The following is a 57,671-nucleotide window of genomic DNA, read 5'->3' on the forward strand; positions in this document are numbered from 1 at the left end:
CCACGTTCTGGTAGAGCTCGCTGTCCCCGGCGGCCATCGGGTAGGCCTCCAGCAGCAGCGCGCCGCCCACCACGGCGCGCGGCCGGCCGGCGGGGTCGAGGAAGCTCTTGTTCACGTGCTGGATACGGAAGTCCGCCAGATGACCCTCGGCGTCCAGATGCGGCACCAGGACCAGGGCGGGGTCGTACAGCCCGTCCGCCAGGTCCATCAGCTCCACCGCGTCCGGCATGACCCGCGGCTCCTGCCCGGTGCCGTACGGCGGCGTGTACGACTCCAGGGTGTGCGCGCACAGCTCCGCGAGGGCCTCCACCTGGCGCACCACCTGGGGCGGCTGCGGGGCCAGCGCAGCCGGCCAGGCGACCTCCAGCACGCCGTGGATGCGGCCCCCGGTACCGGCGGGCACGGCGACCCTGCCGCCTTCCGGGTACTGGTGCCGGCCCACACTGGGCAGCCCGGTCTCGGCCAGGGAGGTGATCCACTGGCCCGCGCGCTCGGTCAGCCCGCACCGGGCCACCGTCGCCACGTCCGGCGGCACGTAATGCCAGCGGGTGGCCTCGGCCGCCGAGAACCCCGCGCTGCCGGCCAGCGTGAGCGACCCGTCGTACCCGACCGCCCAGATGGCCACGGCGACCGCGCCGAGCGGGCGCAGCGCCTGCTCCAGCAGGGCGTCGGCGACGGCCTGGGTGTCGTCCGCGGCCAGCGCGCCGCTCTCGGCCGCCCGCAGGCGCACGGCAGCCGACTCGGCCACCGACTGCCCGGCCTCCGTGCCGTCCCCGCCGTCCTCGGCGGACGCGGCCCGCACGGCGGCGGTGGCCGTGAGGAAGGCGTCCGTCACCTCCGACATCCGGTCCCGGGCGGCCTGGTTGATGACGTCGACCGCGAACTCCAGGGGCGTCACCTGGGACTGCTCGGCCAGCTCGGCGAGCTGCCGGGCGGCCTGCGCCGGACCGCACCCGAGCCGCGCGACCAGGACGCCCTTGGCCAGCTCGATCAGCGCCCGGCCCTCGGCCTCCGCCTGGGCGGCCCGCACCTCGCGGCTGAGCCGGTCCACCGTGGCCGCCAGCCTGCCCACCGGCGACAGCGGGGTCATTCCACGCGGGCCGGCGGCCGGTCCGTCGACCGCGCACGAGCGCGGCGGCCCGGACGCCGGGGGCGGCGCGGCCGACGCGTCCCGCGGCGCACCGCCGGCCGGTTCGCGCGGCTGCTCGGACATGTTCACGATGAGGACGCTCCTCGGCTGGAGACCGCCGCGGAGCACGGCGGGAGGTGCCGCGCACCGCCCGGCCCACCGGTGTACGGGACGGGGGCCGGCGCGCTCATGCGGGCAGCCACCGCCGAACGCAGGCGATGAGGTCCTGGGTGTCGACGGGCTTGGTGACGTAGTCGCTGGCGCCCGAGGCGAGGCTCTTCTCCCGGTCACCGGGCATCGCCTTCGCGGTCACCGCGATGATCGGCAGCTCCGCGTACCGGGGGATCCGGCGGATCTCGGCCGTCGCCGTGTAGCCGTCCATCTCCGGCATCATCACGTCCATCAGGACGAGTGCGACGTCCGGGTGGTCGACCAGTGTCTCGATGCCCCGGCGCCCGTTCTCCGCGTGCAGGACCCGGAAGCCGTGCAGCTCCAGGATCCCGCTGAGCGCGAAGAGGTTGCGCGCGTCGTCGTCGACGACGAGGACGGTGCTCCCGGCGGGCGAGCCGTCCACGGCGGCCGGGGCCGGGGTCTGCTCCTCGGGCCGGACCAGGGACAGCACGTCCCCCGGTTCCTCGGCGGCCAGGTGCAGGGCGATGCGCTCCCGCAGTTCGTCGAGGCTGGACAGGAACTCCAGCGCCCCGCCCGGCGCACCCGAGCGCAGGTTCTCCTCCAGCGCCGCGTCCGCGCGGTGACCGCTGTGCACGAGCACCGGCACGCTCGCCAGCGCCGAGTCGCCGCGCAGGGCCTGAAGGAAACGGGACGCCTCGGCGTCCGGCATGCCCAGCTCGAGGACGACGCAGTGGCACGGCTCGGCCGCCAGCGCGCCGGCGGCCTCCTGCGCCCCCACGGCCGTGATGACGTCGAGCGGCGGCCGGTCGCCCGCGTCGTCCCGCCCGTGCGTCAGGTCGGCGATCACGCTCTCCGCGACGAGAGTCAGCAGACCGCGCGGACGCTCCTCCACGACGAGCAGCCGCCGCGGGCGCTGCCGGTGGCCGCCCGTGAGCTCGGGCACCGGCGCCTGGCGGGTGAGCACGTCGGCCGCCGACTCGGCCGGGGCGTGCTCCGCCGCCCGGTCGAACAGCTCCTCGAAGTCGGGCCGGGCCACGGGCAGGAACAGCGTGAACGTACTGCCCCGGTCGGGCGTGCTGTCCACGGTGACGGCGCCGCCGAGCAGCTGGGCGATCTCCCGGGTGATGGACAGGCCGAGCCCGGTGCCGCCGTACTTGCGGCTCGTCGTGCCGTCCGCCTGCTGGAAGGCGCCGAAGACCGACTCCAGGTTCTGCTCGGGGATGCCGATGCCCGTGTCCTTCACCCGGAAGGCCACCACGGCACCGCCCCGGATCACGCCGCTGGGCACCTCGTCGTCCGGAGCCGGTTCGACGGCCAGCTCGACCCCGCCCCGCTCGGTGAACTTCACCGCGTTGGACAGCAGGTTGCGCAGCACCTGACGCAGCCGGGAGTCGTCGGTGAGCAGGTCCGCCGGCGCTCCCGCGGCCGTCGTCACCGTGAACTCCAGACCCTTCTGCGTCGTCATGGGCCGGAAGGTGGCCTCGACGTATTCGATGAGCTGCCGCAGCGTCACACGCTCGGGGGCGACGTCCATCTTCCCCGCCTCGACCTTCGACAGGTCCAGGATGTCGTTGATCAGCTGGAGCAGGTCCGAGCCCGCGGAGTGGATGATGCCCGCGTACTCGACCTGCTTCGGGGTCAGGTTGCGCGACGGGTTCTGGGCGAGCAGCTGGGCGAGGATGAGCAGGCTGTTGAGCGGGGTGCGCAGCTCGTGGCTCATGTTGGCCAGGAACTCCGACTTGTACTTCGAGGCCAGCGACAGCTGCTGGGCGCGGGCCTCCAGCTCCTGCCGCGCCTGCTCGATCTGCAGGTTCTTCGCCTCGATGTCCCGGTTCTGCGTCGCCAGGAGGGACGCCTTGTCCCCCAGCTCCGCGTTGGAGCGCTGCAACTCGTCCTGCTGCACCTGGAGCTCCGCCGAGCGGGCCTGGAGCTCCGCGGTCAGGCGCTGCGACTCGGCGAGGAGCTCGTCGGTACGGGCGTTGGCCACGATCGTGTTGACGTTCACGCCGATGGTCTCCATCAGCATGTCCAGGAAGTCCCGGTGGACCTGCGTGAACGCGGTGACCGACGCCAGCTCGATCACGCCGAGGACCTGCCCCTCGACCACGATGGGCACCAGCACCAGGGCGGCCGGCACCACCTCGCCGAGCCCCGAGGAGATGGTCACGTAGCCCGGCGGCAGTTCGTCCACCACGATGGTGCGCCGACTGCGCGCCGCCTGGCCGACCAGGGTGCGGCCGAAGGCGATGCGCGTGGGCCGGCTCGCGTCCTCGGGATAGCCGTAGGAGCCCACGAGCCTGAGTTCGGGCCCGTCGTCGCCGTCCTCGGCCAGATAGAACGCGCCGTACTGGGCCGAGACCAGCGGCACCAGCTCGTCCATGATCAGCTCGGCGACCACGGGCAGGTCCCGGTGTCCCTGCATCAGCCCGGAGATCCGGGCGAGGTTGGTCTTGAGCCAGTCCTGCTCCTGGTTGGCCCGCGTGGTCTCACGCAGGGACTCCACCATGGAGTTGATGTTGTCCTTCAGCTCGGCGACCTCACCGGACGCCTCCACGTTGATGGAGCGGGTCAGATCGCCCTCGGCGACGGCGGAGGTGACCCCGGCGATCGCGCGGACCTGGCGGGTGAGGTTGCCGGCCAGCTCGTTGACGTTCTCCGTGAGGCGCTTCCACGTCCCGGAGACGCCCTCCACCTCGGCCTGGCCGCCGAGCCGGCCCTCGGTGCCCACCTCGCGGGCCACCCGGGTGACCTCGTCGGCGAAGGCGGAGAGCTGGTCGACCATCGTGTTGATGGTCGTCTTGAGCTCCAGGATCTCGCCGCGCGCGTCGACGTCGATCTTCTTCGACAGGTCGCCCCGGGCCACCGCGGTCGTCACCAGCGCGATGTTGCGCACCTGGCCGGTGAGGTTGTTGGCCATGGAGTTGACGTTGTCGGTCAGGTCCTTCCAGGTCCCGGCGACGTTCGGCACGTGGGCCTGGCCGCCGAGCCGGCCCTCGGTGCCGACCTCGCGGGCCACCCGGGTGACCTCGTCGGCGAACGCCGACAGCGTGTCGACCATCGTGTTGATGACGTCGGCCAGCGCCGCGACCTCGCCCTTGGCCTCGACCGTGATCCGCTGCGACAGGTCGCCGCGCGCGACGGCGGTGGCGACCTGCGTGATGGAGCGGACCTGGCCGGTGAGGTTGTTGGCCATGGAGTTGACGTTGTCGGTCAGGTCCTTCCAGGTGCCCGACACACCGCGCACCTGCGCGCGCCCGCCCAGGTTGCCCTCGGTGCCGACCTCGCGGGCGACGCGGGTGACCTCGTCGGCGAAGGCGGAGAGCTGGTCGACCATCGTGTTGATGGTGTTCTTCAGTTCGAGGATCTCGCCGCGGGCGTCCACGGTGATCTTCTGGGAGAGGTCGCCCTTGGCCACGGCGGTCGCCACCTGGGCGACGTTGCGGACCTGGTTGGTCAGGTTGCCCGCCATGAAGTTCACCGAGTCGGTGAGGTCGCGCCACGTGCCCCGGACGCCCTGGACGTCGGCCTGGCCGCCGAGCCGCCCGTCGGTGCCGACCTCGCGGGCGACGCGGGTGACCTCGTCGGCGAAGGCGGAGAGCTGGTCGACCATCGTGTTGATGGTGTTCTTGAGCTCGAGGATCTCGCCGCGGGCGTCCACGTCGATCTTCTGCGACAGGTCGCCCTTGGCCACCGCCGTGGCGACCTGGGCGATGTCGCGGACCTGGGTGGTCAGGTTCCCGGCCATGGCGTTGACCGAGTCCGTCAGGTCCGCCCAGGTACCCGAGACACCCGGCACCCGGGCCTGACCGCCGAGGGTCCCCTCGGTGCCGACCTCGCGGGCCACCCGGGTGACCTCGGAGGTGAACACGGACAACTGGTCCACCATGCCGTTGAAGACCTTGGCGATGTCGCCCATCAGGCCGTCCGCCTCGTCCGGCAGACGGGTGCCGAAATCGCCGTCCCGGACGGCCGTCAGGCCCGCGAGGAGGCGGCGCAACTCCTGGTCGCCCGGAACCGTGTCGACGGTCCCGGTGCTGTCGCTGGTCATGCGCACCCTCGTTCCGCTCCCCAGGAGCCCTCGGACGTGAGGACTCGGAACCCCTCCGGACCCCTCGGGCGGTCCGGCCTGTCGTGCGTGCTTTTCCGCAGTTCACGGATCTGCCCAAGGAGAAAAATACGTCAGAGGCTAACCCAGGTCCCGGGTGCGGACAAAGCGGGACCTCACCCGGTGGAGACCGGCGTCGCACGGATCATGCCGCGCGCGCGGGCCCGTCCGGGGGCGCCCGGCCCGATCTCGCCGCCGCCGATCGGCCCACGAGGTCCGAATGCGGCGGCCCGCGCCGGGTATCTGCTGCTGTGGAGCCGGTCAGGCCCGTGGCATCCGCCCGGCCCCACAGCCGTCACCGACGCGGGAGGGAAGGACAACGTGCCGATGGAGAGCATCTGGTCGTACACGGCGGGCAGCGGGTACGTGGCGGGACAGGACCTGACGGGCTGCACCGTCGTCGCGAGCGACGGCACCATCGGTCACGTGGACCGGCAGGCCGAACACTTCGGCATGCGGCACCTGGTCGTCGACACCGGCGTGTGGGTCTTCGGCCGGAGCGTGCTCGTGCCGGTCGGCATGGTCCGGGGCGTCGACCCCGAGGCCCGTACGGTCACGGTGGGCTGCACCAGGGCGCAGGTCAAGGACGCGCCCCGGTTCCGGACCGACAGCGAGACGATGGACCGGGAGTACCTGGCGTCCGTCGGCGACTACTACCACCGGCTGCCGCCGCGGGAGACCTCCGCGGACTGACCCGGCGCCGAACGACAGCACGGCGAACACCAGGGACACCACTGACATGGAACCGACCGACCAGATCAGCACGGCCTCGTACGGCGCCACGCCCCCGGGCGTACCGGCGCCCGGCGGGCCGGCACCGGGCGCCGTGACCGGCGCGGCGACGGCACGCGCGTACGCGGAGTCGGTGGCGCGCGCGCAATGGGGGTCGGGCCGCGGGGTGCGGGAGGAGGACGTCATCGACCTGCTGCTCGTCGTCTCGGAACTGGTCACCAACGCGATCCGGCACGGCGACGGACTGGCCGGTTTCGAGGTCCGGCCCACCGGCGAGGGCATGTGGATCGCCGTTCACGACAACAACGGACTGGTGCCCCGGGCCGCGTACGCGTTCCCCACCAGGCACCACGGGAGCGGCTACGGATGGCCGCTCGTCGCCCGCCTGGCCCGCGACATCGACGTCGAGCGGCACCAGGGAGGCGGAAAGACGATCAGCGTGCTGGTGCCCCTGCGCGACGCGGGCACCCCGTGACCCGGACCGTCACCGGCTGACCCGGACCGTCACCGGTCCCCGGGCGGTCACCAGGGCAGGAAGACGTGGATGTCCTTGCCCCGCTCGCCGGTGACGACACTCACCTGGTCGGACAGGGTGTGGATCAGATGCCAGCCGATACCGCCGCCGCCGCTGCTCGGATGGAAGGGGCGCGGCGCGGGCTCGGTCGTACTGGAGTCGTGCATCACCACGTGCACGCCGTCGAAGGTACGGCGCAGCCGCAGCTGGAACGGCCCCGGGGCGTACTGCACCGCGTTCGCCGCCAGCTCCGTGACGACGAGGAGTATGTCGTCCCAGTGCTCGGGCTGCGAGGGTGGTGACGCACGGGCCAGGTCGTAGAGGAACTCCTCCGCGACCAGACGTGCACCGGTCACATTGTGCAGCTCCCCGGTGAAGCTGGCGGTGCGGTTCGTGATCTCCTCGGAAGCCAGTGTCCTGTCCCAACGCGACTCGGCTGCCATTTCGCCTTCCCGGCCCGGAATCCGCCGGGCGTTGTCCCTTTTTCGCTTTCCCTTCGTCTGTAGTTCCCGTGCCGGCCGAGCCTACGCGCCTCGGTATGCCGGGCCGGGGCGCGGTGGCCAGGGGTGACAGGCCCGTGACCCGCGGCGAATTCCCCGGGAGGCACGGCGGTTTCGTGGTCGGCTCGCCGGTCACCGGAAGAACACGTTGTCCGAGTCCTCCCAGCCGGCCGGCTCCGCGGGCGGCGGCTGCGGCCGTCGGTGCGAGCGGGCCTCGTACATCGCGTCGATCTCGAAGGCGTAGGTCCGCACGATCTCGTCCCGCCGGAGTTTCATCGACGGTGTGAGCAGCCCGCCCGCCACGTCGAACGGAGTGGGCAGGACGCGGAAGACCCGGATGGACTCCGAGCGCGACACGGCGCTGTTGGCCGCGGCGACGGCCCGCGCGACCTCCTCCCGCAGGGCGTTCTCCTCGCGCGCCTCCCGGGCCGGGGCATCACCCTGCAGGGCCAGGCCCGCCCGCCAGTGCGTCAGGAAATCAGGGTCGAGCGTGAGCAGCGCGCCGACGCAGGGCCGGTTGTCGCCCACGACCACCGCCTGGTGGACGAGCGGGTGCATGCGCAGCCGCTGCTCCAGGGCGGCCGGGGCCACGCTCTTGCCGCCACTGGTGATGATGACGTCCTTCTTGCGACCCGTGATCGCCAGATAATTCTCGTCGTCCAGATGCCCGAGGTCCCCGGTGGCCAGCCAGCCGCCGCGCAGCACCGCACGGGTGGCTGCCTCGTCACCGACGTACCCCTGGAACAGCGACGGGCCGCGCACCAGGATCTCCCCGTCGTCGGCCACCCGGACCTCCATGCCGGGCAGCGGCTGCCCGACGGTGCCGGACTTCTCCCGGCCCAGCGGCTGCATCGTCAGCCCGCCGCTGGTCTCCGTCAGACCGTAGCCGTCGTGGACGTAGACGCCGATGCCCTCGTAGAAGAGGGACAGCTCGCGGCTGAGCGGCGAACCGCCCGACGTCGCGCGGCGTGCCCGGCCGCCCAGCGCGCTGCGCAGCCGGCAGTACACCGTCCGCTCGTACAGGGCGTGCTGGAGACGGAGGTCGAAACCGGGGCCCGGCCCCCTGCCCAGCCGCTGGCGTTCCAGCGCGGCGGCGAAGTCCCGCGCGGTGCCGGCGGCCCGCTCGAACAGCGCCCCGCGGCCCGCCTGCTGTGCGGTGCGCAGGAAATTCTTGTAGAGCTTCTCCAGGACCGAGGGGACGGCGTAGAAGTACGTCGGGCGGAAGGAGCGCAGGGCCGAGGCCAGCGCCTCCTCGGTCATCGCGGGCTCGTGCCCCATGAGCAGCTCGCCCCGGACGCACAGGCTCTGGATCATCAGCCCGTACACGTGGGAGAAGGGCAGGAAGGCGAGGACGGCGCCCTGCTCTCCCGCAGGCGCCACCGTGTGGCCCCAGCCCTCGAGCAGCGTGTCGCACGGGCCGGCCAGACTGCGGTGGCTCAGCGCGCAGCCCAGGGCGCGGCCGGACGTGCCCGAGGTGTAGGCGACGACCGCCGTGGAGTCCGGCAGCACGATGCGGCGCAGGGAGTCGACCGTGGCGAACGGGAGGAACTCACCACGCGCCACGAGCGTGTCCACCGCACCCGCGTCCAGCTGCCACACATGGCGCAGCGCCGGCAGCGAAGCGCACACCGAGCCGACGGTCATCACACTCTGCTCGTCCTCGACCACCACGGCCACGCAGCCCGCGTCCCGCAGGATCCACTCGACCTGGTCGCGCGAGGAGGTCGGATAGATCGGCACGACCTCGGCCCCCACCGCCCACAGCGCGTAGCTGAAGACCGTCCACTCGTACCGGGTGCGGGCCAGGATCGCCACGCGGTCCCCCGGCGAGATCCCGCACGCGATCAGCCCCTTGGCCAGGTCGACCACCTCGTCGCGGAACTCCACGGCCGTCACCTCCTGCCAGACGGCGGAGTCCGGGCCCCGGCGGCGGGCGAGCATCGGCAGCGCCGGCCTACGGGCAGCCGTCTCGAAGAGGCTGTCGGCGAGCCCCCCGGTCAGGGGCGGGACGGGCCGGGCAGCGAGAGCGAGGTCGCGCATGCGCTGGCTCCTGACGTGTACGGACGGTGGGCCCCACAGACGAGCACCGGCGAGCACCGCCGTCGGCTGTGCTCGGAATCTAGCCGAGCCGCAGGCGGCGGGGGGCCGGGACGGCAGAAGTGTTCCCGCCTGGTGATCTCGGCGGATCGGGGGACCCGTACGGCATGAGCTATACGAACCCCGACCCGGAACCCGAACGCACCACCGGACTGGAGCAGGGAGGCGGTGTGCCGCCCGGCGAGACCCCGCCTGCGGAGAGCAGCATGTCCGAGGCCGGCCCGTGGGAGGGGAACAATCCGCCCAAGGGCTGGGCCAAGGCACCCCTGGCCGTGATACTCGCCCTCGTGGCGCTCGTCGCGGCGGGCTTCCTGGGCTACGCCCTGGTCCTGATCCTCTGACGGGCCCCGGAAACGGTGACCCCGCGGGGCGTCTCAGGCCGCCTGAGTACGGCGTACGCACTCGGTGACGACGTCCCGCAGGCTGCCGGTGCGCTCCAGCAGCTCGCGCTGCACCCGGGCGCCGTTGCCGTGCCGCAGCAGCTCCGCGGCGCCCTCCCGCACCCGGTCGAGGTCGCCGTCGGCGGCCAGCGCCTCCCCGACGTGGTCCAGCAGGGCCCGTACGACCGTCTCGGCGGGCATCCGCCGCATCGTCGCGGGATGCAGCAGCTCCTCCGTCAGCCCCGACCGGGCGGCCCGCCAGGCCGCGAGGCGGAGCAGGCTCACGCTGTGCCCGGCCGGCTCCGCGCCCTCCCGCCACTCCCGCGCGGCCGTGTCGACCAGGGCGCGGGCGAGGGCGGCCACGACCACGGCCGTCCCGGAGTCCAGGCAGACGTCCGCGACCCGGAACTCGACCGTCGGGTAGCGCTGGGACAGCCGGACGTCGAAGTAGATCATCCCGTCGTCGAGGATCGTGCCGGTGGCGAGCATGTCCGCGACCCGGCGGTGATAGGTCTCCGCCGAACCGAACAGCTCCGTCGGACCGGCCGACGGCCAGCGCTGCCAGACCCGGCTGCGATAGCTGCTGTACGCCGAGTCCCTGCCCTGCCAGAAGGGGGAGTTCGCGCTCAGCGCGGCCAGCACCGGCAGCCAGGGCCGCACCCGGTCGATGACCGCGACGCCCTCCTCGTCGGACTCCACGGAGACGTGCACGTGGCAGCCGAGGACGAGCTGTTCGTGGACCACCACGCCGTACTGGTCGGCCATCCACTGGTAGCGGCGGTTCACGCCGACCGACGGGCTGACCGGCAGCGGCGACGTGGCGAGCGCGGCCACGGCGCAGCCGATCCCCCCGGCGTGCCGCCCGGCCTCCTCACGGCAGCGGACGATCTCCGCGTGCAGCCGCTCCATGTCCGCCTGCGGATGCGTCGCGAACTCGAGCATCTGCTCGTGCAGTTCCTTCTCGAACACGTCCTGTTCGGCATCGTCCAGCGAGGCCCGGGCGAGCACGGCGGCGGACAGGGCCCGCGGCTCGCCGGTCTCGGGGTCGACCAGGAGGAGCTCCTCCTCCACTCCGACGGTGCGCACGTGATGCCGCCTTTCTGTGGGCCCGGCCGCGGCGACGACGAGGTCTTCTCGGTTCTGGGACCACCGGGGACGAGGTCTCCCCGGTCCGTCCCAGGCCCACCGACTGCCCCGGGAGGGCGGCCGGACACCTGGTCGCGCCGCCGCGCCTCACAGGGCGTACGGCATCAGCCACACCGTGGCCAGGGGCGGGAGCGTGATCCGGATGCTCCCGTCCTCCGGCTTGACGGGGTCGGGACAGGTCACGCCGGAGCCGCCGTACTCCTCGGCGTCCGTGTTGAGGACCTCCTGCCAGGCGGTGACGTCGTCGCCGACCGCGAGCCCGTACTCGTGGCGGACGACCGGGGAGAAGTTCGACACCGCCAGCAGCGGAGTGCCGTCCGTGTCGAACCGCAGGAACGCGAAGACGTTGTCCTCGGCCGCGTCCACCGCGACCCAGCGGAATCCGGCCGGATCGGTGTCGCGCCGCCACAGGGCCGGGGTCCGCCCGTAGCGGGTGTTGAGGTCGCGCACCAGATCCTGGATGCCGCGGTGGTCCGCGGCGGAGTGGTACCCCTCGTCGAGCAGCCACCACTCGGGGCCCTGCTTCTCCGACCATTCGGCGCCCTGCGCGAACTCCTGCCCCATGAACAGCAGCTGCTTGCCCGGGTGCGCCCACATGAAGCCGAGGTAGGCGCGGACGTTGGCCCGCCGCTGCCACCAGTCGCCCGGCATCTTCGACACCAGCGCCTGCTTGCCGTGCACCACCTCGTCGTGCGAGATCGGCAGGACGTAGTTCTCGCTGTACGCGTACACCATCGAGAAGGTCATCTCGTGGTGGTGGTACCTGCGGTGCACCGGCTCGTGGGCGGCGTACTCCAGCGAGTCGTGCATCCAGCCCATGTTCCACTTCAGGCCGAAGCCGAGCCCGCCGGTGTCGGTGGGCCGGGTCACCCCGCCCCACGCGGTCGACTCCTCGGCGATCGTCACCACGCCGGGGCAGCGCCGGTAGACGGTCGCGTTCATCTCCTGGAGGAACGCCATGGCCGCCAGGTCCTCCCGGCCGCCGTACTGGTTGGGCTCCCACTGGCCCGAGTCGCGCGAGTAGTCCAGGTAGAGCATCGAGGCGACCGCGTCGACGCGCAGCCCGTCGATGTGGAACTCCTCGCACCAGTACACCGCGTTCGCCACGAGGAAGTTGCGCACCTCGGTCCGCGCGAAGTCGAAGGTGTACGTCCCCCAGTCCGGGTGCTCCGCGCGCCGGGAGTCCCCGGGTTCGTACAGCGGGTCCCCGTCGAACCGGGCCAGCGCCCAGTCGTCCTTCGGGAAGTGCGCCGGCACCCAGTCCATGATGACGCCGATCCCCGCCCGGTGCAGGGCGTCGACCAGGTACCGGAAGTCGTCGGGCGAGCCGAGGCGCGCGGTCGGCGCGTAGAAGCCGGTGACCTGGTAGCCCCAGGACGGGCCGTAGGGGTGCTCGGCGACCGGCATCAGCTCGACATGGGTGAAGCCCAGGTCCCGGACGTAGGCGGGCAGCTCATCGGCCAGCTCGCGGTAGGTCAGCCCCGGCCGCCAGGACGGCAGGTGTACCTCGTACACCGAGAACGGCGCCTCGTGCACGGGCGTGTCGGCGCGGGTCCGCATCCACTCCCGGTCGCCCCACTCGTAGTGCGAGGCCGTCACCACGGACGCCGTGTTCGGGGGCTCCTCGGCGGCCCGGGCCATCGGGTCGGCCTTGAGGACCCGGTGCCCGTACCGCGAGTGGACCTCGAACTTGTACCGGGTGCCCTCACCGACGCCCGGCAGGAACAGCTCCCACACCCCGGACGAACCGAGCGAGCGCATCGGGAACGCCGTGCCGTCCCAGTGGCTGAAGTCGGTGGCGACCCGCACCCCCTGGGCGTTCGGCGCCCACACCGTGAACCGGGTGCCGGCGACGCCCGCGTGGGTCATCGGCTCCGCGCCGAGGGCCTGCCACAGCTGCTCGTGCCGGCCCTCGGCGATCAGGTGCAGGTCGAGGTCGCCGAGTGCGGGCAGGAAGCGGTACGGGTCGTGCGTCTCGTGCTCGCCCTCCTCGTAGGCCACGACGAGGGTGTACGCGGGGATCTCCGCCAGCGGCAGGACCCCGGAGAAGAGGCCGTCCTCCTCCGACACGAGGGCGTGGCGCTCGCCGTCGACGACCACGCTCACCCCGCGGGCGAAGGGACGCAGCGCCCGGAAGGCGATGCCGCCGGGCACCGGGTGGGAGCCGAGCAGGGCGTGCGGGTCGTGGTGGGCGCCCGCCAGCAGGCGCCCCCGGTCGGTGGGGTCGAGGGGCGGGGCGGCCCCGCACGCACCGGGTGTGGGCGGGACGGGACCGGACGGCTCGGGGAGCGAGGTGTCGCGGAGGGCCACGGGTCAGTCTCCTCTCACGGCGAGTCGTTCGATCGCCGCCATGGGTACGGGAAGCCAGTCGGGGCGGTGCCGGGCCTCGTACAGCACCTCATACACGGCGCGGTCCGTCTCGTAGGCGCGCAGCAGGCCGTGCTTCTTACGGGGGTCCCACCCGGCGCGGGCGGCGTAGCCCGCGCAGAACGCCTCCCGGCAGCGGCGCGCCCACTCGGGGCGCCACGGGCGGCGCTGCCGGGCGGCGTAGTCGAAGGAGCGCAGCATGCCCGCGATGTCCCGCACGGGGGAGTGGGCGCTGCGTCGTTCGGACAGCGGTCGGGACGGTTCCCCCTCGAAGTCGATGACGAACCAGTCCCGGCCGGCCCGCAGTACCTGCCCCAGATGCAGGTCGCCGTGGATACGCTGGGCGGGCGGTCCGGAGTCGCAGGTGGACAGCGCCGCGAAGGCCGCCCGCAGCCCGGGCACGAAGGGCTGCAGCGCCGGTACGCAGTGCGCGGCGGCGGTCAGCCGCTCGGTCATCGCCGCCGCCGTCCGGTCGTTCTCCCCGGGCGGGCCGGCCGGGAAGGCGGAGGCCAGCGCGAGGTGCACGTCGGCCATCGCCTGGCCCAGTTCATGGGCCTGGACGGTGAAGTCGTCCCCGGCTGCCAGCGCGTCCAGGGACAGCGTCCAGCCGTCGGAGGCGTCGTGCAGGAACGGCTGGAGCACGCCGAGCGTCGCCTGGTACGGATGGGTGGTCCGCATCCACGCCACCGGTGCGGGGACCCGGCCGCAGCCCTGCCGGGCCAGCGCGTCCGGCACCTCCAGGTCGGGGTTGACGCCGGGCTGGATGCGCCGGAAGAGCTTCAGGATGAACTCGTCGCCGTAGATCAGCGACGAGTTGGACTGCTCGGCGTCCAGCAGCCGCGGCGCGAGTCCGCCGGGCACCGGCCGCGCGGGGTCGGACTCGAAGCGCAGCGGTCCCGCCTTGCCGGGACGCCTGAGCCGTTCCAGGAGCAGCTGGGCCGTCCGGGGGTCGTGCAGCGCGTCGTAGACCGTCCGGCCGGCCAGCGGGCCGTCCTGCACCTGCCCGATGAGCGCCCGGCCCAGACGCGGCGACGGCTGCTCGCGCACGCCGAGCAGCAGTTGGTAGCAGTCGCCGGCCGGGGGAGCGCCGCCCGGCGCGGGCACGGGGCCGTGCCCGGTGTGCACCAGGAGGTGCAGACAGCCCGGGAAGAGCTCGGTCATCGACAGCAGACCGAGCTCTTCCACGGGGCGGTCCTTGCCCGCGAACCAGCGCTGGCGCGGCAGCCACTCCCGCAGCAGCCCGTCGAGCGAGGCCATGGGCTCGGCGAGATGCCTGCGTCTGGGGCGCAGGGGTGCGGTCTTCGGCATGGTGACGCGTCCTTTCCTCGGCCCACGCTCACACGCGGCGGCCGATGCGGGATGCGACTCGGGTGAGCCGGAACCAGTAGAAGCCGTGGCCCCCGAGGGTCAGCAGGTACGGCAGCTCGCCGATGGCGGGGAAGCGGACCCCGCCGAACAACTCGACCGGATGCCGCCCGGCGAACTCGCGCAGGTCGAGTTCGGTGGGCTGGGCGAACCGCGCGAAGTTGTTCACGCACAGCACCAGGTCGTCCTCGTACTCCCGCAGGAAGGCCAGCACGGCGGGGTTGGAGGAGGGCAGTTCGGTGTAGGTGCCGAGGCCGAAGGCGGGGTTCTGCTTGCGGATCTCGATCATCCGGCGGGTCCAGTGCAGGAGTGAGGACGGCGAGGCCATGGACGCCTCGACGTTCGTGACCTGGTAGCCGTAGACCGGGTCCATGATCGTCGGCAGGTACAGGCGCCCCGGATCGCAGGTCGAGAAGCCGGCGTTGCGGTCCGGGGTCCACTGCATCGGGGTGCGGACCGCGTCGCGGTCGCCGAGCCAGATGTTGTCGCCCATGCCGATCTCGTCGCCGTAGTAGAGGATCGGTGATCCCGGGAGGGCGAGCAGCAGGGCGGTGAACAGCTCGATCTGGTCGCGGTCGTTGTCCAGCAGGGTGGCGAGCCGGCGCCGGATGCCGATGTTGGCGCGCATGCGCGGGTCCTTGGCGTACTCCGCGTACATGTAGTCGCGCTCTTCGTCGGTGACCATCTCGAGGGTGAGCTCGTCGTGGTTGCGCAGGAAGATGCCCCACTGGCAGCCGGACGGGATGGCCGGGGTCTTGGCGAGGATCTCGGAGACCGGGTAGCGGGACTCCCTTCTGACCGCCATGAAGATCCGGGGCATGACCGGGAAGTGGAACGCCATGTGGCACTCGTCGCCGCCCGCGGAGTAGTCGCCGAAGTAGTCGACGACGTCCTCGGGCCACTGGTTGGCCTCGGCCAGCAGCACGGTGTCCGGGTAGTGCGCGTCGATCTCGCGGCGGACCCGCTTGAGGAACTCGTGGCTGGCGGGCAGGTTCTCGCAGTTGGTGCCCTCTTCGGCGTACAGATAGGGCACGGCGTCGAGGCGGTAGCCGTCGACGCCCAGGTCCAGCCAGAACTTCAGGGCGGCCAGCATCTCCTCCTGGACGGCCGGGTTCTCGTAGTTGAGGTCGGGCTGGTGGGTGAAGAAGCGGTGCCAGTAGTACTGTCCGCGGACCGGGTCGTAGGTCCAGTTGGACGCCTCGGTGTCGACGAAGATGATGCGGGCGTCGGAGTAGCGGGTGTCGTCGTCCGCCCAGACGTAGTAGTCGCCGTACGGGCCGTCCGGGTTCTTGCGGGACTCCTGGAACCACGGGTGCTGGTCGCTGGTGTGGTTCATGACGAAGTCGATGATCACGCGCATGCCGCGCTGGTGGGCGGCGTCGATGAACTCGACGAAGTCGGCCAGGTCGCCGAACTCGGGCAGGACGGCGGTGTAGTCGGAGACGTCGTAGCCGCCGTCGCGCAGGGGTGACTTGAAGAAGGGCGGGAGCCAGAGGCAGTCCACGCCCAGCCATTGCAGGTAGTCCAGTTTGGCGGTGAGGCCCTTGAGGTCGCCGACGCCGTCGCCGTTGCTGTCCTGGAAGGAGCGGACGAGGACCTCGTAGAAGACGGCTCGTTTGAACCAGTCCGGGTCACGGTCCTTGACCGGCGTGTCCTCGAAGGTGTCCGGCACGGGCTCGTTCACGGTCATGAGGCTGCTGACCCTTCGTTCTGGGGCGTGTCGGCGGACGGCCGCCGGACGTGGAAGACGTGCGCGGGGGCCCGGCCGGGCTCCAGCCGCACGTAGTTCGTCCGGCCCCAGTGGTAGGTCTCATCCGTGAGTTCGTCGTGGACCGGTACCGACTCGTGCCAGTCGAGGCCGAGCTGCGGCATGTCGAGCGAGATCGTGGCCTCCTGGGTGCGGTGCGGATCGAGGTTGGCTACCACCAGCACGACGTCGGACCCCACGCGCTTGCTGTACGCGATCAGCGCGTCGTTGTCGGTCCGGTGGAAGCGCAGGTTCCTGAGCCGGTGCAGCGCGGGGTGGGCGCGCCGGATGGTGTTGAGCTTGGTGAGGAGGGGGGCGATGGTGCGGCCCTCGCGTGCGGCGGCGGCCCAGTCGCGGGGTTTGAGCTGGTACTTCTCGGAGTCGAGGTATTCCTCGCTGCCTTCGCGCAGGGGGGTGTTCTCGCAGAGTTCGTAGCCGCTGTAGATGCCCCAGGTGGGGGAGAGGGTGGCGGCGAGGACGGCGCGGACCTCGAAGGCGGGGCGTCCGCCGTGCTGGAGGTGGGCGTGCAGGATGTCGGGGGTGTTGGTGAAGAGGTTGGGCCGCATGTAGGAGGCGGCGTCGCCGGTCAGTTCGGTGAGGTACTCGGTGAGTTCCCGTTTGGTGTTGCGCCAGGTGAAGTAGGTGTAGGACTGCTGGAAGCCGATCTGGGCCAGGGTGTGCATCATCGCGGGGCGGGTGAAGGCTTCCGCGAGGAAGACGACGTCGGGGTCGGTGTGGTTGATGTCGCCGATGACCCTCTCCCAGAAGGCGACGGGTTTGGTGTGGGGGTTGTCGACGCGGAAGATCCGTACCCCGTGGTCCATCCAGTGGCGCAGGACGCGGACGGTTTCGGCGGCGATGCCGTCGGGGTCGGCGTCGAAGGCGATGGGGTAGATGTCCTGGTACTTCTTGGGCGGGTTCTCGGCGTGGGCGATGGTGCCGTCGGGGCGGTGGTGGAACCACTCGGGGTGTTTGTGGACCCAGGGGTGGTCGGGGGAGCACTGGAGGGCGAAGTCCAGGGCCACCTCGAGGCCCAGTCGGGTGGCCTCGGTGACGAAGTGGTCGAAGTCGTCGATGGTGCCGAGCTGGGGGTGGACGGTGTCGTGGCCGCCTTCGGGGGAGCCGATGGCCCAGGGGACGCCGACGTCGTCGGGGGTGGCGGAGAGGCTGTTGTTGCGGCCCTTGCGGTGGGTGGTGCCGATGGGGTGGATCGGGGGGAGGTAGACGACGTCGAAGCCCATCGCGGCGATGGCGGGGAGGCGGCGGGCGGCGGTGCGGAAGGTGCCGTGGGGCTGGGTGGGGGTGCCCTCGGAGCGGGGGAAGAACTCGTACCAGGCGCCGTACAGGGCGCGTTCGCGTTCCACGAGCAGGGGCAGCGGGTCGGAGGTGGTGACCAGCTCCCGCAGCGGATGCCGGGCCAGCACCGCGTCCACCTCGGGCGTCAACGCCGCCGCCAACCGGGTGGCCACCGGCAGCGTGTCGTCCAGCAGGGCCGTCGCGGCGGCCAGTACCACCTCACGCCCGGCGCTCTTCGGTACCCCCGCGGCGGCCCGCCGGTACAGCTCGGCGCCCTCCTCCAGGACCAGGCCGGTGTCGATGCCGGCCGGCACCTTGATCCGCGCGTGGCGCTGCCAGGTGGCGACGGGGTCGCTCCACGCCTCCACCCGGTAGGTCCAGTCGCCCGGGGTGCCCGGGGTGACCTCGGCCCCCCAGCGGTCACTGCCCGGGGCCAGCTCCCGCATCGGCGTCCACGGGCCCGGCCGGCCCTCGGGGTCCTTCAGCACGACGTTGGCGGCCACCGCGTCGTGCCCCTCGCGGAACACGGTCGCGGTGACCTCGAACGTCTCGCCCGCCACCGCCTTCGCCGGGCGTCTGCCGTACTCCACCACCGGGTGGACGTCCCGTACCGGGATACGTCCGATCCCCACGGTCGCACTCATCCGTTCTCACCTCCGCCGTGCTCGGGGCCGGGCGCGGGCCCGGCCGTCGGGGTCAAGCCGCGCCGGAGGGGGTCTTCCGCCCCGACGGGGAGAGCCGGTCCCCCTGTTCCTGCGCATGGGTGACCAGGTTCGTCCGCAGATACCGTTCGGCGGCATCCGCGGCCTCGCGTGCGCACCGCTTTCCCATCAGGACGCACAGGGTGTAGCCGGAGTCCTCGAAGGTGGACCGGACGCCCCCGTCCGCGGGGGACGCGAGCATCGAGCGTTCCCAGGCGCGGTAACGCCGCAGCTGCCGGGCGACTTCGCTCTTCGCGGGAAGCAGCATGGCCGGTCACCTTCCGGACGGTCCGGGGGTACGGACGATCGACTTCTTCACACATGGTGCACGGACGGTGACGCGCCGTCTTGTTGGAAGTTCAACCACTTTCTCGTGTTGCACGAATGGACTACCGCTCCCACTCTGGAGTGACTCAGAAGCGATCAGTGCTCACGCTTCGTGTCGGGGAGCTCGTCCCCCAAGGGGCGAGGAGGAGCGAGAGCTCTCGCGGTGAGGAGCCACGACGATGAAGACCGCAGTGCCCTGCTACTACCACCTCGACGTGGAAGTGAGCCCGGAACGGGTCGTACAGGTCAGGCGCATCCTGGCCGCTCACCTCCGGTTCTGGAACCTGGAGAACCTCGTCGAACCCGTCTGCTCGGGCGCCGAGATGCTGCTCCGGGCGATCGACGAGCACGCGAGCGACAAGAACACGTCGATCGAGATGTGGTGGAACCACCAGCACCTCATCACGGCCGTAGGGGGCAACGACCACGCGCTCCGTCCCGACCAGGACCTGCGCACCTGCCTGCAGCACCTCGCCGCCACCAGCGACGGCTGGGGCTGCTGCGCCATCGACACCGGGGCCAAGGTCATCTGGTTCTCGCAGCGCGCCCGGGCCGGCGAACGCGTCCCGCTGGTGGCGACGGCGCCGGAACCGATCACCCAGGAGGGGTTGGAAGTGCCGCGAGAGATCATGCCGGTGGCCCGGCTGGCCGGCCCGGCGAGTACGGACCACGGCATTCTGGAGGAGGCCCGGTGACCCGCGCCAGGCCGAACTGGAAGGGGTCGCCCGTGTGGAGCGGGCACCCCTACCCCCTGGGAGCCGCGTACGACGGACAGGGCACCAACTTCGCGCTGTTCAGCGAGGTCGCCGAACGGGTGGACCTCGTCCTCGTCGACGACGACGGCACCCACAGCACCGTCCCGCTGCCCGAGGTCGACGGCTTCGTCTGGCACTGCTACCTGCCCGGCGTCGGCCCGGGCCAGCGCTACGGCTACCGGGTCCACGGTCCGTGGGCCCCCGCCGTGGGCCACCGTTGCAACCCGGCGAAGCTGCTCCTCGACCCGTACACCAGGGCCGTGGACGGCATGGTGGACAACCACGCCTCCCTCTTCGAACGGGCCAGGGGCAGGGCCGACCCGGGCGACAGCGCCGGACACACCATGCTCGGCGTGGTCACCGACCCGTCCTTCGACTGGGGCGACGACCGCCCGCCCGGACGCCCGTACTCGGAGAGCGTCATCTACGAGGCCCACGTCCGCGGACTCAGCCGCACCCACCCCGACGTGCCCGAGGAACTGCGCGGCACCTACGCGGGACTGGCGCACCCGGCGGTCGTCGACCACCTGACGTCCCTCGGCGTGACGGCCGTGGAGCTGATGCCGGTGCACCAGTTCGTGCACGACGGGGTGCTCCAGGACCGGGGTCTGTCCAACTACTGGGGCTACAACACCATCGGCTTCTTCGCGCCCCACAACGGCTACGCCGCCCTCGGCACCCGCGGGCAGCAGGTCACCGAGTTCAAGTCGATGGTCAAGACCCTGCACGAGGCCGGCCTCGAAGTGATCCTCGACGTGGTCTACAACCACACCGCCGAGGGCAACGAGAAGGGCCCCACCCTCTCCTTCCGCGGTATCGACAACGCCTCGTACTACCGCCTGGTGGACGGCGACTGGCAGCACTACTACGACACCACCGGCACCGGCAACAGCCTGCTGATGCGGCACCCCTACGTACTCCAGCTGATCATGGACTCACTGCGGTACTGGGTCACCGAGATGCACGTCGACGGCTTCCGCTTCGATCTCGCGGCCACCCTGGCCCGGCAGTTCCACGAGGTGGACCGGCTGTCGGCGTTCTTCGACCTCATCCAGCAGGACCCGGTGATCAGCCGCGTCAAGCTGATCGCCGAGCCCTGGGACGTCGGCGAGGGCGGCTACCAGGTGGGCAACTTCCCGCAACTGTGGTCGGAGTGGAACGGCATGTACCGGGACGCGGTACGGGACTTCTGGCGCGGCGAGGAGCACACGCTCGGCGAGTTCGCGTCCCGGCTCACCGGCTCCTCCGACCTGTACCAGCACAGCCGGCGCCGCCCCCGCGCCAGCGTCAACTTCGTGACCGCGCACGACGGTTTCACCCTGCGCGACCTCGTCTCGTACAACGACAAGCACAACGAGGCCAACGGCGAGGACAACCAGGACGGCGAGAGCCACAACCGCTCCTGGAACTGCGGGGCCGAGGGCGCGACGAAGGACCCGGCCGTCCGGGAACTGCGCGGCCGCCAGCAGCGCAACTTCCTCGCCACGCTGCTGCTCTCGCAGGGCATCCCGATGCTCTGCCACGGCGACGAACTGGGCCGCACCCAGCGCGGCAACAACAACGCCTACTGCCAGGACAACGAGGTCTCCTGGGTCGACTGGCGGCTGAACGCGGAGCAGCGCGCGCTGCTGGACTTCGCCCGCCGCGTCATCGCGCTGCGGGCCGGCCACCCCGTCCTGCGCCGGCGCCGCTACTTCCGCGGCGAGACCCTCACCCACGCGGACCAGCCGCTGCCCGACCTGGTGTGGCTGCTGCCCGACGCGCGGGAGATGACCGACGACGACTGGCAGCGCTCCGACGCGCACGCCGTCGGTGTCTTCCTCAACGGCGACGCCATCGCCGAGCCGGACCCGTGCGGCCGGCCGGTCGTGGACGACTCCTTCCTGCTGCTGCTCAACAGCCACTGGGAGCCGGCGGACTTCCGGCTGCCCGGCGCCACCTACGGCGAGCGCTGGGCGGCCCTGATCGACACCGCCGACCCGGAGGGCGTCCCCGACGAGGCGGAGCACAAGGCGGGCACCGTGGTGACCGTCGAGCAGCGCAGTCTGGTGCTGCTCTCCCGGCCGTCCCGCACCGGCCGGTGAGCGGCCCGTGAGGTCAGCCGCCGAGGCGGCGCGCGGTCACCGTGAACCGCGCGCCGTCGGCGTCCCGGAGCACGGCCTCGTCACTGCTCACGGTCAGCACGCTGCCGCCGTGCCGCTCCGCGGCGCGGGCGCAGGCCGCGACATTGCGGACCGCGAAGTGGACCTGCCAGTGCGGCCGGATGGCCGGATCGGGCGCCGATCCCAGGGCGCCCGACTCGATGCGTGCCACCACGTCGCCCTGGCTGCGCAGGACCACCTCGTCGCCCTCGTACTCGACCTCGCAGCAGCCGCTGGGACCCGACGCCCAGTCGAAGATCTCGCCGTAGAAGATGGCCGCGTCGAAGGCGTCACGCGTGTGCAGCCGGATGAAGGCGGGGCGCGAGGTGCGCCAGGTCTCCCAGTCCGTGAACAGCGCGCCCTCCCAGATCCCGAAGGTCGCGCCGTCCCGGTCGGCCAGGAGGGCCGCCCGTCCGGGGGGCAGGGAGATGGGCCCGACCGCGGCCGTGCCGCCGCGCTCCTGCACCCGCGACGCCGCCTCGTCCGCACTGCGTACGGCGAAGTACGGCGTCCACGCCACCGCCATCTGCCACATCGTGGCGACCTCGCCGATCCCGGCGACCGGCGCCCCGTCGGCCAGGGCGATCCGGAAGGCGTCGCCCAGCTTGCCGGGCCGCCACCGCCAGCCCAGCACGGCGGAGTAGAACTCCTCGGTGGCCTTCAGGTCACGGCTGGTCAGGCTCACCCAGCAGGGGGCGCCGTACACGGATTGCGTGGACAGCAGGCTCTCCCCGCCGGCGGAAAGGGACATGTCGTGGTTCATGGCAGTCGCGTCCTGGTCTCGTCCACCGGCAGCCACCGGCTCCACGCCAGTGTCCGGCCGGGAGTGCGGCGGGCGCCTGCCGAGTACCCCGGCCGCGCCGCCGAAACGGGGGCCCGCGCGCCCCGGACGGCCCAGTGGCGCGAGGAGGCGCAGGTGGCGACGATGGAGGCGTCGGAGCGGTACCGCGCGGCACAGGCGGCGGTGACCCGCCGGATCCGGAGGTGACCATGCCCACCGACGACCGGGGCCCGGACCAGACCGGCCCGCACGAGACCGGCCCGGACCCGACCGGTTCGGACCAGATCTTCCGGTTGCAGGAGCAGGTCCGGCAGCTGAAGGAGGCGGTCGTCTCGCACGCCGTCGTCGACCAGGCGATCGGGATGATCGTCGCCCTCGGCAGGGTGACACCGGACCAGGGGTGGATCGTACTGAAGGAGGTTTCCCAGCATACGAACATCAAACTGCGCAACGTGGCAGAAATGATACTCATCTGGGGGCGCGCCGGAGTGATGCCGCCGGAGATCCGGTCCGCCCTCGACGACTGCCTGGACCGTCACGGTCCCGCGCAGATCCCCGGCGCCCCGCCTCAGGCCCGCTGAGAGTCGACGGACCTTGGCGAGGAGTCAACGCACCTCCGCGAGGATCTCCTCGCGGATCCGGTCGAAGCAGCCGCTGAGCAGCCGGGAGACGTGCATCTGGGAGATGCCGAGCTGCTGCGCGATGCGGCTCTGCGTCATCCCGCCGAAGAAGCGCAGGTAGAGGATGGTGCGCTCGCGCTCGGGCAGCGCCTCCAGACAGGGCCGGACGGCCACCCGGTCCACGACCGCGTCGAAGGCCGGGTCCGGGCCGCCGAGCGCGTCCCCGAGGGCGTACCCGTCGGTGCCGGGCATCTCCGCCTCCAGCGAGAGCGCGGAGAAGCACTCCAGCGCCTCCATGCCGGCACGGACCTCGACCGTGGTCAGCTGCGCGTGCTCGGCGATCTCCTCGATGGTGGGGGCGCGTCCCGGTGTCGTCTGCGCCAGCTCCTTCGCGGACCTGCGCACCCGGTTGCGCAGATCCTGGATCCGGCGCGGCACGTGCAGGGTCCACATGTGGTCCCGAAAGTGCCGTTTGATCTCGCCGGTCACGGTCGGCACGGCGTATGCCTCGAAGGCGTGGCCGCGCTCGGGGTCGTAGTGGTCGACGGCCTTGACCAGTCCGAGGGCGGCCACCTGGTAGAGGTCCTCCAGGTTCTCGCCGCGGCCCCGGAAGCGGACCGCGATCCGCTCCGCCATGGGCAGCCAGACCTTGATCAGATCGTCCCGCAGCGCCTTGCGCTCGGGCCCGTCCGGCAGTGCGACGAGCCGGTCGAACGCCGCGGCCGTGTCGGGGGCGTCGTCGTGGGGATGGGGCTTGGTTCTGCCGGCGATACGCGTCATGCGCACCTCCCTCAGCAGGGGGGCTGGCAAATCCTCATATATATGGATACTGAGCGCCGGTGCCCCGAATGGCCACCCGAACGGCCACCCGAACGGTCGCGGACCGGTGAGTGAGACGGAGACGCTGCTGAACGTGATGTGCGGCACGCTCTGGGTGATCGTCCGGCGGGGGTGGCGGCGGATCGTCCCTGCGCAACGCTTGATCACTGATCAAAAGGTGCGAAATCCCAGGCCACAGCGCATTCCGCTCATTTGACAGTGCGCTGAGCGCACAGATAGGAAGCAGCGTCGAGAGGTCGAGAGGGGCACCGTGTACGAGCCGAACGTGGTCGGGGACTGGCAGGAGTACGACGAGCACGCCGGCCTGCGGGTCCGCGTCCACCGTCTTGAGCAGGCCGAGCCGCCCCGTGGACGGGACGACGCCGCCGAGGGGCTGACGTACTTCTGTGTCCGGGTGACCGTCGAGAACCGGGGCGGCCGGCAGCTCGGCATCCACCTGGAGGACGGCCAGATCGACGTGCGGATCGGCCCCGACGGGGAGAGCGCCTTCCTCGACTGGCGCAACTCCCAGTTCGTCGAGGGCTTCGACGTCTACCCGCTGCGCCGGGCCACCGCCGTGCTCTACGCGGCGGGCCCGGAGGCGAGCCTCGGCCAGGTGGACGTCCAGGTTCAGTTGCGGGTGGACGAGGAATGGGCCGACCGCCGGCTGTGGACCGGCGGCCTCGGGCTGCCCGACGGGGCCACCGGGCCCCTCTCCGCCACGGCGCGGGAGGACGGCCTGGCGCACCAGGTGAGCGCCTTCCTGCGAGGCCAGGCGGACGAGGGCTCCGGCTGATCTCCCTCCGGCCGCGCCCCGTCCGGTGGCGCCTCAGTGCGCGATGCCGTCGATGATCTCGCGGGCGCCCTGACGCAGCAGTGCCACGGCGACCGACGTGCCGAGGGTCGCCGGGTCGAGCCGGCCGGCCCACTCGTGGGCGTTCAGCCGCGTCTTGCCGTCCGGTGTGAAGACACAGGCCCGCAGGGAGAGTTCCCCGCCCCGGTCCACGCGGGCGTACCCGGCGATCGGGCTGTTGCAGTGCCCCTGCAGCACGTGCAGGAACATCCGCTCGGCCGTCGCCTCCTGGTGCGTTCGGGGATGACCGAGGCCGGACACCGCGTCGATGAGCGCGGTGTCGCCCTCCCGGCACTGCAGGGCGAGGATGCCCGCGCCGATCGGCGGCATTATCGTCTCCGGGGAGAGGACCTCGCTGATCACGTCGGGGCGGCCGATGCGCTCCAGGCCGGAGACGGCGAGGAGCAGGGCGTCCGCCTCGCCGGCGGCGAGCTTCGCCAGCCGCCGGTTGGCGTTGCCGCGGAACGGCACACACCTCAGGTGCGGGTGGGTGGCGGCGAGCTGGGCGACGCGGCGCACCGAGGAGGTGCCGACGCGGGCCCCGGCCGGCAGCCCGTCCAGGGTGAGCCCGTCCGGGTGGACGAGGGCGTCGCGGATGTCGTCCCGTTCCAGGAACGCGGCGAACACCGTGCCCGCCGGCAGCGGCCGGTCGGCGGGCACGTCCTTGACGCAGTGCACCGCGAGATCGGCCTCGCCCGACAGCAGCGCGGCGTCGACCTCCTTGGTGAACGCGCCCTTGCCCTCCACCTGGGACAGGTCGCCGAGCCACTTGTCGCCGGTGGTCCTCACCGGCACGACCTCGGTGCGCGTGCCGGGGTGGAGGGCGGCCAACTCGGCCCGGACGCGCTCGACCTGCGCGAGGGCCATGGGGGAGTCGCGGGAGACGACGCGGATCAGTTCGGGGGCGGACATGCGGACACGATAGTGCTCCCGGGGGCGCCCGGGTCTCGCGCTTCGCTCGACCGGCCCTGCCGGTTCCTGACGGCCGCCGGCGCCTCGGGTGTTCGGGTGTTCGGTCATTCGGGCGTTCGGGCCGGTGGAGACGCCGGGGGGCTTCGCGGCCGCCAGGGGCGGGGTGCCCGGTAGTGAAGGGCGGCCTCTTACGTGACACCCCGACACTTCGTCACACCGTGTCGTCCGGGATGTCGGCGGCCGACTCCTCGGGCGCGAGGTCCGGGCGCAGCCTGAGCCAGGACGGCTGGCGCAGCATGCCCTCCCGGGTGCGGGTGCTGTAGCGGACCTCGCCGACCAGCCGGGGGACGACCCAGCGTGCCCCCGGCACCGGCGGTACCGGGTCGAAGGGGCACACGTCGCTCGCGGCGGCCCCCAGCAGCGCCGCCAGTTCGGTGCGCTCGGCCGCGCTCCAGCCGGTGCCGACCCCGCCGACGTAGCGCAGCCGGCCCGCGGCGCGCTGACCGACCAGGAGGGCGCCGGGGAGACCCGTGAGCCGCCCCTTGCCGGGCAGCCAGCCACCGACCACGACATCCTCGCTGCGCATGTTCCGGATCTTGATCCAGGCCCGGGAGCGGACCCCCGGTTCGTACGGCGAGTCCAGCCGCTTGCACACCAGGCCCTCCAGGCCGTGCTCGCGGGTGGCCCGCAGGGCCTGCTCACCGTGGCCGACCAGCGAGGCGGGGGTCGACCAGGACGGTCCGGCGAGGCCCAGGTCAGTCAGCTGTTCGCGGCGGCGGGTGTAGGGGAGGCGGAGGAGGGACTCGCCCGCCAGGTGCAGGGCGTCGAAGAGCACCAGGTGGACGGGGGCCCGCACCGCCCGGCGCGCCGCCCGGCCGGGGGCGTGCGCCAGCCCCATCCGGGACTGCAGCGACTGGAAGTCGGGACGGCCCTGTTCGTCCAGGACCAGCACCTCCCCGTCCAGCACGGCGGGGGTGGAGCCGAGCGCGGTGCCGAGCGGTGCCAGTTCGGGGTAGGCGGCCGTGATGTCCTGGCCGGAGCGGGCGCGCAGCAGCGCGCTGCCGTCGCCGGGCAGGTAGACCACCACGCGCTGGCCGTCCTGCTTGGTCTCGTAGGCCCAGCGTGTGTCCTGGGCGGCGGACGGCAGGGTGCCGGGGGTGGCGAGCATGGGCGGGATGAGCGGCAGCTCCACGGGTCAGTTCTCGACGTGCCCGTGCGCCGTCACGCGCGTTGTCCGCCAGGTTCGCCTGAACGGCGCCGGTCCCGGGGCAGGACCGGCGCCGTCGTCGTCAGCGCACGGAGGCGGTCCTCGCCCCGGCTCCGGCGTCCGGCGCGGGGTGCGCCGGCCCGGCCGCGGGACGGTGCCGCGGGATGAAGGAAGCGATCAGGCAGGCGAGCAGGGCCGCACCGGCGCCGATGGCCATGACCACCTTGAACGCGTTCTCGGACGGCAGGGCGAAGCCGCCGAAGTCGATGGTCATCTGCGCCAGGACCACTCCGGCGATGGCACTGGCGACCGACGTGCCGATGGACCGCATGAGGGTGTTCAGGCTGTTCGCGGCGGCCGTCTCGCTCGCCGGCACCGCGCTCATGATCAGGGCGGGCATGGCGCCGTAGGCGAAGCCGATGCCGCCGCTGATGACGCAGGAGACCAGTACCAGGTGCCAGACCTCGGACATCAGCACGATGTTCAGCCCGTAGCCGGCCGCGACGATGAGGGCGCCGATCATGAGCGTCACCTTCGGTCCCCTGGACTTGGAGATCTTCGCGGAGACCGGGGCGAACGCCATCATCACCAGACCGGCCGGCGCCATCACGAGGCCCGTGGTCAGCAGGGAGCGGCCGAGACCGTAACCGGTGGCCTCGGGCAACTGGAGGAGCTGCGGAAGCACCAGGGACATCGCGAACATCGAGAAACCGATGGCCACGGACGCCAGGTTGGTGAACAGCACCTGACGGCGGGCGGTGGTGCGCAGGTCCACCAGCGGCTGCGGGGTACGCAGCTCCCACCAGCCCCACACCAGGAGGATCAACACGCCGGCCGCGAACAGGCCGAGGGTGGTGCCGCTGGTCCAGCCCCAGTCGCCGCCCTTGGAGACCGCGAGCAGCAGGGACACCAGGCCGGCCGCGATACCGAGGCCGCCGAGCAGGTCGAAGCGGCCGCCGGTGCGCACCGAGGACTCGGGCACGAGCGCCAGTATCAGCACCAGGGCGACGGCGCCGAGCGCGCCGGAGAGCCAGAACAGCATGTGCCAGTCGAGGTTGTCCGCGATCAGCGCGGCGGCGGGCAGGCCGAGCGCGCCGCCGACCCCGAGCGAGGCGCTCATCATGGCGGTGGCGCCGGCCAGCCGCTCCGCGGGCAGCTCGTCGCGCATGATGCTGATGCCGAGCGGGATCACGGCGGCGGACAGGCCCTGCATGGCGCGGCCGACGACCATCGGAACGAGGGTGTCGCTGAGCGCACAGACCACCGAGCCGGCGACCAGCAGCACCAGGCTGAGCAGCAGCATCCGCCGCTTGCCGAGCATGTCGCCGAGCCGGCCGACGACCGGAGTGGCCACCGCGGCGGCGAGCAGCGTGGCGGTCACGGCCCAGGCGGCGTCCGAGGCCGACGCGTCCAGGAGCTTGGGCAGCTCCGGAACGATCGGGATGACCAGGGTCTGCATCAGCGAGACGACGATCCCGGCCAGGGCCAGTACCGCCACCACGGCGTTCGGCCGCGGAGCGGCGGCCGTCCCGGCGCCGGAGGATCTGGCGGGAGAAACGGACATGAAGGTGCCTTTCGAGTCACGAGTGTGGAGCCGATGTACGCGAGCTTATTTAAATCAGTCGCTTGACGTACTCTAAGGGACGGAAGGCGATGCCCGCGCATCCCGGCCGCACACGGCCCCGGACGCGACGTTGCGTAGGCTTCCGTGGAACGCGCCGCCCGGCGGCGGACCTGCGGCGACTCGAGGGACTGGCCGACGCGGGAGGGAAGGAAAGTCCCGGTACGGCGGTGGTCATGGCGGGCAGGGCGGTACGGGCGGAACAGGTCAGCACGACCCGGCAGCTGATCCTGACCACCGCCGAGCGGCTGTTCGCCGAGCACGGGGTGTACGCGGTCTCCAACCGGCAGGTCAGCGAGGCCGCCGGGCAGGGCAACAACGCCGCGGTCGGCTACCACTTCGGAACCAAGGTCGACCTGGTCCGCGCCATCGCCCAGCGGCACTACGAGCGAGTCGAGGAACTGCGTGCCCGGCAGCTGGCCGCCGTGGGCGGCTCGGCGGACCTGCGTGACTGGGTGCACTGCCTGGTGCGGCCGCAGTTCGACCATCTGGCGGCGCTGGGCAGCCCCACCTGGTACGCGCGGTTCTGCGCCCAGGTCATGACCGACCCGGCGCTGCGGCAGATCATGACCGAGGAGTCCCGCGCCTCCGCCTCGCTGCGCGAGATCATCGTGGGGCGGAACCGGTGCATGCCCGCGCTGCCGGACGAGGTCCGGGCCGAGCGGGGCGACATGGCGCGTCATCTCATCGTGCACGTGGCGGCCGAGCGGGAACGCGCTCTCGCCGAGGGGCGTCCCACCCCTCGCGTCACTTGGCGGGAGGCCGCCGACGGCCTCGTCGACGCGATCGTGGGCATGTGGCTGGCGCCCGTCACGCCCCGGGACGGGGGGACGGGCGCGGGGTGAGGGCGGATCAGCGGGCCAGGCGGATCCGAGGGCGAGCCGTCCGTCGAGCCCGGCGGCGGTGTGCGGCGCCGCGGTGCCGCGGTAGGGCTTTCCGGCTGTACGCGCGCCGAGCGGGCAGTGGGCCGCGCGAGCCGGCCGTCGGGTGCCTGCCACTGCCGGCCGGCGGAGGGCCGCTGTCCCCCCGGCCGCGCACCCGGCGCCCGCGGCCGCCGTCCCCGACCCGGTCGCCCCCGGCCCTTACCGTCGAGTAATATCGCGCGGCAGGCCCCCGGAGGAGGAACCGTGTCCCGGTCCGAACGCTCACCCCTGCTGCTCGCCGGCCTGCTGGCCACCGCGGGCGTCGCCCACTTCGCCCGCCCCCGTACGTTCGACGCGATCGTGCCGCGCGGCCTGCCGGGCACGCCCCGGGCCTGGACGTACGCCAGCGGTGTCGCCGAACTGGCGCTCGCCGCGGGCATCGCGCTGCCGCGCACCCGCAAGGCCGCCGCGCTCACCACGGCCGCCTTCTTCGTCGGGGTGTTCCCCGCCAACGTCAAGATGGCCGTGGACCGGCGCCACCACCCCGCGCCGCGGAAGGCCGCCGCCTACGCCAGGCTCCCCGCGCAGCTGCCGCTCGTGCTGTGGGCCCGAGGCGTCGCCAAGGGCAGCGAGGGCCGGTCGTGAGCCGCACCCCGGCCGTGGGGGACACGGTCGAGGACTTCGCGCTGCCGGACGAGACCGGCACCCCGCGCCGCCTGTCCGAGCTGCTCGCCGACGGCCCGGTCGTGCTGTTCTTCTACCCGGCCGCCCTGACCCCCGGCTGCACCGCGCAGGCCTGCCACTTCCGCGACCTCGCCGCCGAGTTCGCCGCGGTCGGCGCCCACCCCGTCGGCGTCAGCGGCGACCCCGTCGAACGGCAGCGGGAGTTCTCCGGGCGCCACACCCTCGGCATGCCGCTGCTCTCCGACACCGACGGCGCGGTCCGCGAGCTGTTCGGAGTGAAGCGGGGGTTCAGCCTGGCTCCCACCAAGCGGGTCACGTTCGTCATCGGGCAGGACCGCACCCTGATCGAGGCCGTCCGCAGCGAGCTCAGAATGAACACGCACGCCGACCGCGCCCTCGCCGCGCTGCGCGCTCACCGAGGGTAGGGAAGCACCCACCCGGCCCGCCCCGGTTGAAAGCGGGCCGTACAGGGTCAATCCTGGACGCTATGGAGCATGCCTCCGCTGTGGCGATCCTGGACGCCCACGGCACGGTGACGAGCTGGAGCGAGGGCGCCCGGCGACTGACCGGCTATCCGGCCGAGGAGGTCGTCGGCCGGGACGCACGGGACCTGCTCGCCGAGGACGTGCCGCCCGAAGCCCTGTGCGAGCCGGTGGGCACGGCTCTGCTCCGGCACCGCGACGGCTCCACCATGGCGGTGTCTCTGCGCCGCTCGCCGTTGCTGGGGGCGGCCGGAGCACCGGACGGGTTCGTGGTGAGCGCCGAGTCGTCCGAGGAGCGGACATTCCGCCTGACCGGGCAGGCTCTTCAGCAGGCGTCTCTGGCCATGTCCGTCCACGACACCCGCGAGCGCTACCTCCAGGTCAACGACACCGCGCGCCGGATGCTCGGGCTGCCGGAGGAGGACCTCATCGGGCGGCGGCTGCCGGAGATCCTGGAGGAGGCCGACGTCGACGAGTCGGGCTTCATGAGACATCTGCGGAAGGTCGCGGAAACCGGCCGGCCCGCACACTACGAGACCTTCACCCCAGCCTCCTCACGGCTCGGCGAACACGCCTGGACCATCGAGATGTGGCCGGTCCGCGACACGCTGGACGAGGTGGCCGCGGTGGCCGTGGCGGGGTTCGACAGCACCGGGCAGCACCGGGCGCGGCAGCGGCTGGATCTGCTGAACGAGGCCGCCACCGGTATCGGCACCACGCTGGACGTCGTACGCACCGCCGAGGAACTGATCGAGTTCCTCGTGCCGCGTCTCGCCGACTTCGCCAGTGTCGACCTGCTCGACTGGGTCCTGGGCGCGGAGGAACCCCTCGCGGCGCCGGCCGAGACCGTCGCACTGCGGCGCGTCGCGCACAGCGCCATCACCGAGGGCTTTCCCAGGGCTTCCGTACACCTGGGCGAGACGGACGCCTACCCGTCGTACTCGGCGCCCGCGCGGGCACTGAGGGAGGGGCGGGCGGTACTCACCGGCCCGGGCGACCCGGACTTCGACCGATGGATGCGGGTCCGCGACGAACAGGCCCCCTACAACCGCACCTACCGGGAGTGCGTCCGCTCGACCCTGGCGGTGCCGCTGATGGCCCGGGGCACCGCCCTGGGAGTCGCGGTGGCCGTCCGCGCCGCGCCCCAGCACCCGCACGTCGACGACGACACCGTCCTCGCCGAGGAGCTCGCCAGCCGGGCCGCGGTCTGCATCGACAACGCCCGCCGCTTCGCCCGCGAGCGCTCCACCGCCCTGAGCCTCCAGCGCGGCCTGCTCCCCAAGGGCCTGCCCGGGCAGGCGGTGGTCGAGGTCGCCCACCGGTACCTGCCCTCCGTGTCGGCGGCAGGCATCGGCGGCGACTGGTTCGACGTGATCCCGCTGTCCGGCAGCCGCGTCGCGCTCGTCGTCGGGGACGTCGTCGGCCACGGCATCCCGTCCACGGCGACCATGGGCCGTCTCTGCACCGCCGTCCGCACCCTCGCCGACGTCGACCTGCCCCCCGACGAACTCCTGACCCACCTCGACGACCTCGTCACCCACCTCGTGGCCGACGACTCGGGCGACAAGGTCGCGGAACTGGGGGCCACCTGCCTCTACGCCGTCTACGACCCCGTCTCCCGGTCCCTCACGCTGGCCGCGGCGGGGCACCCGGCGCCGGCCCTCGTCCTGCCCGACGGCACCACGCGGCTCATCCACATGACCGCGGGGCCGCCGCTCGGTGTCGGCGGACTGCCGTTCGAGGCGACCGAGCTGGAACTGCCCGAGGGTTCCGTCGTCGCCCTGTACACGGACGGTCTCGTCGAGGACCGCGACCGCGACGTCGACCACGCCACCGCGGAGCTGTGCCGCGCGCTGACCGCGCCCGCCAGCTCGCTCGACGCCCTGTGCGACACCGTACTCAAGGCCGTCATGCCGGAGGAGCCCAGTGACGACGTGGCGCTGCTGCTGGCCCGCACCCGCGCACTGGGCACGGACCAGATTCGTACCTGGGACATCCATCCGGACCCCGTGCACGTGGCAGCCACGCGGCGGTCCGTCGACGAACAGCTGACGGAGTGGGGACTGGACGAGGCGGCCTTCGTCACCGAACTCGTCGTCAGCGAGCTCGTCACCAACGCGATCCGGTACGGCGAGCCGCCCATCCAACTCCGCCTCATCCGCGACAGCGCCCTCATCTGCGAGGTCTCCGACGGCAGCTCCACCTCCCCGCACCTGCGCCGCGCCCACGCCTACGACGAGGGCGGCCGGGGCCTGCTGCTGGTCGCCCAGCTCACCCAACGCTGGGGCAGCCGGCAGACGGGCACCGGCAAGACCATCTGGGCCGAACAGCCCCTGCCCGCCGACTCCTGGTGACCCGAATCGGAGATTCGCCGTGGCCGGGCCGTCCCGGTGTCACCGCTGACCCGCTCGACGTCCGCGTCGGTGATCTTCCACGGGACACCAGGCCGCGACTCGTCGGACAAGCCGTCCAGACGTCCGGGCCGGCACCACCACCCTCTACGCTGCCCCAAAGGCCGCCACCGGAAATCGTCCTCGCCACACGAGGCCGGCCCACCGGGCAGTGACGGGTACGGGCGGCGGAACAGTCGATGTCGCGTGGTGAACGGTCGGCGAAAATCCGTTGCGCAGGGTTATGTCCTGAGGTACAAGCACCTTAACGTCCCCGTCATGCCTGACGTTTCCCGCCGCAAGGTCCTCGGCACCCTCGCCGGTGGAGCCGCGTTCTCCCTCCTGCCTCCCTCACTGCACCGAGCCATGGCCGCGCCGATGCCGCGCGGCGGCCTGCGTGCCGTCGAGCATGTGATCGTCCTGATGCAGGAGAACCGCTCCTTCGACAACTACTTCGGCACCCTCAAGGGAGTGCGCGGCTTCGGCGACCGTACGCCCCTGCGGCTGCCCTCGGGGGCCGGTGTCTTCCAGCAGCCGCGGCCCGGCGGTGGCGAGGTCCTGCCGTTCTCGGCCCGCCGGGCGGCCCTCGACGGGGGCCGCCCGGAGAGCGACATCCAGTACCTGGGTTCGCTCCCGCACGCCTTCCGCGACGCCGTCCAGGCCCGGGGGAACGGCTGGTGGAACGACTGGGTCGCCGCCAAGACCCAGAGCACCATGGCCTTCTACGACCGGCGTGACATTCCGCTCCAGTACGAACTGGCCGACCGCTTCACGATCTGCGACTCCTACTTCTGCTCCGTCTACGGTTCGACCAACCCCAACCGCAACTACCTGTGGACCGGCACCACCGGATACGAGCCGGACGGTGTCGACCGGGCCCTGACCAACGCCGCCTACGACCACCGCCACGCCGGATACACCTGGACGACGTATCCCGAGCGTCTGGAGGCCGCCGGCGTCGACTGGCAGATCTACCAGGAGTGGGACAACTTCACCGACAACGCGGTGGAGTACTTCCGGCCCTGGAAGGAGATCGGCCGGAAGATCCTCGCCCGGGTCGGCGGACAGTACTCCACCACAGAGCAGTTCTACGACAGCCTGTGGGGCAGGGCCCCGGAGGAGCGCGGAACCGCGCTGGCCGAGTTCCAGCGCGGTGTCGACGCGCTGACCGAGGCCGAACGCCGGCTGTTCCTGCGGGGCGCCTACCGCTCCGAGCCTGACACCCTCGTCCGGCGCATCCGGTCCGACATCGACAACGGCACGCTGCCTGCGGTCAGTTGGGTCGTCCCGACGGCAGCACTGTCCGAGCACCCCAGCAGTTCCACCCCGGCCGGCAGCGCCAACCTGGTCTACGACGTCCTCGACGCCCTCGCGAGCGACCCGGAAACCTGGTCGAAGACCGTGCTGTTCATCAACTTCGACGAGAACGACGGCTACTTCGACCACATACCCGCCCCGGTCGCGCCGCGGCCGGCCTCCGGCAACGACGACGACTGGTCCGACGGCAGCCCGGTCGGCCCCGGCCCGCGCGTGCCGATGACCATCGTGTCGCCCTGGACGGTGGGCGGCTTCGTCAGTTCCCAGGCGTTCGACCACACCTCGGTCATCCGGTTCCTGGAGAAGTGGACCGGCGTCCACGAGCCCAATATCAGCGCCTGGCGCCGCGGTGTGTTCGGCGACCTGACCGCCGCGTTCGACTTCCACCGCACCTACCGGCAGCCCGATGTCGAGCAACCGGGCCCGGTACCGGAAGCGGTCGGCCGCTGGAACCCCGTACCGCCGGGCGAGCAGTCGCTCCCGGAGCAGGAGGCCGGCACACGCCGCACACGTCCCTCCCCCTACCGGCTGTCCCTGCGCTCCGACATCACCGGCTCCGGCGTCCGCCTCCGGCTCGGCAACGAGAGCGCCGTGGCCGCCTGGTTCACCGCCTACCCCGGCGACGGCGACAGCGCCGCCCCGAGCACCTGGACGGTGCCCGCGCGCGAAGGAGCCGACCACACGGTCGAGTACGAAGCCGACGGCTACGACCTGCGGGTACACGGTCCGGGCTGGTCCGTGTGGGAGCTGCGGGGCACCGGCGTCGGCGCCGAGGCGTACCTCTCCGAACACCAGGGCGCCGGCCCCGTGAGCATCGTCTGCTCCAACCCCACCTCCCACACCCGCAGACTCCTCGTCGGCGAGTCGGTCCACTCCCACCGGCACGGCGACCGCGTGCGCGCCGTCACCCTCAGGCCCGGCGCCTCCCGCACGGTGCGGCTGCGCCTGCCGGATCACGGCTGGTACGACATCGTGGTCGTCGACCGGGACGACCCGGTCTTCCTGCGCCGCATGAGCGGCCGCCGGTCCCACGGCGGGCCCGGCGTCACCGACCCGGCGACCGGCACGGCCCCGGCTCTGGCCGCGTCCATCGCCCTGCCCGAGCCCCAGCCCACGCTGGACACGCCGTTCGCGCAGGGCAACCCGACCGACGTCGTCGTCACCGTGCGCAACGACGGCAGAGACCGGCTCGATGGGCTGTCCGCCACGCTGACGGCTCCGTCCGGGTGGACGGTCGAACGGGCCGGCGCTTCCCCCAGAACCCTCGCGGCCGGTGACTCGGCCGACGTGTCCTTCACGGTGACGCCCGCCCGGGACGCCACCACCGGCCGGCTGGTCGTCGCCGCCCACGCCCAGGGCGACGGACTGCTCAGGCTCGCCGACGCGCGAGTGCGGGTCGAGGTCGTCCCCGCCCTGAGCCTCACGCTGAGCGGTCCGGCGAGTTCACCCCGCACCGACGGCGCCGTCCTGTCTCCGGGGCGAGCGGCCACCGTGACGGCCACCGTCGTCAACGCCGCCGGCACGGCCCTCACGGGCCTGGCCGCCGTGCCGGAGCTCCCGCAGGGCTGGAAGGCCACTCCCAAGGGCACCGTGCCGACCTCGGTTCCGGCGCGTTCGCACGTCACCCTGGCCTGGGAGGTCGTCGCGCCCGTCACGGCGGCGCGCGTCGCCGACACGCTCCGGGCGACCGTCAGGGCGAAGCTGAGCGGCAGCGGTACGGTGGTGTCCGCGTCCCTGCCCGTCAGAACCGGCCCCGTCATGACCGGTCACCTCCTCGCGGAGGACTTCGAGTCCGCCGCCCCCGCGCTCGCCCCGGCCGCCGATCTCAGCCGCCCCGGCCTGCTCGGCTGGACCCGGAGCGCTCCCGAGGGCTGGACGGTCACCAACGCGCCTGACATGCCGCAGGGCACGCGGGAGTTGCAGGGCTGGACGTTCATGACCAAGCAGTTCTGGTTCCCCGCCGGGCAGAACCGCCCCGGTTTCACCCGTGCCCTCGGCGTCGTCGCCGTCACCGACCCCGACGACTGGGACGACACCGGCGGCCCCTCCGGTCGGGGCCGGTTCGACTCGACGCTGACCAGCCCGGTGGTGGCCATCCCGTCCGGCACACCCACCCTGCACCTGGGCTTCGACTCCCACTACCGGCAGGAGAGCCCGCAGGAAGCCGAGGTCACCGTCGAGTTCGACTCCGGAGACAAGGTGCGACTGCTCCACTACAGCGGCGCGACCTCCGGGAACACCAACCTGGGCCGGGACCAGGAGAACCGCCTCGTCCGGCTCTCCTGCCCCGTCCCGGCCGGGGCCGCGTCGGCGAAGGTGGCCTTCCGGATCTTCAACGCGGGCAACAACTGGTACTGGGCGATCGACAACGTCCGCCTGGGCACGGACCCGGTCACCGACGCCTGACCCGCCCGGCTCGGGCAGCCACGGCCCGGCGGGCGCACAGGCCGAGCGAGTGGGCCATCAGCGCACGCCGGGCCGCACGGCGCGGTCCGGCCGGGCCTGTCGCCGCGCCGTCGTCGGGGCGGACGGGGCCGGCCCAGGATTGGCGTGATTGCTGTGGTGGCGTCATTCGCCCCGGCCGACGGTGCGGATCTGGCCCCCGCACCGGGTATCCATCAGAGTGAGTCCTCGTACAGACCGTGGGGCGCCGGCCTCCGGCCCGTCGAGGGCGTCATCCGCAAGGCCGGCACGAGCACCGTGCCCTGACGCAGAGACGCCGTACCCCCACGACGGGAGGCCGACCATGCCCCAACCACCCGGCCCGGGCCGCACCGTGCCGTACCGGATCACCGAAGACGACGCCCGGAACACCCACCGCCGGCGCGTGCGGTCCGGCACCACCGGCGACCACGTGGACGCGGGACAGCGGTACCCGGCCCGCCTCCGAGGCGATGTGCCCGGCACCTGGCCGAGGCCGGAGTGTGTGTGATGGCCGCCCCGGCGACTGCCGACGCGTTCCTTCAGGCGCTGCGCGCCGAGGGCTTGACCGTCGTCCAGCACGGCGACTGGCGCGACCACAACCGCGACCACGCAGGGCCCTGGGGGCCCGTCCACGGCGTGATGATCCATCACACCGTGACCCGTGGCCACGACCACACCGTGGAGATCTGCCGTCGCGGGTACGACGGCCTGCCGGGGCCGCTCTGCCACGGCGTGATCTGCAAGCAGGGACACGTCCACCTGATCGGCTACGGCCGCGCCAACCACGCGGGCCTGGGCGACGACGACGTTCTCCGCGCCGTCATCGACGAGTCCGGCCCGCCGGCCGACAACGAGGCGAACACCGACGGCAACCGGCACTTCTACGGCTTCGAGTGCGAGAACCTGGGCGACGGTGACGACCCCTGGCCCGTCGTCCAGTTGGACGCCATCGAGCGCGCCGCCGCCGCTGTGTGCCGGCACCACCGATGGTCCGAGCGGTCTGTCATCGGCCACCTCGAATGGCAGCCCGGAAAGATCGACCCGCGCGGGTTCACGATGGACTCGATGCGGAACCGGATCAGGAGCAGGCTGGCCGGCGCACCCGGCCGCCCGGAGGAGGACGACGTGCCCAAGTACCTGTCGCTCGGCATGACGGACCCGCTGACCCTCCAGCCAGGCCAGTGGAGGACCATCGCCTGGAACGAGGAGTACTCCGACCAGGCCGACGATCATTTCGAGGGCGGGCAGACCTTCGCCCACAACGCCCACTACAACGGTCTTCTGACCCTCGTGGGCGAGGGGGTCGCGCGCGGCGACGAGATCCAGGTCCGTATCGCCGAGGACGAGGACGGCGGCGGCCCGACGGTCCGCACGTTCGACCCGATCGAGGTGGTCGGCACCAGCGGCGGCACCTACGGCGGCGTCCCCGTTCTGGGCGTTGTCGGCGCCGGCACGCGCGCGAAGATCCAGCTCTGCCACTTCGGCCCCACTCCGGTCACCATCACGCGGGCCGCGCTGAGGGCTCATGTCTGGCCCCTCTGATCCCGACGGGTGGCGCACTCACCGACTACGGCCACCCGCCGCGCCCGTACTCCGGCTTACGCGGCGTGGAGGAATTCACCTACCGTCGTGGTGAATTCGTCTGCCTTCTCGAAGAACATGACGTGTCCGGCGTCGATCTCGGCATAGCTGCTGTGCGGGATCGCCGCGTGGAGGACGCGGCTGTGCTCGATGGGGACGGTGGCGTCCCGCGTGCCGCCGAGGACCAGGGTCGGGGCCTGAATACGGGGCAGCAGGTGGCGGATGTCGATGCGGGTGTCGAGGTCGACGTGGCGCAGGGTGCCCGGTGTGGGCGGCATGTTGGGTATCAGCCCTTCCACCTGGTCGCGGCCGATGGTGTTGAGGAAGGCGCGGCTGAAGCCGGTCATGGTGACGCTGCGGCCGAAGGCGGCCGGATCGCTGTCGCCGAGCTGCTGCCAGAGCGTGAACAGGTTGCGCAGGTATTCGTCGCTGTCGGTGTGCGCCCAGCCGGCGACCAGGATGAGCCGCTGTACGAGGTCGGGCCGCAGCGCGGCCACGGCCGCGGTGACCGCGGTGCCCATGGAGAAGCCGAGCAGGTCCACGGGGCCCGCGCCGGTGTCCTCGATGACGGCGATCACCTGTGCGGCGAGCCGATCGACGGTCAGCGGTTCGCCGGCGTCGGTGGTCTGTTCGGTGCCGGACAGGTCCGGCGTGATCACGGTGTGCGCGGCGGCGAACCGGGGGGCGATCCCGCCCCAGGTGAGCCCGGCTCCCGCGGAGCCGGTGCCGTGCACGAGGACCAGCCTGGGACCGGTGCCGGTGATCTCGTAGTGGACGCGGGCGTCGGCGACGGTGACGATGGCCATGGTGGGGTCTCCTCGACTGGGAAGGATGGTCACCACGAGGCCGGGTGCTCCGGCCTCGCGGTGTCATCACCGTGCCGCTGAACGGGCAGGGGCGGCAGTGACCTGCTCATGCTGGGATCGGCGGTCCCTGGTTCGGCTCGGCCCACTCGTGCAGGATGACGCTCATGCCGATCAACCGTCGTGAACTCGCCGACTTTCTGCGCAGCCGAAGGGAACGGGTGCGCCCGCAGGATGTGGGGCTGACACCAGGCGCTCGGCGGCGGACACCGGGGCTCAGGCGGGAGGAAGTCGTTCAGCTGGCCGGGATGTCGGCCGACTACTACATCCGCTTGGAGCAGGCGCGCGGGCCGCAGCCCTCCCCGTCCATGCTGGCCGCGCTCGCCCGCGCCCTGCGTCTGTCCGCGGACGAGCGGGACCACCTCCACGTGCTGGCGGGCCACCCGCCGCCTGCCGCCCGCACCGGCGCCGGCCAGGTCGGTCCGGGCCTGCTGCACCTGCTCGACCAGTTGCCCCACACCCCGGCCCAGGTGCTGAGCGATCTCGGTGACGTCCTCGCCCAGAACCCCATCGCCGAGGCTCTGTTCGGCGGGGTGTGCACAGTCTCCGAGCACGGCCGCAACGTCGTCTGGCGCTGGTTCACCTCCCCCGGCGTCCGGGCCGCCTACCCGCCGGGGGAGCACCACCACTACAGCCGGCTGCACGTTGCCGATCTGCGGGCCGCGGTGACACGGCGCGGCACGGACGCCGCGGCGACCCGGCTCCTGGAGCGCCTGCGCGCGGCCAGCGAGGAGTTTCGCGAGCTGTGGGAACTGCACGAGGTCGCGGTGCGCAGGCACACCCGGATGCGGGTCCTCCACGACGAGCTCGGTGCCCTCGACCTCGACTGCCAGGTGCTGCTGGCTCCCGAGGGCGACCACCGCCTCGCCCTGCACACCCCGCCGCCCGGCAGCGACACGGCCGGCCGCCTGGCGCTCCTTCAGGTCATCGGCACCGAACGGTTCAGCGAAGCCGGTCCCGACGGGAGTTGAGGCACGCGCCCGTCCCGCCTCTGTCCCCACTTCGGATCCGCTCGAGAACGCGTCCCGAGTGGGGGAGCGCACCATTATGAGGGCTGTGCAGGCGTCGACGCGGACGCGGCGTCGGCTCGCGGCTCGGGAGCGGCACTGATCGAAGCTCGCCAGCGGCCGGCACCGGGTGGGCCGATCCGGGTCAGATCGTGCCCCCCGGGTCGACAACACCAGTTTCGAAGGCCAGTACGACCGCCTGGGTGCGGTTGCCGACGCCCAGCTTGGCCAGCACGTTGCCCACATGGGTCTTCACGGTCTCCAGGCTCAGCACCAGTTGGGCAGCGATGTCCTGGTTGGACAGCCCCCGTGCCATGAGCCGCAGTGTCTCGGTCTCACGACCGGTGAGCGCGGCGATCACGGAGGCGTCCCGTCGTACGGGTCGGTAGGCGGCCATCCGGCGGACCGCGTCGGGGAACAGCACGGAGTCACCGGCCGTCACCAACCGGATGGCGTGCGCGATCTGTTGTACTGGGGCCCGCTTGCGGATGAACCCGCTGGCGCCGGCCCGCAGAGCGTCCCAGACGTACTCGTCGTTCTCGAACGTGGTGATCACCACGACCTTCGGCGGATCGGGCAGCGCCCGCAGTCGCCGGGTGGCTTCGATCCCGTTCACTCGCGGCATCCGCACATCCATCAGCACCACGTCCGGCCGCAGCCGGTTCACCGCGGCGACCACCTCGGCGCCGTCGCCGGCCTCGCCCACCACGTCCAGGTCGGGCTTGGCCGACAGCAGGGTCCGCAGGCCGGTCCGGGTCAGCTCGTCGTCGTCCACGACGAGTACGGTCACGGGCGGATCGGCGTACTGGCCCGGCGTGTTGGAGGCGTTCATGACCCCGACCGTAGCGGTATCCGGACCAGGAGCCGCCAGAGTGCTTCCCTCGCGTCCCCGCCGGCGGTGTCCACCACCCCCGCGCGTGTCTCCCCCCGGAGCAGCCGCACTCGATCCTTGATCCCCTCCACACCACGGCCCCCGGGCCGCTGCCGGACAGGTGCCCCCGTACCCACCGGATTGGTCAGCTCCACCTCCAGCCATCCGTCCCGCACGGTCGTCCGCAGCCGGATCCCGCCCCTCCCACCGTGCCGCATGGCATTGGTGAGCCCTTCCTGGACGATGCGGTACGCCTCCCGCGACACCGTGGCCGGCACTCGGGCCAGGTCGCCCCGGATCTCCACCGCCAACTCCGCGCCCGTTCCGCGGACTCCCTCCACCAGCGGGTCCAGGTCCGCGAGGGTCGGGCGGGGCGCTGTGGACGGCCGCTCCTCCCGCAGCATCCCGAGAACATGGTCGAGATCGTCCATGGCGGCCCGAGAGGTCTCCTCGATGCTGTTCAGAGCGCGCCTGGCCCCGGCCGGGTCGGTGCCCATCAGCTCCACTGCCACGGCCGCCTGGATCGTGGACGCCGTCAGGGTGTGGCCGATCGAGTCGTGCAACTCCTGAGCCAGCCGGTTCTGCTGAGCCAGCAGGTTCATCCGCTCCTCGGCGGCGGCCAGCCGCTCGCCGAGCCGGTGGCCGAGGAACACCGGCGCGAGCGCCCGCAGCACGGCCGCGCCGCCGAGGGTGCCCGCGACCGCCAGTGCCAGACATCCCACGGCCGGCAGCAACGCCCACGCTCCCCGCCAGCCCTCCCCGATCCGCAGCGACAGCCCGAACACGGCCATGCGTTCCTCACCGCCCAGCCAGACCGAGGGAAACGCGACCGCTCCCAACGCGGCCACGAACGAGACCGCCGTCACCGCCCCACCGAGCACCATGTGCAGCACCAGCCACACCGATGTGCGCGACCGGTCGACCCAGTGCCGCCCCGTCGTGTCCACCGGCGCGGGCAGGCCGGCCCTCAGCAGCCCATTGGCCAGCCGCACGCTCACACGCCTGGCCGTCACAGGAGCGCCCATGACCACGGTCATCAGGGCGAACGCGAGCACGAAGCCCAGCACACGGAGTTCCACCGGCCATTTCGGCGGTGCGAACAGTACCGCCGCCGTCAGCGGCGGAAGGCTCATGACCGCTCCCAGGGCCGCGTAGGTCCAGTCCCGGAACACAGTCCCGCGAGAAAGCGGGCGAATTGATTTGGGCACGGTCGGACCGTACCTCCGTGCCACGGCCGGCCGCCTCCCCCGAAAGTGCCAGAACGCCTCCCGAGAACGGGGGAACCGTAATTCGCTCCTGGTGGCGATATGCGCCCTGCTGCCGAAGGTGAGGATGGGGACCACGAACTCCGAAGCGGTCGCCGCGATTGCGGAAGTCGAAAGGTGAATACGTTCATGCTCTCCAATATTGCGAAACCTGCCGCCCGTAAAGGCGTGGCAGCCTTCCTTGTCATTTCCTTCGCCGGAACCTGGCTGTGGTTGCTGTTCGCCCGGGCGGTCCTTGGACTGTCCCCGTTGAACCCCCTCCTGCAACTTCCCGGCTTCTGCGTGCCCGGCATTGCCGCAGTGGTCGTCCGCCGCTGGATCACGAAGGAGGGTTTTGCCGACGCGGGACTGGGACTGCGCCTCAAGGCCGCCTGGCGCTACTACGCCGTGGCCTGGCTGGGGCCGCCGCTCATCGCAGCCTGCACCCTCGTTCTCGCCGCGGCGGTGGGCCTGTGGGAACCGGATCTGACCGGCCCGGGCGGGATGCCCGGAACGGACGAGCTGGTCTCCGTCCTCGGTCTCATGGTGGTGGCCCTGATCCTCACCCCCCTCTACGCGGGCGAGGAATTCGGTTGGACCAGCTATCTCAGGCCCCGGATTTTCGACGGCCGCACGGTGCCGTCCGTCATCGCCACGGGCTTCATCTGGGCGGTATGGCACTTTCCGCTGGCCTTCATCGGCTACGTCGAATTCCCGAACGTGGTATTTGGCCTGGTCATGTGGACGCTTTCCTTCCAGCTCCAGGAAATAATGCTCATGTGGCTGTACCAGCGCAGCGGCAGCGTCTGGGTCGCGAGCCTGGCCCACGCGGGGAACAACATGGTCCTCTTCCTGATTCTCGGCGAGATGCTGAACGAGACGGAAGGCCTGGGCGCGGCCGCCCCCATGGTGCTGTCCCTCGTTCCCATGGCCGCCATCTGCCTGTGGATCGTGGGCAGCCGGAGGCTGACACACGAGCGCCGGATCCCGGAGCCGTTGGTCACACGGCAGGGTGGCGAAACGGGCTGAACCGACCGCGGACGCGCCTCACCGGTGGTGGCCGCCGCCTCCTGCGAGGCAGTCTTCCGTGCCGCTGTTCCCTTGCGCGGTCGGCTCGGCGGCGTGGTACGTTGCAAAACTTTGTCTCGATCGGAAGGAATGCCATGGACGCACCCACCCTCCACAACCAGTTCCTCAGCGACGTGCTTCCCCGGATCCAGCGGGACACACGAGTGACCGGTGTCGCCGTCGCGGGGTCAATCGCCGGTGGCCACCCCGACATCTACTCCGATGTCGACCTGATCGTGGTCATCGACGACGAGGCGTTCGACTCGGTCATGAAGGAGCGACTCACGCTGATCGGTTCCTGGGCCGAGCTCGTGGCCGGGTTCACCGGGGAGCATGTCGGCGAACCACGCCTGATCGTCACACTCGTCGGGCCGCCCCTCCTCCATGTCGACTTCAAGTTCGTGCGGGTGTCCGACTTCGCCGAGCGCGTCGAGGATCCGGACATCCTGTGGGACCGCGATGGCGGCCTGGCCGACTCGCTCGCGGAACGTCCGCCGACAACTTCGGTGCCCGACCTCCAGTGGATCGAGGACCGATTCTGGATCTGGGTGCACTACGGTGCGACGAAACTCGGCCGCGGTGAACTGTTCGAGGTCATCGGCTTTCTCGGCTACCTGCGCGAGGCGGTGCTGGGTCCCCTGGCCTCCGCACGGGTGGGTGCGGCACCTCGCGGCGTGCGCCACCTCGAATCAGTCGCACCGGATGAGGCACGGGACCTTCGGGCAACCCTGTGCGGTCACGATCGGCACGAAGCCGGTCGGGCACTTCTCGCCGGCGTCAGGCTCTACCGGCGGTGGCTCGACGACACGGGAGCGGCGATCGAACGCCACCGGCACGCCGAGAGACTCGCCGTGCGGTACCTCCACGATGTCATCGATCAGGCGAGCTGACCGAGCCCTCTCGGCGCGCACCGTTCGGCGGCCCGCAGCAGCTCCCCTTTCGCGGCGACCGCAAGACGGTCCGGCGGACGCCCGGCCGGCACGGGAGTGACGCCGCGGGATGCCACAGGGCCCCGTGCCCCCGCTGAAGGGGGCGGCGCACGGACCCGGTCACGCCCGGGGGACGAGGTCCAGTTCCGCCGGCGCGGCCGCGGCATGAGCGGCGTGGTCCGATGTACGGCTCTTGGCCAGGGCCCGGTTCAGGTGACACTTGGCGGCGTCCCGGTCGCCGCGGAGCCGTGCGGCGTGCCCCAGGCCGATCTCGGCACGGATCTCTCCCCGGTTGTAGGCGCGTTCGGCCGACACGGACAGCGCGCGCTCGTACAGTTCTCTCGCCCGCTCGGCGCGGCCGTCGTCGAGAGCGGTCTTGCCGAGCCAGGTCAGCGCCTCGACGACCTCGGTCCACAGACCGAGGTCCTCGGCCATCAAGAGGCCCTCCCGGTGCAGGCGTTCCATCCGTTCACGGTCGCCCTCGCGTTCGGCCGCGAGCGCCAGGGACCGGGTGGCCCGGAGCCGGCCCCAGCGGTCGCCGACCTCACGGAACAGCGCGTCGCCCAGTTCCGCGGATCCTTCCTGGGCCGGGGCGTGACTCGCGAGCTCGACCAGTGCCGCGGCCTCGCCCCAGCGGTCCCGGGCGGCGCGTGCGCCCGCCAGGCTCGCCTCCACCAGCTGCCGCCCCTCGCGGTGGTGGCCGCGGCCGGTCAGCCCGGTGCCGACGAACCACCGCAGCCGGGCCCTCAACACCGGATCCTCGACACCGGCGGTGAGGTCCTCGCCCGCCGGAGCCGGAGCCGGAGCCGGAGCCGGAGCCAGCGCCGCGGCGGCCTGAGATGTGCGCAGCTCGATACCGGCCAGCCAGACCCGCGCCGTCAGCCGCTCGGCCGGAGCGGCCCCGCCGTCGGCAGCCAGCGCCGTCCGGAGCGACCTGCGAGCCTCGGTGAGCCGCCCGCGCAGGAACCAGTACCACGCCAGCGCGTTCACGAGCCGTACCGCGTATCCGCCGGAGCCCTGGGCGACCGCGAGATCCAGGGCGCGGCGCAGGTTGACGGTCTCCGCGTCGAGGCGCTCCAGGCAGCACCGCTGGTCCGGGCCGCGCAGCCGCTCGCTCTCCCATTCGGCCGACTCGGTGCAGTGGCGCACGAACCGCGCGCGTACGGCGCTCTCTTCGCCCGCCTCCGCCAGTCGCTCGGCGCAGTAGGCGGCCACCGATTCGAGCAGCCGGAACCGGTTTCCCTCACGGACCACCAGGGAGCGGTCCACCAGCCGGGACAGCAGGTCGGGGATCCGCCCGGCGGGAAGGCCGTCGTCGCCGCAGACCGCCTGGGCGGACGGCATGACGCAGCCGTCGGCGTACACGACGAGGCGGCGCAGCACGGCGCGCTCGTCCGCGGTCAGCAGCTGCCAGCTCCAGTCGAGCATGCCCCGCAGCGTCCGCTGGCGGTCCGGAAGTCCGCGAACCCGGACGTCGGGCTGGGCGAACCGGTCGTCCAGGCGGGCGGCGAGCTCGTGCGGGCTCAGCGTCCGAAGACGGGACGCCACGAGTTCCAGGGCGAGCGGAATACCGTCGAGGCGACGGCAGACGGCGGAAACGGCCGCCGCGTTGTCCGCGTCGAGAAGGAAGCCGGGCGCGGCTGCCGCGGCCCGCTGCACGAACAGTTCGACGGCGCTGGACCGGGCGACCGTCCGCGGATCGGTGTGCTTCGGCAGCGCCAGCGGCGGTACCGGATGCACCACCTCGCCGGGGATGTCCAGGGCTTCCTGGCTGGTGAGCAGGAGGTGCGCCGCGGGTACGGCCGACAGCACGGCGTTGGCGAGCACGGCGACCGGCTCGACGAGATGCTCGCAGTTGTCCAGCAGGATCAGCAACTGCTTGCCGGCCACCGCCTGGCACAGCCAGCCCACCAGATCGTCCAGGTTCGGCTCCGTCGCCGCGGTGTCGCACAGGCCCAGCGTCGTGATGACTCGTTCGGCGATGTCGTCCGGCGCCGCCGAGGCGCCCAGGCCCGCCAGTTCGACGAGCCACACCCCGTCGGTGAACCGCCCGGCCGCGTCGCTCGCCGCGGCGATCGCCAGCCGTGTCTTGCCCACTCCACCGAGGCCGGTGAGGGTGACGAGGCGGGTGTTCGAGCCGGGATCCAACCGTGCCAGTACCTGATCGGACGCCTCGCGCCGGCCGATCAGGGGAGTCAGCGGGGTGGGCAGGTTCGTACGGCACGACGGCGTCCCGATCGTGGGTGGGGCCAGCTGGGGCTCCTGGCGCAGGATCGCCTCGTGCAGTGCGGAGGCTGCCGGACCGGGCGACGCCCCCAGCTCCTCGGCCAGCTCCCGCCGCAGGTCCTGGAAGCTCTGCAACGCATCGCCCTGCCGCCCTGCCCGGTACAGGGCCCGCATATGGGTCGTACGCAGCCGCTCGCGCAGCGGATGCCGTGCCACCAGCGTCCCCAGCTCCGCCGCCAGTGCCGTGTGCTCGCCCAAGGCCAGCCGTACTTCGGCATGGTCCTCGACGACGCCCAGGCGCAGCTCCTCCAGTCGGTCGATCTCCCCGCGGACGAACAGGGACTCGGCCACGTCGGCGTAGGCCGGGCCCCGCCACAACGCGAGCGCGTCCGCGAACAGGTCCGCCCTCACCGCCGGTTCCCGGTGGGCGCGGGCGCGCTCGGCCAGCTTCTGGAACCTCAGCGCGTCGACCACGTCGTCCGCGAGCAGCAGCCGGTAGCCGGCGGGCTCGCGGACCACCTGCTCCCTGCCCAGCACGCGGCGCAGCTGGGAGATCTTGGTCTGCAGCGTGTTGGTCGACCCGCCCGGAGGACTGCTTGCCCACAGGTCTTCGATCAAGCGGTCGGCCGGCACCGGTCGGCCGCCGTGGACGAGCAGATTCGCCAGCAGGGCGCGCACCTTGGCTTCGGGGACCCTGACCGGCCGCCCCTCGGCGTCCCAGACGGCCAGTGGGCCGAGCACCCCGTAACGCATGGCCGCAGTGTATCGCCGAACGACCCTCAGGAAACCGTGCGTGAGGGTCGGCACAGTGGCCTTCGCACGTTGCCGAGAATCGAGAACGCAGGGGAGTGCCATGAGCACAACGACCGTACGCGGGGCGGGCGCCCGGGAGTGGGGAGGGCTGGCCGTCCTCTCGTTGCCCACCGTGCTGCTGGGCCTCGACGTCACCGTGCTGTACCTGGCCCTCCCGTCGCTGGCCGAGGATCTGCGTCCGTCCGGCACCCAAGAGCTGTGGATCATGGACGCCTACGGTTTCCTGATCGCCGGATTCCTGCTCACCATGGGCACGCTGGGTGACCGAATCGGCCTTCGCAGGCTGCTGATGATCGGGGCCGCGGCCTTCGGGACCGTCTCGGTGCTGGCGGCCTACTCCACCAGCGCCGACATGCTCGTCGTGGCGCGTGCGGCCCTGGGGATCGCCGGTGCCACGCTGATGCCGTCCACGCTGGCCCTGATCAGCACCATGTTCGCCGACCAGCGCCAGCGTTCCTTGGCCATCGGCGTCTGGGCGACGAGCTTCGCGCTCGGCATGGCGCTCGGGCCGGTGGTCGGCGGAGTGATGCTGAACCACTTCTGGTGGGGTTCGGTCTTCCTCCTCGCGGTCCCGGTCGCGATCGTGCTGCTGGTGGCCGCACCGGCCCTGATCCCCGAGTACCGGGCGCCGCGGAGCGGCAGGTTCGACCTGCTCAGCGTCACGCTGTCGCTGATCGCGATCCTGCCGGTGGTCTACGCGGTGAAGCGGTTCGCCAAGGACGGCTTCGAGGTGCCCACGATCGCCGCCGCGCTGATCGGCGTGGTCTTCGCGGTGCTGTTCGTCCGCCGCCAGGGCGGGCTGGTGAGCCCGCTGCTGGACGTACGCCTGTTCACCGACCGGACGTTCAGCGCCGCGCTGAGCGTGCTGCTCATCGGCCTCGTCGGCGTCGGCGGCTCGATGCTGCTGATCACCCAGCAGCTCCAGTTCGTGGAGGGGCTGCCCCCCGTCGAAGCGGGCCTGTGGATGGGGCCGCCCGCGCTGATGATGCTCCTGGCGGCGATCGGGGCGCCCCTGGTCGCGCGCCGGGTGCCGCCGGGACTCGTGATGGCGGTCACCCTGGCTCTGTCCACGGTCGGGTACGTGCTGCTCGCCCTGGTGGAGTCCACGGGCGGTGTCGCCCTGATGGTGGCCGGTTTCGGCCTCGTCTACCTCGGGCTCGGGACGATCGCGGCCCTGGGCACCGACCTGGTGGTCGCGGCCGCGCCGGCGGAGAAGGCCGGCTCGGCCTCGGCGATGTCGGAGACCGTTCAGGAACTGGGCCTCGCCCTGGGCGTGGCGATCCTGGGCAGTCTGGCCACCGCGGTCTACCGCGACCAGATGGACGACGAGATCTCCGGCGACATCCCGCCGGAGGTGGCCGACGCCGCGGGTGACAGCCTCGCCGGCGCGGTCTCCTCGGCGCAGCGGATGCCCGTCGGCTTGCTCGATCTCGCCAGGGAAGCCGCCACCTCCGGGATGAACACGGCGATGGCCGTGGCCGCGGCGTGCACCGTGGTGCTCGTGTTCCTGTCCGCCGTCGTGCTGCGGCACGTCGGCGTCATCGGCGGCGACGAGCCGGAGGCCGGCGGGGACGTCCCGGCGGAACCGGCGAAGTCGGGAGTCTGACGCGGACGAGTCCGCACCCGTCGCCCCACGAGCGTGGTCGACGCCGGGCGGGCTCGGTCATCACGAAGACCTCCGGTGTGGTGGAGCCGCCAGGACCGCACCGCACCCGGCGGCCGCCCACCGATCGGCCGCGTGGACAACGCTGCGGGTCATCAGACCCTGCGGCCCTCCTCGGCGACCCGCGCGAGCGTGCGGCCGGTGCGTGCCGACCGGGCACGCCGGGGATCCGGGGTGCCGTGCTCCCGGGCCCCGGCGCCGGCCGTCTTCACGAGGAGCCAAGCCTCCTCGGCGTCGCCCTCGTCCCCGCCGCGGAACCGGGTCAGCGCGTACTCGCCGCGCAGCTTCGCGCCGTGCAGCCGGAACCTGGCGTGGCCGCGCGCGAGTGACTCCGCGAAGCCGACCGGCCGTCCCCGGCGGTCGTGGCTCAGTGGCTCGTAGGTGCCGTGGTCCCAGACGATGACCGTGCCGCCTCCGTACTCGCCCGCGGGAATCACGCCCTCGAACTCCTCGTATTCCAGCGGATGATCCTCCGTCGGCACCGCGAGCCGCTTGTCGCGCGGGTCCGCCGAGGGGCCCTTCGGCACCGACCAGGACCTCAGTACGTCGGCCACCTGGAGCCGGAAGTCGAAGTGCAGGGTGCTCGCGTCGTGGATCTGCACGACGAAGCGGTGCTCCTCGCCCCCGGAACCCTCCAAGGCCGCCTCGCGCCCCGCGGGTTCACCGGTCCGGTCGAAGTCACGCCTGCCGTGGTAGTCACGCAGCCCGTTCTCCTCGCCCATGTGCCGCTCCTTCCCGAGAGGCCCGCGCCGACCGGGACCGGGTACCCCGGTCAGAACTCCTCGTGCACCTCGGGGTCGCCGCCGATCCGCCGGTGCGCGCGGTCCGCGACCGTACCCATCTGGCCGGCGTCCAGCTCGAAGCCGAAGACGTCGAGGTTCGCCCGCTGCCGCGCGGGGTCGGAGGACTTCGGGATCGGCACCGCGCCGAGCTGGGTGTGCCAGCGCAGCACCACCTGCGCGGGCGTCACGCCGTGCGCCTCGGCGACCTCGGCGAGCGCCGGATCGTCCAGCAGGTCGCTGCCGCGGCCCAGCGGGCTCCAGCTCTCCGTACGGATGCCCTTGCGCTCGTGGAAGGCGCGCAGCTCGTCCTGCGGGAAGAGCGGGTGCAGCTCGATCTGGTTGACGGAGGGCAGGACGCCCGTCTCCTTCTCCAGCCGCTCGATGTGAGCGGCCGTGAAGTTGGAGACGCCCACCGAGCGCACCAGGCCGTCCTCACGCAGTTTCACCATGGCCTTCCAGGAGTCGACGTACTTGTCCACCCGGGGCAGCGGCCAGTGGATCAGGTACAGGTCGACGTACTCCAGGCCGAGCCGGGCGCGGGACTCCTCGAACGAGGCGAGCGTCTCCTCGTAGCCGTGGTGCCGGCCGGGCAGCTTGGTCGTCACCACGATCTCCTCACGGGGGATCTCGCGGGCGGCCACGCCTCGGCCGACGCCGGTCTCGTTGCGGTAGTTCGTCGCCGTGTCGATCAGACGGTAGCCCGCCCGAAGGGCCTCGCGGACCGCCCGCTCCGCCTCGTCGTCCGCCATGGGCCAGGTGCCCAGCCCCAGGGCGGGGAGCGTGGTGCCTTCGTTGAGCGTGTGCGTCGGGATACTGATCACCGTGGGACCTTCCCTCGACTGTGCGCGGCGGTGTGCCGCACGTCCAGCGTCGCCCACGGGGGGAGTGGTGATCAACCGGACGGAGCACCGGGTGTTCTGCCACGATCTCCGCTGGAACCGAAGCGACCGACCGACCGACGGAGCGCACATGACGACGGACAGGGCAACTGGGGAACGCACGACGACGGCGGCCACCGGGCTCGATGCCGCGGAGACCGATGGGGCGGGGATCGATGCGGCGGGGATCGAGGTGAAACCGGCCGCCGGGCACATCGGCGCCGAGATCCACGGCGTCGATCTGGCGACCGGCCTCGACGCGGCACAGGTCGCGGCGGTCCGGGCCGCGTTGCTGCGCTGGAAGGTGGTCTTCTTCCGCGACCAGCGACTCGACCACGCCGGGCACGTCGCGTTCGCGCGCCTCTTCGGCGAACCGGTCGTCCTGCCCCGGCGCGGCAAGGCGTCGCCGGCGGACTTCCCGGAGGTCGAGACGACCGCCGACCGGCTGGAACTGGGCGGGCGGTTCGGGATGGAGCACGACGAGTGGCTGCGGCGCCGGCGTCACTCGCTACTGCGCGGCTGGCACTGCGACCACGGCGCCCGCGTCGATCCGCCGGCCGCCACCGTCCTGCGCGCCGAGACGGTCCCGCCGTACGGCGGCGACACCACCTGGTCGAACCTGGCCGCCGCCTACGCCGGACTGTCCGCCCCGATGCGCGCGTTCGTCGACACGCTGCGCGCCGAACACCGCCTCGGCGTCGGCTACCAGCCCCGGCCGGGCGACGACGCCTACGTCCGCCACCTGCTGGACCACCAGACCGCGACCGTGCACCCGCTGGTCCGCGTCCACCCGGAGACGGGGGAGCGGGTGCTGTTCGTCAACGGGTACTACGTCGAGCAGATCACCGGCCTCTCCCGTCCGGAGAGCGCGGCGGTCCTGGAACTGCTGCTGGAGCAGGCGACCCGGCCCGAGTACACCGTCCGCTTCCGCTGGGAGCCGGGCAGCGTCGCCTTCTGGGACAACCGGGCCACCATCCACCTCGCCCCGAGCGACAACGCCCATCTCGGGCACCCCCGGACCATGCACCGGGTGATGCTCACCGGCGACGTGCCGGCCGGGGTGGACGGCACCCCCTCGGAGGTGATCGTCGGCGGCGGACCGGGACGCTGGTGAGCCGCGCGGACGAGGGTGACCGCCACCTCGTCCGCGCGGCCACGGGCCCGGTCCGACGGAAGGCACGTACGACGCCGCCGAGGCACCGCCCGAGCAGAACCCCAACGCGTCGAGGAACCCCGACGCCGTCCCGGACCCTCCCGGTCAGAACGTCCGCTTCAGGAGGTCGAGCAGCGCCTCCCAGTGCCGCTCGGCCGCCTCCGGGTCGTACGCCGCGGTGTCTTCCTGCGTGTAACCGTGAGGGGCGCCGGCGTACACCTCGCAGCGGTGCCGGACGCCGGCCGCGGTCAGGGCCGCCGCCAGACGCTCCTGCTGCTCGGGCGTCATGGAGCCGTCGTGGTCCGCGTGGCCGAAGTACAGCTCGGCGGTGATCCGCCCGGCCACCAGGTGCGGACTCCGCGGTCCCTCGGTCGCCAGGTTCCCGCCGTGGAAGCCGGCCGCCGCGGCGACCCGCTCCGGATATGTGCCGGCCGTACGCAGGGCGAGCCCGGCGCCCATGCAGTAGCCGGTCAGCGCGACCGGGCCGTCGGCCGCCGCCGGGGCGTGGGCCAGCCACCGCAGAAAGGCGCCGGCGTCCCGCATCGCCCGCTCGGGCGTCAGGGACCGCATGACCGGACCGAGGCGCTGGAAGATGTCCGGCCGCGCCCCCGGGTCGATGAACCCGGGCAGCTCCACGACCGGCGCCCGCCCGTGCCGGTAGAAGACGTTCGGGACCAGCACGGTGTACCCGGCACCGGCCAGCCGGTCGGCCATGTTCCTCAGCTGCGGGCGCAGTCCGAAGGCGTCCATGTAGAGCAGGACGGCGGGACGCGGGCTCCCGTCGGCGGGGTGCGCCAGGTAGGCGTCGGCGGTGCCGTCGGCGGTGATGATGTCGACAGCGGTTCCCTGTACGGCGGTCATGGCGGGGCTGCCTCTCTGCGGTACGGCGGTGGACGACCCGCCGGCGGCACCGACGGGTCGTGATCATCGTGGCACGCCGGGGCCGGGGGAGTCCCTGTACCCCGCAGAGGGCCGCCCGCTACTCGAACCGGGTCGTGTCGCCCGCGCCCCGCCGCACGATCTCCGCCTCGCCGCCGGAGAAGTCGACGACCGTGGTCGGCTCGGTGCCGCAGTCACCGGAGTCGATCACCGCGTCCAGCACGTGCTCGAGCCGGTCCTTGATCTCCCATCCCTGGGTCATCGGCTCCTCCTCGCCGGGCAGCAGCAGGGTGCTGGACAGCAGCGGTTCACCGAGCTCGGTGAGCAGGGCCTGGGTGACGACGTGGTCGGGGATGCGCACCCCCACGGTCTTCTTCTTGGGGTGCTGCAGCATGCGCGGCACCTCCCTGGTCGCCGGCAGGATGAAGGTGTAGCTGCCGGGGGTCGACGCCTTGATCGCCCGGAACACGTCGTTGTCGATCTGTACGAACTGACCGAGCTGCGCGAAGTCCTGGCACACCAGGGTGAAGTGGTGCCGGTTGTCCAGTTGCCGGATCGACCGGATGCGCTCGATGCCGTCGCGGCTGCCCAGCCGGCAGCCCAGCGCGTAGCAGGAGTCCGTCGGATACGCGATCAGCGCCCCCGAGCGGACGCTGTCGGCGACCTGGGAGATGCTGCGCGGCTGGGGGTTGTCGGGGTGCACGTCGAAGTACTTCGCCATTCACCGAGCTTATGCCCGTTCGCGTGCACGGACCGACAGGCCTGGTCGGAGACTCGGACGGGCCCCGCGCGGACGATCGTGCCCGCACGGGTGCCGTGCGCGCCCGGCCATGCGGTAACGTCCCCGACCTGGGCCGGGGGCGAGGCGAGGACGAGGAGAGAAGGCCGACGTGGCGGGCCGACAGGACGGGACACGGCAGTGGGCGACCGGAGCCGGTGAGCCGGCGGACTGGGCGGAGGAACTCCTCGACCACCTGCGGCCGGCCGGACGGGACGTGCGCAGGGTCGTCACCTGGCTCGCCTCGGCCGCGCACGCCACCGTGTCGCTGCAGGACGGCACCGGCCGCCTGCTGGCAGGCACCCGCACACAGCTGGACGAGGACCTGGTCGCCGACATCACCTCCGGCCGGCTCGCCTCCGCGGCCCTGGAGGACCGGGGCCGCCATCTGCGGCTCGTCCGCGTGGAACGGGTCCACCCGGCGCCGGCCGCCGTCCTCGCGGTGGCCCGCGAGACTCCCTTCGACCGGCGCGCCTTCGACATCGTCACCCACACCGCCCAGGTGGTGGAGCTGCTGCTGGCCGGTCACGAGTCGGCCGCGGCCGGACACCGGCTGCGGCAAGCCGCCTCCGACCTGCGCCTGGCCATCCTGCAACTGCTGATGGTGGAGGACACCGTCTCCGCCCGCCGCGTGGCCGCCGGTCTGTGGCCGGGCCTCCTCGACACCGAGGCGGCGTGCGTCTACGTCGTGGAGAGCAGCCCCGGGGGGCGGGACCGTCTCGCCGAGGAGTGCCTGTCGGCGACGGGAGAGCGGGCGCTCGTGGTGCGGTGCCCGGCCATGGACGGACACGTGATCGTCCTCACGCCCGGCGAGGCGGCCGGCCAGGAGCTGCGCTCGCTCGTCGGCCGCCTCCCCGGCGTCTTCCTCGGCGGCAGCGCCCGGCAGAGCCTCGCCCGCACCGCCACCGCGTACGGGCAGGCCGTGAGTGCCCTGGCCGTCGCCAGGTTCCGTCCGGACAAGGCCGCCGTGTACGCGGAGCGGACCCACCCCGAGCGCCTGATGGACCCGGCGGCGCTGCACGGCTGGACGGCCCACCTGCTGCGCCCGCTCGACGCCCTGCCGCACCACACCCGCGCCGAGCTGCTCGCCACCACCCGGCTCGGTCTGGAGTTCACCGCCGTCAACACGGCGAAGATCCTCGGCGTCAGCCGCAACACGGTCCGCGCCCGCATGGACCGGGTCGAGTCACTGCTGCGCACCGACTTCGCGGACCTCACCGTACGCGCCACCGTCCACCTCGCCCTGAACGCCCAGGCCGCCCTCGCCCAGTACCCCGCCGGCGACGGCACCGCACGGCCGGGCCCCGCCTGCCTCACCGAGCTGCTGACCGGGCCGGCGCTGCGCACGTGGGCCGGCGGCCTGCTCGGCCGCCTGGAGCCGGACGCCCGGAACCTGCGGCGGACGCTGCGCACCTGGATCGCCGTCGGCGGCAACGCCGAGCGGGCCGCGCAGACGCTCGGCGTGCACGCCCAGACGGTGCGCGAGCACGTCCGCAGCGCCGAGCCGGTCCTCGAACGCCAGCTGCTCGCCGCCGGCAGCGACCTGTACGAGGTGGTGCTCGCCCACCTGGCGGCGGGCGACCTCGACCAGCCCCCGCTGCACGGGACGAAACCGGGCCATCCGGACTCACCTGTGCACGGGTGAGTCCTTCCGGCCCGCCATCGGGCATCGACACGATTCACAACGGCCGAGCCGTCCACGTAAGTTCAACGGGCCGCGGGGGTACGACCGGAACGGGGGACCGGTCGCGCCCCCGCCGCTCGGTCACCACCCGGGCGTGGAGCCGGCTCAGCCGCGCAGCCGTACCGGGATCTCCCGCCAGCCGTAGGCGATGAACGACGGCACCTGCCGCAGCTCCCGCGGATCCACGGCCAGGCGCAGCCTGGGGAACCTCTCGAACAGGGCGGGCAGCGCCGTCAGGGCCTCCGCGCGGGCCAGCGGCGCGCCGACGCACCGGTGCACGCCGATGCCGAACGCGAGGTGGTCGTCGACGCTGCGGGCCGCGTCGAAGGCGCCTGCGTCCGGTCCGTAGCGCGACGGGTCGTGCCCGGCGGCGGCGTACGTCGTGACGATGGCGTCCCCGGCCGGTACGGTGACGCCGCCGACGGTGAGGTCGGTGACGGCGAACCGGAGCGGCAGCGACGCGATCGACGGGTGCGCCCGCAGCGTCTCGTCGACGACGGCGTCCCAGCCGATCCGTCCGGACCGTACGGCCGCCAGCTGCCCCGGGTGCGTCAGCAGGGCGACGACCGCGTTCCCGATGAGGTTCACGGTGGTCTCGAAGCCCGCCCCGATGACCAGCAGCAGTGTGTGGAGCAGCTCCTCGTCGGTGAGCCGGTCGCCGTCCTCGTCGCGGACCCGGATCAGCTCGGTGGTGAGATCGTCGCCGGGGTGTCTCCTCTTGTGGGCGATCAGCGCGGGCAGCACCGTGCCCATCTGCCGCTGAACGGAGGCGGCGTGCCCGGGGCTCGGGTCGGAGGTGTCCATCGCGGCGGCGATGAGCCGCCCCGTGTCCTCCCACAGCTTCTCCGGCACACCGAACAGCTCGCAGATCATCCGCATCGGCAGCGGATGCGCGAACCGCTCCCGCAGGTCGGTGACATCACTCCCGGGCACGTCGGGCGAGTCGAGGGCGTCGAGCAGTTCGGCCGTGATCGCCTCCACCCGGGGGCGCATCGCCTCGGTGCGCCGGTGCGTGAAGCTCGGCGCCACCAGCTTGCGCAGCCGGGTGTGGTCGGGGCCGTAGGTGGACAGCATGCTGACCACACCGACCCAGCCCAGGATCCAGCCCCAGGAGGGGTGTTCACCGATCCGGGACCACAGCCGCCAGTGCAGCCGCGGATCCTTGCTCACCCTCGGGTCGAGGATCAGTTCCCTGAGCGTGTCGTAGCGGGTGGGCGCCCACGCGGGTATGCCGCCGGGCAGCTCCACGGGAACCAGCGGGCCGAGGGCACGCAACCGGGCGCTCTCCTCGGCGATATCGGCGCCGAACGGGTCGAGGGCGATGCGGTCGGTCACGGTCACGACGTGTCTCCTACGGTCTCCTCCGGACGGCGGATCACTCCGGCCCGCTCAGGGGACTGTACTCGTCGCGACCCCAAAGGGCGGGCGGGGGCGACGAGTTGGCGCAATCGTCGTCCCCGCCCGCCGGAAAGCAGTGGGCGGTCAGCCGTGGGGCAGGATCACCGCACGGCCGTTGACCTTCCCCTCGTGCAGCCGCTCGTACGCGACCGGGGCGTCGTCCAGGGAGTACGTCTCGGTGTGCACCGACACGGCACCCGCGCGGGCCAGGTCCAGCACCTCGATGAGCTCGCTGCGGCTGCCCCAGTAGGGGGCGCTGACCGACACCTCGAAGGGCAGCATGCCGAACCCGACGGGGAGCGACCCGCCGCCGATGCCGACCAGCGTGACATCGGCCTCGACGGCCGCGACGGCACCCGCGGTCCGCACGGTCGGTGCCACTCCGACGAAGTCGAACACGGCCTCGGCGCCGAGACCGCCGGTGAGCTCGCGCACCGCGTCCGCCGCCTTGGCGTCCGACAGCACCGCCTCGTGCGCGCCCACCTCGCGGGCGAGGCGCAGCTTGTCCTCGCTGACGTCGAGGGCCACGACCCGGGCGGGCGTCAGGGCGCGCAGCAGCTGGATGGCGACGTGGCCGAGACCACCGGTGCCGATGACCACCGCGGTCGACCCGGGAACCAGCTTGGGCAGCGACCGCTTGATGGCGTGGTACGGCGTCAGCCCGGCGTCCGTCAGCGGTACGGCCGCCACGGGGTCGAGCCCGTTCAGCGGGACGAGGTGCCGGGGGTCGTCGATGAGCAGGTACTCGGCCATCGTGCCCGGACGCCCGAGCCCCGGCGGACGGATGCCCAGCTCCTCGGCGCGCAGGCAGTAGTTCTCCTTGCCCTGGGCGCACTTGGCGCAGGTGCCGCAGCCCCAGGGTCCGTACACGGCGACCGCGTCGCCCTCGTCCAGCCCGGTCACACCGGCGCCGAGCGCCGCCACCGTGCCGACGCCCTCGTGGCCGAGGGTGAGCGGCAGCTCGTACGGGAAGCCCTCGGCGGGCCAGCTCATCACCGCGATGTCGGAGTGGCAGACGCCGGCGGCGGTCACCTTCAACAGCACCTGGCCGGGGCCGGGTTCGGGGTCGGGGACCGTGACCACCTCGGGCGGGGTCCCGATGGTGCGGTACTGCAGTGCCTTCATGGTCGAACTCCTTCGTTCTCCCCCGGTTCGTTCCCCCCGGTGTGTGACCGGCCTCAGACGGCGGTGTAGGCGCCGTCGACCAGGTGGTAGCTGCCGGCGACGAAGGACGCCCGCTCCGACAGCAGGAAGGCGATCAGCTCGGCGACCTCCTCGGAGCGCCCGAGGCGGCCGGCCGGGTGCAGGGCGACCAGGCCGTTGTAGGCGGCCTCGTCCATGGTCTTCAGCAGCGGGGTGTCGATGAAGCCCGGGCCGACCGCGTTGACCCGGATGCCCTTGGCCGCGTACTCGGCGGCGGTCGCCTTGGTCAGCCCGACCACGCCGT

46 protein-coding genes and 1 pseudogene (2 of these 47 cut by a window edge) are annotated in these 57,671 nt (G+C 72.3%); 21 read left to right on the top strand and 26 right to left on the bottom strand.

What is annotated here, in order from left to right:
- Together QC283_RS17580 and QC283_RS17585 are read right to left on the bottom strand one after the other, a co-directional pair.
- Positions 1-1,219, bottom strand: partial view of a SpoIIE family protein phosphatase gene (locus tag QC283_RS17580; RefSeq protein WP_443032623.1) — the beginning only. The gene continues 1,289 nt to the left of window position 1, outside the view; the window shows 1,219 of its 2,508 coding nt (coding positions 1-1,219); the start codon lies at positions 1,217-1,219; its stop codon lies beyond the left edge, outside the window.
- A gap of 97 nt (positions 1,220-1,316) precedes the next feature.
- Positions 1,317-5,309 (bottom strand): HAMP domain-containing protein, encoded by a 3,993-nt coding sequence (locus tag QC283_RS17585; protein WP_279562482.1) that lies wholly within the window; start codon positions 5,307-5,309, stop codon positions 1,317-1,319.
- A gap of 384 nt (positions 5,310-5,693) precedes the next feature.
- On the opposite strand from QC283_RS17585, the gene QC283_RS17590 reads away from it, so the two are divergent.
- Together QC283_RS17590 and QC283_RS17595 are read left to right on the top strand one after the other, a co-directional pair.
- Positions 5,694-6,059: a PRC-barrel domain-containing protein gene (locus QC283_RS17590; RefSeq protein WP_279562483.1), complete on the top strand. Its 366-nt coding sequence runs from the start codon at positions 5,694-5,696 to the stop codon at positions 6,057-6,059.
- A gap of 46 nt (positions 6,060-6,105) precedes the next feature.
- On the top strand, positions 6,106-6,573 hold the full coding sequence (locus tag QC283_RS17595; RefSeq protein ID WP_279562484.1) for an ATP-binding protein: 468 nt from the start codon (positions 6,106-6,108) through the stop codon (positions 6,571-6,573).
- A 47-nt stretch (positions 6,574-6,620) separates the two neighbouring features.
- Here QC283_RS17595 and QC283_RS17600 read toward each other — a convergent pair whose 3' ends face one another.
- Together QC283_RS17600 and QC283_RS17605 are read right to left on the bottom strand one after the other, a co-directional pair.
- Positions 6,621-7,055: an ATP-binding protein gene (locus tag QC283_RS17600; protein ID WP_279562485.1), complete on the bottom strand. Its 435-nt coding sequence runs from the start codon at positions 7,053-7,055 to the stop codon at positions 6,621-6,623.
- A 189-nt stretch (positions 7,056-7,244) separates the two neighbouring features.
- Positions 7,245-9,152: an AMP-dependent synthetase/ligase gene (locus tag QC283_RS17605; protein ID WP_279562486.1), complete on the bottom strand. Its 1,908-nt coding sequence runs from the start codon at positions 9,150-9,152 to the stop codon at positions 7,245-7,247.
- 164 nt (positions 9,153-9,316) lie between these two features.
- Here QC283_RS17605 and QC283_RS17610 point away from each other — a divergent pair, with 164 nt between their 5' ends.
- The gene (locus tag QC283_RS17610; RefSeq protein ID WP_279562487.1) at positions 9,317-9,550 is read left to right on the top strand and encodes a DUF6480 family protein; all 234 of its coding nucleotides are present in this window, start codon (positions 9,317-9,319) and stop codon (positions 9,548-9,550) included.
- A gap of 33 nt (positions 9,551-9,583) precedes the next feature.
- Here the strand turns inward: QC283_RS17610 and QC283_RS17615 are convergent, their stop codons facing one another.
- The 6 genes from QC283_RS17615 to QC283_RS17640 form a co-directional block, all read right to left on the bottom strand.
- Positions 9,584-10,675: a glutamate--cysteine ligase 2 gene (locus QC283_RS17615; protein WP_279562488.1), complete on the bottom strand. Its 1,092-nt coding sequence runs from the start codon at positions 10,673-10,675 to the stop codon at positions 9,584-9,586.
- A 147-nt stretch (positions 10,676-10,822) separates the two neighbouring features.
- Entirely contained in the window at positions 10,823-13,045 is a 2,223-nt protein-coding gene (glgB, locus tag QC283_RS17620) for a 1,4-alpha-glucan branching enzyme (protein ID WP_279562489.1), read from the bottom strand.
- A 3-nt stretch (positions 13,046-13,048) separates the two neighbouring features.
- Positions 13,049-14,410, bottom strand: coding sequence for a maltokinase N-terminal cap-like domain-containing protein (locus tag QC283_RS17625; protein ID WP_279562490.1), 1,362 nt, complete (start codon positions 14,408-14,410; stop codon positions 13,049-13,051).
- 28 nt (positions 14,411-14,438) lie between these two features.
- Positions 14,439-16,157, bottom strand: a complete 1,719-nt coding sequence (gene treS, locus QC283_RS17630; RefSeq protein WP_279562491.1) for a maltose alpha-D-glucosyltransferase — start codon at positions 16,155-16,157, stop codon at positions 14,439-14,441.
- Positions 16,154-18,154 (bottom strand): alpha-1,4-glucan--maltose-1-phosphate maltosyltransferase, encoded by a 2,001-nt coding sequence (locus tag QC283_RS17635; RefSeq protein ID WP_279562492.1) that lies wholly within the window; start codon positions 18,152-18,154, stop codon positions 16,154-16,156. The genes treS and QC283_RS17635 overlap by 4 nt, the downstream gene beginning before the upstream one ends.
- A gap of 52 nt (positions 18,155-18,206) precedes the next feature.
- The gene (locus QC283_RS17640) at positions 18,207-18,479 is read right to left on the bottom strand and encodes a DUF5133 domain-containing protein (protein ID WP_279562493.1); all 273 of its coding nucleotides are present in this window, start codon (positions 18,477-18,479) and stop codon (positions 18,207-18,209) included.
- A 238-nt stretch (positions 18,480-18,717) separates the two neighbouring features.
- Here QC283_RS17640 and QC283_RS17645 point away from each other — a divergent pair, with 238 nt between their 5' ends.
- Together QC283_RS17645 and glgX are read left to right on the top strand one after the other, a co-directional pair.
- A complete protein-coding gene (locus QC283_RS17645) occupies positions 18,718-19,233 on the top strand; it encodes a pep a2 (protein ID WP_279562494.1) in 516 nt (171 codons plus the stop codon).
- Positions 19,230-21,377 (top strand): glycogen debranching protein GlgX, encoded by a 2,148-nt coding sequence (gene glgX, locus QC283_RS17650; RefSeq protein ID WP_279562495.1) that lies wholly within the window; start codon positions 19,230-19,232, stop codon positions 21,375-21,377. Before QC283_RS17645 ends, glgX begins: the two co-directional genes overlap by 4 nt.
- Before the next feature lie 13 nt (positions 21,378-21,390).
- Here the strand turns inward: glgX and QC283_RS17655 are convergent, their stop codons facing one another.
- Complete coding sequence (locus QC283_RS17655) at positions 21,391-22,197, bottom strand: VOC family protein (RefSeq protein ID WP_279562496.1); 807 nt, start codon at positions 22,195-22,197, stop codon at positions 21,391-21,393.
- On the opposite strand from QC283_RS17655, the gene QC283_RS17660 reads away from it, so the two are divergent.
- Positions 22,189-22,422, top strand: a complete 234-nt coding sequence (locus QC283_RS17660; RefSeq protein ID WP_279562497.1) for a hypothetical protein — start codon at positions 22,189-22,191, stop codon at positions 22,420-22,422. The genes QC283_RS17655 and QC283_RS17660 overlap by 9 nt on opposite strands.
- A 2-nt stretch (positions 22,423-22,424) precedes the next feature.
- A complete protein-coding gene (locus QC283_RS17665) occupies positions 22,425-22,796 on the top strand; it encodes an ANTAR domain-containing protein (RefSeq protein ID WP_279562498.1) in 372 nt (123 codons plus the stop codon).
- A 24-nt stretch (positions 22,797-22,820) separates the two neighbouring features.
- Here QC283_RS17665 and QC283_RS17670 read toward each other — a convergent pair whose 3' ends face one another.
- On the bottom strand, positions 22,821-23,615 hold the full coding sequence (locus QC283_RS17670; RefSeq protein WP_279562499.1) for a SigB/SigF/SigG family RNA polymerase sigma factor: 795 nt from the start codon (positions 23,613-23,615) through the stop codon (positions 22,821-22,823).
- A 310-nt stretch (positions 23,616-23,925) separates the two neighbouring features.
- On the opposite strand from QC283_RS17670, the gene QC283_RS17675 reads away from it, so the two are divergent.
- Entirely contained in the window at positions 23,926-24,450 is a 525-nt protein-coding gene (locus QC283_RS17675) for a hypothetical protein (protein ID WP_279562500.1), read from the top strand.
- 33 nt (positions 24,451-24,483) lie between these two features.
- On the opposite strand, the gene hemC is transcribed toward QC283_RS17675, so the two are convergent.
- From hemC to QC283_RS17690, 3 genes are all read right to left on the bottom strand, one after another.
- Positions 24,484-25,419 (bottom strand): hydroxymethylbilane synthase, encoded by a 936-nt coding sequence (hemC, locus tag QC283_RS17680; protein WP_279562501.1) that lies wholly within the window; start codon positions 25,417-25,419, stop codon positions 24,484-24,486.
- 211 nt (positions 25,420-25,630) lie between these two features.
- Entirely contained in the window at positions 25,631-26,611 is a 981-nt protein-coding gene (gene ligD, locus QC283_RS17685; RefSeq protein WP_279562502.1) for a non-homologous end-joining DNA ligase, read from the bottom strand.
- 97 nt (positions 26,612-26,708) lie between these two features.
- Positions 26,709-28,190: an MFS transporter gene (locus QC283_RS17690; RefSeq protein ID WP_279562503.1), complete on the bottom strand. Its 1,482-nt coding sequence runs from the start codon at positions 28,188-28,190 to the stop codon at positions 26,709-26,711.
- A 233-nt stretch (positions 28,191-28,423) separates the two neighbouring features.
- Here QC283_RS17690 and QC283_RS17695 point away from each other — a divergent pair, with 233 nt between their 5' ends.
- From QC283_RS17695 to QC283_RS39455, 7 genes and pseudogenes are all read left to right on the top strand, one after another.
- A complete protein-coding gene (locus QC283_RS17695; RefSeq protein WP_279562504.1) occupies positions 28,424-29,092 on the top strand; it encodes a TetR/AcrR family transcriptional regulator in 669 nt (222 codons plus the stop codon).
- Positions 29,093-29,374: 282 nt separating this feature from the next.
- Positions 29,375-29,755: a DoxX family protein gene (locus tag QC283_RS17700; protein WP_279562505.1), complete on the top strand. Its 381-nt coding sequence runs from the start codon at positions 29,375-29,377 to the stop codon at positions 29,753-29,755.
- The gene (locus QC283_RS17705; RefSeq protein ID WP_279562506.1) at positions 29,752-30,219 is read left to right on the top strand and encodes a peroxiredoxin; all 468 of its coding nucleotides are present in this window, start codon (positions 29,752-29,754) and stop codon (positions 30,217-30,219) included. Before QC283_RS17700 ends, QC283_RS17705 begins: the two co-directional genes overlap by 4 nt.
- Before the next feature lie 62 nt (positions 30,220-30,281).
- On the top strand, positions 30,282-32,630 hold the full coding sequence (locus QC283_RS17710; protein WP_279562507.1) for a SpoIIE family protein phosphatase: 2,349 nt from the start codon (positions 30,282-30,284) through the stop codon (positions 32,628-32,630).
- 315 nt (positions 32,631-32,945) lie between these two features.
- The gene (locus tag QC283_RS17715; RefSeq protein WP_279562508.1) at positions 32,946-36,389 is read left to right on the top strand and encodes a phosphocholine-specific phospholipase C; all 3,444 of its coding nucleotides are present in this window, start codon (positions 32,946-32,948) and stop codon (positions 36,387-36,389) included.
- A 340-nt stretch (positions 36,390-36,729) separates the two neighbouring features.
- Complete coding sequence (locus tag QC283_RS17720; RefSeq protein WP_279562509.1) at positions 36,730-36,915, top strand: hypothetical protein; 186 nt, start codon at positions 36,730-36,732, stop codon at positions 36,913-36,915.
- Positions 36,915-37,499: pseudogene (locus QC283_RS39455) on the top strand (N-acetylmuramoyl-L-alanine amidase); the annotation flags it as partial. The gene QC283_RS17720 and the pseudogene QC283_RS39455, both read left to right, overlap by 1 nt.
- 506 nt (positions 37,500-38,005) lie before the next feature.
- Here the strand turns inward: QC283_RS39455 and QC283_RS17730 are convergent.
- Complete coding sequence (locus tag QC283_RS17730) at positions 38,006-38,794, bottom strand: alpha/beta fold hydrolase (protein ID WP_279562511.1); 789 nt, start codon at positions 38,792-38,794, stop codon at positions 38,006-38,008.
- A gap of 164 nt (positions 38,795-38,958) precedes the next feature.
- Here QC283_RS17730 and QC283_RS17735 point away from each other — a divergent pair, with 164 nt between their 5' ends.
- Positions 38,959-39,822: a helix-turn-helix transcriptional regulator gene (locus QC283_RS17735; RefSeq protein WP_279562512.1), complete on the top strand. Its 864-nt coding sequence runs from the start codon at positions 38,959-38,961 to the stop codon at positions 39,820-39,822.
- A gap of 181 nt (positions 39,823-40,003) precedes the next feature.
- Here QC283_RS17735 and QC283_RS17740 read toward each other — a convergent pair whose 3' ends face one another.
- Positions 40,004-40,690 carry a response regulator transcription factor gene (locus QC283_RS17740; protein ID WP_279562513.1) on the bottom strand — a complete coding sequence of 229 codons (687 nt, stop codon included), beginning with the start codon at positions 40,688-40,690 and terminating at the stop codon, positions 40,004-40,006.
- Entirely contained in the window at positions 40,687-41,862 is a 1,176-nt protein-coding gene (locus QC283_RS17745) for a sensor histidine kinase (RefSeq protein ID WP_279562514.1), read from the bottom strand. Before QC283_RS17745 ends, QC283_RS17740 begins: the two co-directional genes overlap by 4 nt.
- Positions 41,863-42,123: 261 nt before the next feature.
- Between QC283_RS17745 and QC283_RS17750 the strand changes: the two genes are divergently transcribed.
- Together QC283_RS17750 and QC283_RS17755 are read left to right on the top strand one after the other, a co-directional pair.
- Positions 42,124-43,002, top strand: a complete 879-nt coding sequence (locus QC283_RS17750; RefSeq protein ID WP_279562515.1) for a CPBP family intramembrane glutamic endopeptidase — start codon at positions 42,124-42,126, stop codon at positions 43,000-43,002.
- Positions 43,003-43,136: 134 nt separating this feature from the next.
- On the top strand, positions 43,137-43,931 hold the full coding sequence (locus tag QC283_RS17755; protein WP_279562516.1) for a nucleotidyltransferase domain-containing protein: 795 nt from the start codon (positions 43,137-43,139) through the stop codon (positions 43,929-43,931).
- Positions 43,932-44,090: 159 nt separating this feature from the next.
- Here the strand turns inward: QC283_RS17755 and QC283_RS17760 are convergent, their stop codons facing one another.
- Positions 44,091-46,949 carry a BTAD domain-containing putative transcriptional regulator gene (locus QC283_RS17760; protein WP_279562517.1) on the bottom strand — a complete coding sequence of 953 codons (2,859 nt, stop codon included), beginning with the start codon at positions 46,947-46,949 and terminating at the stop codon, positions 44,091-44,093.
- 100 nt (positions 46,950-47,049) lie between these two features.
- Here QC283_RS17760 and QC283_RS17765 point away from each other — a divergent pair, with 100 nt between their 5' ends.
- Complete coding sequence (locus QC283_RS17765; RefSeq protein ID WP_279562518.1) at positions 47,050-48,615, top strand: MFS transporter; 1,566 nt, start codon at positions 47,050-47,052, stop codon at positions 48,613-48,615.
- Between the two features lie 152 nt (positions 48,616-48,767).
- Here the strand turns inward: QC283_RS17765 and QC283_RS17770 are convergent, their stop codons facing one another.
- Positions 48,768-49,394 (bottom strand): DNA polymerase ligase N-terminal domain-containing protein, encoded by a 627-nt coding sequence (locus QC283_RS17770; protein WP_279562519.1) that lies wholly within the window; start codon positions 49,392-49,394, stop codon positions 48,768-48,770.
- 50 nt (positions 49,395-49,444) lie between these two features.
- Positions 49,445-50,275 (bottom strand): aldo/keto reductase, encoded by an 831-nt coding sequence (locus QC283_RS17775; RefSeq protein WP_279562520.1) that lies wholly within the window; start codon positions 50,273-50,275, stop codon positions 49,445-49,447.
- A 148-nt stretch (positions 50,276-50,423) separates the two neighbouring features.
- On the opposite strand from QC283_RS17775, the gene QC283_RS17780 reads away from it, so the two are divergent.
- Positions 50,424-51,446: a TauD/TfdA dioxygenase family protein gene (locus QC283_RS17780; RefSeq protein ID WP_279562521.1), complete on the top strand. Its 1,023-nt coding sequence runs from the start codon at positions 50,424-50,426 to the stop codon at positions 51,444-51,446.
- A gap of 144 nt (positions 51,447-51,590) precedes the next feature.
- Here QC283_RS17780 and QC283_RS17785 read toward each other — a convergent pair whose 3' ends face one another.
- Together QC283_RS17785 and QC283_RS17790 are read right to left on the bottom strand one after the other, a co-directional pair.
- Complete coding sequence (locus QC283_RS17785; RefSeq protein WP_279562522.1) at positions 51,591-52,346, bottom strand: dienelactone hydrolase family protein; 756 nt, start codon at positions 52,344-52,346, stop codon at positions 51,591-51,593.
- A gap of 118 nt (positions 52,347-52,464) precedes the next feature.
- Complete coding sequence (locus QC283_RS17790) at positions 52,465-53,085, bottom strand: L-threonylcarbamoyladenylate synthase (RefSeq protein ID WP_279562523.1); 621 nt, start codon at positions 53,083-53,085, stop codon at positions 52,465-52,467.
- A gap of 169 nt (positions 53,086-53,254) precedes the next feature.
- On the opposite strand from QC283_RS17790, the gene QC283_RS17795 reads away from it, so the two are divergent.
- On the top strand, positions 53,255-54,787 hold the full coding sequence (locus QC283_RS17795; RefSeq protein WP_279562524.1) for a helix-turn-helix domain-containing protein: 1,533 nt from the start codon (positions 53,255-53,257) through the stop codon (positions 54,785-54,787).
- A gap of 144 nt (positions 54,788-54,931) precedes the next feature.
- Here QC283_RS17795 and QC283_RS17800 read toward each other — a convergent pair whose 3' ends face one another.
- The 3 genes from QC283_RS17800 to QC283_RS17810 all read right to left on the bottom strand — a co-directional run.
- On the bottom strand, positions 54,932-56,167 hold the full coding sequence (locus tag QC283_RS17800) for a cytochrome P450 family protein (protein WP_279562525.1): 1,236 nt from the start codon (positions 56,165-56,167) through the stop codon (positions 54,932-54,934).
- Between the two features lie 141 nt (positions 56,168-56,308).
- Positions 56,309-57,349, bottom strand: coding sequence for an NAD(P)-dependent alcohol dehydrogenase (locus QC283_RS17805; protein WP_279562526.1), 1,041 nt, complete (start codon positions 57,347-57,349; stop codon positions 56,309-56,311).
- Positions 57,350-57,402: 53 nt separating this feature from the next.
- Positions 57,403-57,671: the final stretch of an SDR family NAD(P)-dependent oxidoreductase gene (locus QC283_RS17810; protein ID WP_279562527.1), read on the bottom strand. It continues 529 nt past the right edge of the window; 269 of the gene's 798 nt are visible here — the last part of the coding sequence; its start codon lies off the right edge, out of view — the gene reads right to left on this strand; it ends in the stop codon at positions 57,403-57,405.

This window comes from Streptomyces sp. DH41 (assembly GCF_029813785.1).
Classification (GTDB): domain Bacteria; phylum Actinomycetota; class Actinomycetes; order Streptomycetales; family Streptomycetaceae; genus Streptomyces.

Bases quoted from the DNA above. Each gene is read 5' to 3' on its own strand.
- QC283_RS17645 (WP_279562494.1), top strand. From the start codon at position 18,718: ATGAAGACCGCAGTGCCCTGCTACTACCACCTCGACGTGGAAGTGAGC.
- QC283_RS17710 (WP_279562507.1), top strand. From the start codon at position 30,282: ATGGAGCATGCCTCCGCTGTGGCGATCCTGGACGCCCACGGCACGGTG.
- QC283_RS17625 (WP_279562490.1), bottom strand. From the start codon at position 14,410: ATGCCGAAGACCGCACCCCTGCGCCCCAGACGCAGGCATCTCGCCGAG.
- QC283_RS17610 (WP_279562487.1), top strand. From the start codon at position 9,317: ATGAGCTATACGAACCCCGACCCGGAACCCGAACGCACCACCGGACTG.
- QC283_RS17790 (WP_279562523.1), bottom strand. From the start codon at position 53,085: ATGGCGAAGTACTTCGACGTGCACCCCGACAACCCCCAGCCGCGCAGC.
- QC283_RS17770 (WP_279562519.1), bottom strand. From the start codon at position 49,394: ATGGGCGAGGAGAACGGGCTGCGTGACTACCACGGCAGGCGTGACTTC.
- QC283_RS17750 (WP_279562515.1), top strand. From the start codon at position 42,124: ATGCTCTCCAATATTGCGAAACCTGCCGCCCGTAAAGGCGTGGCAGCC.
- QC283_RS17655 (WP_279562496.1), bottom strand. From the start codon at position 22,197: ATGAACCACGACATGTCCCTTTCCGCCGGCGGGGAGAGCCTGCTGTCC.
- QC283_RS17670 (WP_279562499.1), bottom strand. From the start codon at position 23,615: ATGACGCGTATCGCCGGCAGAACCAAGCCCCATCCCCACGACGACGCC.
- QC283_RS17730 (WP_279562511.1), bottom strand. From the start codon at position 38,794: ATGGCCATCGTCACCGTCGCCGACGCCCGCGTCCACTACGAGATCACC.
- QC283_RS17590 (WP_279562483.1), top strand. From the start codon at position 5,694: ATGGAGAGCATCTGGTCGTACACGGCGGGCAGCGGGTACGTGGCGGGA.
- QC283_RS17715 (WP_279562508.1), top strand. From the start codon at position 32,946: ATGCCTGACGTTTCCCGCCGCAAGGTCCTCGGCACCCTCGCCGGTGGA.
- QC283_RS17635 (WP_279562492.1), bottom strand. From the start codon at position 18,154: ATGAGTGCGACCGTGGGGATCGGACGTATCCCGGTACGGGACGTCCAC.
- QC283_RS17720 (WP_279562509.1), top strand. From the start codon at position 36,730: ATGCCCCAACCACCCGGCCCGGGCCGCACCGTGCCGTACCGGATCACC.
- QC283_RS17690 (WP_279562503.1), bottom strand. From the start codon at position 28,190: ATGTCCGTTTCTCCCGCCAGATCCTCCGGCGCCGGGACGGCCGCCGCT.
- QC283_RS17780 (WP_279562521.1), top strand. From the start codon at position 50,424: ATGACGACGGACAGGGCAACTGGGGAACGCACGACGACGGCGGCCACC.
- QC283_RS17665 (WP_279562498.1), top strand. From the start codon at position 22,425: ATGCCCACCGACGACCGGGGCCCGGACCAGACCGGCCCGCACGAGACC.
- QC283_RS17765 (WP_279562518.1), top strand. From the start codon at position 47,050: ATGAGCACAACGACCGTACGCGGGGCGGGCGCCCGGGAGTGGGGAGGG.
- QC283_RS17695 (WP_279562504.1), top strand. From the start codon at position 28,424: ATGGCGGGCAGGGCGGTACGGGCGGAACAGGTCAGCACGACCCGGCAG.
- QC283_RS17745 (WP_279562514.1), bottom strand. From the start codon at position 41,862: ATGAGCCTTCCGCCGCTGACGGCGGCGGTACTGTTCGCACCGCCGAAA.
- QC283_RS17760 (WP_279562517.1), bottom strand. From the start codon at position 46,949: ATGCGTTACGGGGTGCTCGGCCCACTGGCCGTCTGGGACGCCGAGGGG.
- QC283_RS17640 (WP_279562493.1), bottom strand. From the start codon at position 18,479: ATGCTGCTTCCCGCGAAGAGCGAAGTCGCCCGGCAGCTGCGGCGTTAC.
- QC283_RS17585 (WP_279562482.1), bottom strand. From the start codon at position 5,309: ATGACCAGCGACAGCACCGGGACCGTCGACACGGTTCCGGGCGACCAG.
- QC283_RS17605 (WP_279562486.1), bottom strand. From the start codon at position 9,152: ATGCGCGACCTCGCTCTCGCTGCCCGGCCCGTCCCGCCCCTGACCGGG.
- QC283_RS17805 (WP_279562526.1), bottom strand. From the start codon at position 57,349: ATGAAGGCACTGCAGTACCGCACCATCGGGACCCCGCCCGAGGTGGTC.
- QC283_RS17740 (WP_279562513.1), bottom strand. From the start codon at position 40,690: ATGAACGCCTCCAACACGCCGGGCCAGTACGCCGATCCGCCCGTGACC.
- QC283_RS17595 (WP_279562484.1), top strand. From the start codon at position 6,106: ATGGAACCGACCGACCAGATCAGCACGGCCTCGTACGGCGCCACGCCC.
- hemC (WP_279562501.1), bottom strand. From the start codon at position 25,419: ATGTCCGCCCCCGAACTGATCCGCGTCGTCTCCCGCGACTCCCCCATG.
- QC283_RS17785 (WP_279562522.1), bottom strand. From the start codon at position 52,346: ATGACCGCCGTACAGGGAACCGCTGTCGACATCATCACCGCCGACGGC.
- treS (WP_279562491.1), bottom strand. From the start codon at position 16,157: ATGACCGTGAACGAGCCCGTGCCGGACACCTTCGAGGACACGCCGGTC.
- QC283_RS17755 (WP_279562516.1), top strand. From the start codon at position 43,137: ATGGACGCACCCACCCTCCACAACCAGTTCCTCAGCGACGTGCTTCCC.
- QC283_RS17735 (WP_279562512.1), top strand. From the start codon at position 38,959: ATGCCGATCAACCGTCGTGAACTCGCCGACTTTCTGCGCAGCCGAAGG.
- QC283_RS17600 (WP_279562485.1), bottom strand. From the start codon at position 7,055: ATGGCAGCCGAGTCGCGTTGGGACAGGACACTGGCTTCCGAGGAGATC.